Source organism: Acidimicrobiales bacterium (genome assembly GCA_035547835.1).
Classification (GTDB): Bacteria; Actinomycetota; Acidimicrobiia; order Acidimicrobiales; family Iamiaceae; genus DASZTW01.
The window spans coordinates 173,015-230,685 of the sequence record DASZTW010000001.1 but is presented as its reverse complement, the minus strand read 5'-3'; the positions used below and the strand labels follow the sequence as shown (position 1 = coordinate 230,685).

The window sequence follows — 57,671 nt, the reverse complement described above, 5'->3', positions numbered from 1 at the left end:
GGCCGTCGAGGCCGCCGGGGTCGCCGTCTCGTCGCGGCCGTGTGCGCGGCGCTCGTCGCGCTCGCCGTCGCCGCCGTGGCGCCGGGCCGCGCGGCGCACGCCGACATCGTCCCGCCTGTTCCCGACCCCGAGCCTGGCACGGCCCCCACGGGCCCTGGCGCCGCGAGCCCGATCGACCAGCTCCTCAGCCAGCTCGCCGTGCTGCGTGCCCGCGAGCAGGTGCCAGTGGTGACCAACGTCGTCCAAGACCGGCAAGTCGTGCGCGACACCACGGCTCGTGCGGTGGCCGCCGACCGGGCGGAGGTCGGCGCGGCGCAGCAGCGGCTCGCCGACGCACGTCACGCCTTGGCCACCCTCGCGGTCGCCGCTTACGTGAACCCCGGCTACACCACCCTCGAGTCCGTGGTGACGGGCGACTTCTCGAGGAACGGGCGGGCCCAGGCTCTGTCGGGCTCGGTGCTCGACCGTCAACGCGCGCGCGTGGTCGACGCGCGCGAGACCCTCGACGCGGCGCAGCACACGCTCGACGCCGACCTCGACGCCCAACGACGCGCCGCCGCCGACGTGCGCGCCGCGCAGCAGTCGTTGGCGGTCGCGCAACAGCAGGTCGCGACCGCGGAAGGCAGCCTCGGCGTGGCGTCGGCGTCGAGCTCCACGGCCGCGGGTGACGCGGGTTCCCTGCCGATCATGAGCGCCAGCGTGCTCTCGGGCAACGACCTCGCGGCCTGGTACGCCAGCCGCGGCTGGCGACCGAGGGTGCCCGTCTCGATCAGCGACTTGGCCAACTGGTTCGTCAGCGAAGGCGCCGACGAGGGCGTCCGCGGCGACGTGGCGTTCGCGCAGGCGATCATCGAGACCGGCGCGTTCTCCAGCCCCGACGCCGTCAACCACAACAACTACGGCGGGATCGGCCACTGTGACTCGTGCGGGGCGGGCATCGGGTTCGCGTCGCCGCAGGCTGGCGTGCGGGCGCAGATCCAGCTGTTGAAGCGGTTCGCGGTCAGGGACCCGTCGTTCGCCCACCCGTTGGTCGCGCCCGGCCTCCGCGGGCGAGCCGGCTGCTGCCCGATGTGGGGTGACTTGGCGGGCAGTTGGGCCACCGACCCCACGTACGGGGCCAAGATCGCCACCGTCTACCGCCAGATGCTGGCGTGGCTGGCGGCGAGCCGTCGGTCGGGCTGAGGTCGACGCCCGATCGTCAGCGAGACGTCTTGCCGGACACCAGTCCGAAGTAGGGGCCGAAGTCGGCCTCGGTGCACAGCCGGCCTTGCTTTTGGAACTCGCGCCGCAGCGCGCGGATCAACGTGGCCATGGTGATCGTGCCGCCGGACTCCGCGGTCACGAACGCTGCCGCCATCACGACGTTGGAGATGGCGCCGCCCGCGAGCTCGAACCGCTTGGCGAGGAACTCGGTGTCGACGTCATCGCCGATGGGCGCGCCGACCTCGAGCCAGCGTTGCCAGATCTTGGCCCGCATCTCCGGTGGCGGCAACGGGAAGTCGATGGCCACGTGGATCCGGCGCAGGAACGCCGCGTCGACGTTGCGCTGCAAGTTCGTCGTCAGCACGAGCAGCCCCTCGAACGTCTCGAGCCGCTGGAGCAGGTAGGCGACCTCGACGTTCGCATAGCGGTCGTGCGCGTCGCTCACCTCGGTGCGTCGCCCGAAGAGCGCGTCGGCTTCGTCGAACAGCAGCACGTGGTCGCCGGCTGCGGCCGCCTCGAAGATCCGCTCGAGGTTCTTTTCTGTCTCGCCGATGTACTTGCTGACGACGCTCGCCAAGTTGACCACGAACAGGTCGAGGCCGAGCGTGCCCGCCACGATCTCGGCAGCCGTGGTCTTGCCGGTCCCGGACGGGCCCGAGAACAGCGCGACGACACCCGCCGACGGCACCGCTGGTAGCCCCCATTGCCCGTGCACGATGTCGCGGCCGCGAAAGCGCGACAGGAGCTCATCGAGCTGCGCGTCCTGATCCGGCGTGAGCACGAGGTCGTGGCGCTCACGGGTGGGCCGCACCCGGCGCGCGAGCTGTTCGAGCGGACCGGCGCTCAGCCGTCGGATCGCAGCAGGGAGGTCGCCGTCGACCACCGCGCCGAGCCGATCGAGCTGGCGGAGCTGGTCCGCAGTGAGCCGATGGCCGCTGCCCAGGCCTCCGCCGCTCACCGCGTCGACTTCCTCGCTGGTCGCGAGCGCCGGGCCCACGGCCGGCTCCTGCCACGGCCGGTCCGGCAGCGACTCGACCGGCAGCTCGACGCGCGATGCGATGCACCACGACAAGTGGGTGGCCCGTTCGATCGAGTGTCGACCGACGGGCATCAGCTCGTCGCCCACCTCGACGATGAGGCCGAGGCCGTGGAGCGTCGCGAACCGGACGGCGGCTTCCCACCCGGCCGCGTCGGCCGGCGCGTCGAGGACGAGCACGAGGTCAGACTCCGACACCAGCACCCCGGTCTGGAGGCGGCGGGTGCGGTCGGCGCCGGCGATCACCGCGAGCGGTACCGGGGAGCGGTCCGGGTGGTCGGATGGCACCGCGAGGACGTGCGCGTCAGGGCCGAGCGCGGGGTCGAGGGAGACATCGCCGACCAACGCCCACGTGACCGCCGGCGGCACCCGCACTTCGAGCGACGACCACGGCGCGTCGCCGCCGACGACGATCAGCGCGGCTCGACGCAGCGCCCGGTCCTCCGCCAGGGCCTGCACCGCTGGCGCCCCACCCACTGCGGCGACCAGTTGGAGGGTGGGACGGATCTTGGTGACGTCGTCTTGCACGTAGGCGACGAGCCGCTGGCGGCGCCGGTCGAGCTCGATCGCGCACACCAGCGCGAACACCTCGGCCTCGATCGGGTCGAGATCGGCACGCCGGACGATCTCGGCGAACTGCCCGGGCCCGTCGAGGCACTCGGCGAACGAGCGGCGCGCCGCTTCGACCGCCTCCGAGTAGTCGTCGGCCGGCTCGAGCGGCGGAACGGCCAGCTCCTGCACCAGACGCGCCGCCTCGTCGTCGAGGATCCGAAGCCCAGCGAGCGCGTCGACGGCCCCGCCCGAGGAAGTCGCCGCATGTTGGAGGAGCGCGTCGGGGAGGTCCGTCCACGACGGCGTTGCCCTCTCGACGTCGTCTCGGCTCTTGGTGGCCCGAGGCGCCCGCTGCCCATCAGCCCGACGGCTCACCGCCCGATCATCGCGCTGGTGGTCGGTCGCTGTCGCCCCGCCCTCGATGGGCCGCCCGATCACCGTCCGCGCGTGCGCGAGGTGCCTCATTGAGAAGTGAGCGTGTGGGGGGTGGTGGTGCCTCACGGGGGTTGAGCGCGTGGGGGCTTGCGTCATCGGGTTTTGGTCAATCGGTTGATTGATGGTTGTAAGGATTCCAGGTCAAGGGCGCGCTTGTCGGTGAGTGTCTCGGTCTTGGCTCGGGCGTGTTCGCAGAGTTGGGTTTGGATCGCGGTGATCTGGCGGGTCAGGTCGGCGGGGTTCACGCCGGCAACACGTTTGGAGGCGGTGTTGGTCTGGGCTCGGGTGAGGATCTTGGCGTCTTGGACGCGCTGCCAGGGCGTCTTGGGGTTGTCGTAGACGCGTCGGCGGCGACCGTTGGCAGTGGTGACGTAGTCGATGGGCTTGCGGGTGGGGGTGAAGAAGTTCAGTCGCAGTGACACGAGTGGCCATAGCTTGTTGAGGAGGTCGAGTTCGTCGGGGTGTCGTAGCGCCAGTAGAAGGCGTGTTTGCGCACGACGTGGTTGTTCTTGGACTCCACGGCGGCTTGGTCGTTCTTGCGGTAGGGACGCGACCTGGTCTGTTCGATGTCTCGGTCTTGGAGCCATGCTGCGACGTCGTGGTTGATGAACTCCGAGCCGTTGTCGGAGTCGAAGCTGACCAGCGGGAACGGGAAGGTGCCCTGCAGTTCCTCGACTGCTTCGAGGATCCATTTCGACGCGTTGTTGCGGATGGAGGCGGTCTCGGTCCAGCCGGTGGGCATGTCGGTCATGGTCAGGGTGCGTGCGAACTCGCCGACGAAGGTGGGCCCGCAGTGCGCGACGGTGTCTGCTTCGATCGCGCCGGGGCGGGTATCGCGCTCGTCGCCCACGGTGCGGATCTTGATCGAGTTGCGTAGTAACGGTGACGCCTTGGTCGTCGAGAGCCCCTTGAGACGCATCCGGTGCCGTGCAGGCCCCAGGTACCGGTCAACCGTCGCCGCGCTCATGCGGCCCAGCTCTTGGCGGGCTACGTCGGTTGCGAACGGCTTGTCCAGGTCCCCCGCCGCGTCGAGTAGCGGCAGCCACAGATCGCGCATCACCACCAAGTACTTCCCGCACGGCATCCCCATCAGCAGCCACACGTGCTCCAACAGCAGCCGGGCGTCGTCGCTGTAGGACCGGGCCTTGACGCTGCGGCGGTCGATCTGGTCTTTCGGGTTGGGCAGCTTTGGGCCTGTCAGCATCCGTCGGGCGGTGGAGCGGCCCATCCCGGTCGTGGCCACGACCCGGTCCAGGATCTGGCTCCGATCGGCCTTGGAACCCTTGCGGTACGCGTCGCGCAGCTTGTTCGTGACCTGCCGTCGAGCAGCCATGTCGATCTTGCCTTCCATGAACAGGCAAGCCTTCTCCCCGAACCGGGGATCATTGCGCTCAAAGTGTGTGAGGCACCAGCCCACCCCACGCGCTCACAATGCGTGAGGCACGTCGGTGCGTTGACGCCACCGCGGGTCCTGCGTACTCTCGCAACAGGAACTACGAGGGGTGGTCGCATGGGTGAGGAGCGCAAGCCGGCCAAAGCGCCAGCGGTGGAGCGGCAGGTGGCCTCGATGGACGCTGAAGCGGCCTCGACCACCGCAGCAACGGAAGGTTCCCGCCGCGCGCCGCTGCGCGCGCTGCAGCGAAGTGCGGGTAACCGGGCGGTCAACTCGCTGCTCGCCGCCCAACCCGCATTGGAGGTCGGGCGGTCTGACGACCCGCTCGAGCGCGAGGCCGACCAGATGGCGCACCAAGTCGTCAGTCGGTTGTTCTCCGGCAACCGGGGCGGCGGTGCCGCGGTCGGCGCCGACGCGCCGGTCGCCGCGACGGTTCGTCGGCGAGGTGAGGGCGCGGCCACGCAGATGGGACCGGCAGGTGGGAGTGTCTCGCCCGAGACCGAAGCGGTGCTCGATCGCGAGCGACGCAGTGGCTCGCCCCTGTCGCCGACCGTCCGGCGGGGGATGGAAGATGCGTTCGGTGCCGACTTCAGCCAGGTGCGCGTGCACAGCGGCGGCCGGTCCGAGGCCCTCTCGCGCGAGCTCGGCGCCAAAGCGTTCACGTTGGGTTCCGACATCTTCTTCCGCGGCAACGTCCCCGACGCGTCGAGCGCCTCCGGCGCCGGCCTCTTGGCGCACGAGCTCACGCACGTCGTGCAACAGGGTGCCGCCGCGCACCGGGTGCTGCAGCGGAAGTCGGCCGACGACTACAAGCAGGTCGCCCACAACTCGAACCCGAAGATCGATGTCCCGGCCGAGCGTGAGGAGAAGCAGGGGTCCGAGCGGCCGGGCAAGGGCAAGGTGACCAGCAGCGCCAAGCTCAAGGGCGCGGCTGTTGTGCGGCGCGACGGTACCTGGACACCCCCGTCGGGGACGCGTCCCCAGGGCGGCGGGGCGGTGTTCCGCCCTGGCGGGCACCGCGGCAACAACGGCCCGCAGAACAACGCCCCGCAGAACGCCCCGCAGAACAACGGCCCGCAGAACGCGCCGCAGAACAACGCCCCGCAGAACGCGCCGCAGAACGCCCCGCAGAACGCGGGGCCTCAGGTCGCTCCACCGCAGCCGGCGCCGCAGAACGTCGCCGCGACCACCGCGGTGGTACGCCAAGCGCCGGGCCCGAACACGAAGAACACCGCCAAGGGCGCCTGGGGGTGCGTGGACACCGAGACAGTGGGCCCCACCTTGAGCGCGTCGCTGGTGGGCGACACGTGGAAGTTCCAGGCCACGCACTTCCAGGGCAACTACGGAAAGATCGTCTCGCTGGTCAAGGGCTGCAAGGAGGTCAGCAAAGCCGAGCGCAACGACGACAAGTTCTCCGATCAGATCTGGGATCTCTGGAAGCTGGGCGATTACCGGGGCAAGTGGTACATGGTGCGAGCCGTCGACGCGCACGAGAGCGTGCATGAGTCACGTGTGTCGCCGGCGCTGGCAGCAGTGGCACCCCAGCTCCAGCAGGAATTCGCCAAGCTCCAAGTCAAGCAAAGCAAGAAGGTCAACACCGCGGGCGACGCGGTGAGAGCCATCATGAAGTCGGCGGCGTACAAGAAGGTCTGCAAGGAAGCTCGCGAGATCTGGGACGCCAAGTACGTCCAGCTCATCAAGGACGACCACGCGGCGCTGACGCCTGCCGCAGAGCACGGCGTGGTCGACCCGATGATCCGCAAGCTCAACCAGGATCGCTCGAGTGCCGGGCTCAGCGAGTGGTGGCCGAAAGGCTGGACTGGCTGATGGCCGACCCGGCCGGACCGCACACGGTCCTCCTCGAGCCCATCGCCGAGGACCCGCCGCAAGACACCATGGGTGCGCCAAGCGCGCAACTCGACTATGAGCCGGTGAGCCGTGCAACCCCGCCGCGCCTCACGTTCACGCTGCGGCTCTCCAATGACACCGCCGGCGACGTCGTGTTCGTCTCGAACCCCTATGAAGGGCTGACCTACTCGTTGTCGGACGCTGACGATTGGCCCGTGGCAGTCGATCGGCCCGTTCGCGAAGCCAAGATCGAGGGGACCTCGCCGTCCCGATCCGCGCGCCGGTCGTACTTGGCGGTCGATGGGGTCGAAGTGGCGGGCGAAGCGGTCGACCCTGGCGTGGCCATCGAGGACGACGAGATCCAGCTCGCTCCCGGAGACTCGCTCGTCTATCGGCTGGCAGTCGAACAGCGAACCGGACGGGATGATGACAAGGCCGGCCCGCTGACCGAAGGCAAGTACACGTTGCGCGTCTTGCTACCTTTGTCGCTATTGGTGGGCGGGGAACCTCGCGATTTGATCTTGCGATCGCCCGAGGTCGGCATCTCGGTCGCCTCCCGTTCGTAGCGCTGGGCATCCCACCTGCTACGCGCGGCGTTGAGGTTTCGCGGCCGAATTGACCGACAAGGGTTGAGAACCATCTAGAGCCGTGACGACTTCGTGAATCCTTCGTAGTCCGTAGCACCCTGCTCTTGCGCGGTGTGCGAGGTGCCTGCACAATTGACGTGCCGGGCAAGCAATGCGGGCGACGACCACATCTGGGAGTGGGCGAGGGCGGGCATGCTCGACAGCGAATGTTCGCGTGTCGCGCGGCATCTCAGATGTAGGAGGGGGAAATGTCACTGGGTCCGCTTCGGCGAGCGGCCGTGGAGTGTGGGATCAAAGCGGATCCGACAGCGGGCCTCGCATTTCGCCGCACCGCTGCACGTCTCGATGCGTCGCGCCCCACCCCTTCTGAGCGAGCGGCCATGGAGCAAAGCGCGGCCGCGGCATTGGTCAGCATCGCGTTGATGGGCGACCGCACCGATTTGGCGCAGATCCTTCGGCCGGATCCAGACATCGGACAAGTCTCGTGGTCGACCGCTTGCTATGAGATCGGCGGGCTCGTTCCCAGCGCCGTTCGGGATTTCGCCGATCCCGTCGAGGCGATCGGTGCGCTCGTCGCCTGCCCGGAGCCGGGCCATGTGGTGGCCGAGCTCATCGCGTCCACGGACACGGGGCTGCGATGGATCGCCATGACCCGCAACGACCGGCAGCTCGCCTTCCGGCTCCCCGACTCGGACACCGCGTCGGACCTGTCCGGGGCGGGCTCGGCCAACCTTGCCGGCGCGCTGCGACGGTGGCGCCAGCGGCTCGAGATGTGGTCCGCAGTTCGGGGCGGCACACCGGAGCCCGAATCGCGCGACGCGCCGCGGCCCGACGCGCTTGGCGCGCGCAGCGCCTCGGCGGCGACGGCAAGTGACCTGACCGGTGCGAACCTTCCGGTGGGGGGCTGGGCCGCAGTGGGCGCACGGAGCGAGGCGGCGGTCGTTGCGCCCGAATGGTTCCGGATGCTCGAGCTGCGCCTTGCGAACGTGGAGCAGTCGCTCGTGGCGTCGCGGCTGGCGGGCCTCGAGTCGGTGGTGGCCGGGCTCGCGTACGAAGTGCGCGCAGGTGCGGGACCGTTCGATCTCAACGGCGCGCGGCCGGGCATGACCGGTGCATCGGCGGCGATGCCGCCCGGTCCGGGTCTGGTGCCGCAGTCCCCCGTGGGTGGAGCGTCGATGGTCGGCCAGCCGGCGCCGATGAGCACGGTGGGCCCACCGCCCGAAGTGGCTCCGCCGAACCCGCTGCTGGGGAGCGGCGTCGCAGCGACCACCGCTGCGCAACCGGCGCAAGACGCGCCGGCGCCTCCGGCCGATCCCGCCCCGCAAGAGGTCGCTGCGGCGGACGACGAGCGCGAGCCGGAGACGCTTGCGGTCTTGTACGTCGACGAAGTCGGCCAGCTCATCGACCGAGTGGTGGCCGACGCGATCGACCACACGGTGGAGCACACCGGGATCACCATCGGCGACGCGCAGGAGATCAGCATCGAGGCGCTCGAGGCGGAGCTGCGCTACGAGATGGCGCTGGCCTGGGAGGCCCTCGTCGCACAAGCGTCAGGCGAGGTTCTCGCGGTCTCGGCCGAGGTGGTCACGAACGAGGCGGTCACCGGCGAGGCGCCCATCGACGTCCCTGTTGCAGAGTCGCCGGTCGCCGGCGACGCGGGCGACGAGCTCGTTGACTGGGACGGCGATGCCTGGACCGAGTGGCACCCCGATTCCGCGTGCGTGGCGGTCGAGGACGTCCAGGCGCTCGCACCGCCCAATCCGTTCGAGAGGGTCGACGGGCCAGACGGGTTCGCACCGTTCGGCGGCGCCTCGTTCCCGGCCGGAGAGTTGGGTGACGACCTCGCGACCTTCCACCACGGCGCGCCAGTGGCGAGCCTCGAGTCGTCGCGCGACCCGTGGCCGCTCGGCGGTCCGCCAACGGACGGGTGGGACGGTCGCGAATCGTCGGTGTCGCCGGGGTCGAGCGTGGCGACCCTGGTCGAGGCCGCGCCCCACCTTCCGGACGAGGTCGAGCTCATGGCGCGCACCGAAGTGCTGCGCCGTGCCGAGTGGGCGGTGCTGGCAGAGGAGGACGCTGCTGAGCCGGCGGCCGAAGAGGCATGGATGGAGTGGGTCACCTGGTCCCAAGCGGCCGAGTCGACCGGGCGCCAGGCCGCGATCGACTTCACTGCAGACACCGATGCCGCGCCCGGGACCTCGCACCCCGGTCGCTTGATCGCCCTCGTGTCGGCGCTCGTGCTGGCCGTCGGCGCCGCGGGGTTCGCGCTGTACCACTACGTGCCGGCCATCGGGAGTCTGGGGTGAGCCGATGGGTCGCCGTCCTGTCGCTCGCTGCTGTGTCGGCCCTGGTGGTGGGCTGCTCGTCGGGGGGTGTGGCGCGCGGCAAGGACGGCCAGGTCCGGCATCCGACGAACTTGTCGGTGTTCGACTTACGGGTCGGCGACTGCGTCGTGCCCCCCAAGAAGATCAAGGCCGACTTCGCCAAGGTGCGCGTGGTGCCGTGCCGCGACCAGCACCCGATGGAGTCGTTCGCGCTCGTGAGCTACGGCAAAGGCGATGCGTATCCGGGCCAGTCGGCGCTGCAGGACTACGCGAACGCCGCGTGCCTCGACCGGTTCTCGGGCTACGTGGGCTCCGACTACCGCGACTCCAAGCTCTTTTACACGTACCTCTTGCCGTCGCCACGGGGATGGAACGAGGATCACGACCGGAAAGTCGTGTGCTTGCTCACCACCACCGGCGCGCAGCTGACGAAGTCGGCCAAAGGCAGCCGGATGTGACGGGCGAGCGACGGTCGATCGTGGGGGGAGTGGGCTGATGGGTGCGCCGTTGGTCACGAGCACGGCGATGATCAAGTGCTCGTTCGGCGCGGCTCCCGCGACGCTGAACGCGACGCCGCGACCGGTCATGGTGGAGGAGAAGCCCATCGCGGCGATCACCGACATCGCGCCGGGCCTCAACATCCCGCCGTTCGGGCTTTGCTCGAGCCTGGCGAACCCCACCGTTGCCGCCGCGACTTCGGCGGCGATGGGCGCGCTGACGCCGATGCCCTGCGTCCCCGCGGTGGCCGCGCCGTGGCAACCCGGCTCGCCGACGACGATGGTCGGCGGTATCCCGGCGCTGACCGCGAACTCGATGTGCAACTGCGTCTGGGGCGGCGTCATCAACGTCGCCATGCCCGGCGCGTTGCGGACGACGGCGGGGTGAGCGAATGACGTAGCGGGCAGCGACGACCAGACACGTCACGAGACGGTGGGCGCCACGCCGCCCAACTGAGGGGTGAACCACACCAGTTCATAGCGGGCCGCCACCTGGGGTCCGTGCACAACCAACGCTCCGTGATCACGCGGAGGAAGGGGGCCATCGTGCCGACCTATGCAGCACCAGGGGTGTACGTAGAAGAAGTTCCATCAGCCGAGAAGTCGCTGAGTGCCGCGCCGACGGCGATCGCCGCGTTCGTGGGGTTCACGGCCGACAAGCCGACGGACGATCCGACCGACCCGGAGGGGCTCCGTCCCCGACTGGTCACCAGCTGGACCCAGTTCGAGCAGCTGTACGGAGGTTTCGCTGCCGGCTGCATGATGCCGTTGTCGGTGTACGGCTACTTCAACAACGGGGGTTCGATCGCGTACATCGTGCGCATCCCCAACACCGAGCCTTCCGGCGAGCCGGCGCAGCTCGCGCTGCCAGCGGTGGACCGTGCGCTGGGCAACCCGCTGCGCGTGGAGAGCCTCCAGCCCGACGCCGATCTCACGGTGCACGTCGAGCCGGTCGACAGCGAGGACGAGGGCGATGACGACGATGGGCCGTCGCACTTCCGGATCGACGTGTCCGAGGGCAACGAGGTGGTGGAGTCGTACGACGACCTCACCATCACCTCCGGGCCGCGGTGCGCCACCGACGTGATCAACGGCACGTCCACCCGGGTGAAGGTCTCGATCGACCTGGCCGACAGCGTCGACATGTCGGCGGTGCTCGAGGTGCTCAAGCCCGGCAGCTACCCGCTGCAGAAGGCCGCGCCGACACCGGTGCCGGTGAACGGCAAGCGTTTCGCCGGTTCGGCCTCGGCTCGCACGGGCATCCAGGGCCTTTCCATCGCGGACGAGGTCACGATGGTGCTCGTCCCCGACTTGGTCACCGCCTGCACGAAAGAGGACGGCAGCATCGACCTCGGCTTGTGGAAGCAGGTGCAGACGTCGATGATCGCCCACTGCGAGCTGCAGGCGAACCGAGTCGCGATCCTCGACTCGCCGCCAGGGATGACGCCCCAGCAAGTGAAGGACTGGCGTTCCGACGTGGCCATGTACGACACGCCGTTCGCGGCCTTCTACTACCCGTGGATCAAGGTCGAGAACCCGCTGGCCACCAACGGCGACGCAGAGATGCTCGTGCCGCCGTCGGGTCACATGGCCGGCATCTGGGCCCGCACGGACGAGACCCGCGGCGTGTGGAAGGCGCCGGCCAACGAGACCATCCGCGGCTGCCTCGATGTCGAGCGTGACATCACCAAGGCCGAACAGTCGCTCCTGAACCCGATCGGCATCAACTGCATCCGCCCGTTCGGCACCCGGGGTATCCGGGTGTGGGGCGCTCGGACGCTTTCGTCGGACAGCGACTGGCGCTACTTGAACGTGCGGCGCTTGTTCAACATGGTCGAGACGTCGATCCTCGACGGCACGCAGTGGGCCGTGTTCGAGCCGAACGACATGCGGCTGTGGGAAGGCGTGAAGCGGACGCTGAACGCATTCCTCCGCGGGTTGTGGCGCGACGGCGCGCTGTTCGGCGCGACGGCCGAGGACGCCTTCTACGTGAAGTGCGACGCCGAGACCAACCCGCCCGAGTCCATCAACGAAGGACGCCTGATCGTGGAAGTGGGGATCGCGCCGGTGAAGCCGGCCGAGTTCGTCATCTTCCGCATCAGCCACAAGAAGGAGACCGCTGCCTGACGGCGGCGGCCGAGACTAGGAGCTGAGTAGACATGCCGAAAGCCCAAGACCCGTTTCTCCACCTGAACTTCGCGCTCGAGGTGCAAGGCATCTCGGTCGCGATGTTCAAGTCCGTGAGCGGCCTCGAGAGCACCATCGAGGTCAGCGAAGTGCGCCAGCAGACCGCGGATGGCAAGCAGATCCTGATGAAGATCCCGGGCAAGGCCACTCCGAGTGACATCACGTTCAGCCGTGGCATGGACGCCACGATGGACCTCTGGAACTGGCACAAGGAGGTGCTCGACGGGCACATCACCAATGCTCGCAAGTCCGGCTCGGTGGTCCTGTACGACGAACAGCTGCAGGAGAAGTCGCGCTGGAACTTCGAGAACGCGTGGCCGTCGAAGATCTCGATGAGCGCACTCGACGCGGGCGGTAACGAGATGATCGTCGAAGAGCTCACGCTGACCTGCGACGCACTGATCCGGGAGAAGTAGTGCCCGGACTGCGGACGGAGTACGACTTCGTCTTGCCACGTGGCTTCGTCGACGCCGACGGCATGGTGCACCGCGAGGGCACCATGCGGTTGGCGACCGCCCGTGACGAGCTGGATCCCTTGCGGGACCTGCGCGTCACGGGCCCCGACGATCCCTTGCTCACCGTCATCGTGCTCGCCAGGGTGATCACACGGCTCGGTAGTCGACCGTCGGTCACGGCGAACGACTTGCAGGACCTGTTCGCCGTCGACCTCGCGTATCTCCAGGACTTCTACGGCGTCATCAACTTCGGCAATGAAGCCGAGATCGCCGAGCTGCTCGACGCGCAGCGAGCCGCGCAGGATGCCGCGATCGAAGCGGACGGACGTGCGCCCGCCGAGGAGTCGGCAAGCGCGGACTTGCTGGCCAATGAGGACGACGGCGCCTCGGCGGCGGCCGACGCCGACGTCGACCAGCCGGTGCCGGGTCGCAGGGGGTCCATCGAGGAGATCACCACCGGACCGCGATGAGGCACTATCCGGCGGATGCGCTGTGGGAGGAGATCGCGTATCTCGCCTACCACCTGCATTGGGACCTCGACCGGTTGCTCGACCTCGAGCACGAGGACCGGTCCCGGTTGGTGCGCGAGGTGGCCGCGCTGAACGAGCGCGCCTGGGAGGAGGTGCGCGCCAGTGTCTGAGGAGGAGTACCTCGATCAGGGTGTCACCGGTGAAGGCTTCCTCCTCGAAGTCGATGGCGTCGAGATCGGTCGGTTCGTGGAAGTCGAAGGCCTGCAAGTGACCATCGATGTGGTGACGGTCGCAGAAGGGGGCCAGAACGGGTTCGTGCACAAGTTCCCCGGCCGCATGACGTGGCCCGACCTGGTCTTCAAGCGCGGCCTCACCAAGAGCGACTCACTGCTCGACTGGATCAACAAGGTCGCCGGTGACGGATTCGCAGGCGCCGGGAACAAGGTCACCCGCAACACGGCGGCCGTGACCGTGCTCGACGCGGCGGGCAACCGACTGCGCTCGTGGGAAGTGGAAGGAGCGTTCCCGGTGCAGTGGTCGGGTCCCCGCTTCAGTGTCGACAACGGCGGGCTGCCGGAGGAACAGCTCGTGGTGACGCACCACGGGTTCAAGGCTTCGACCAAGGGCTGAGCAGACGATGGCGGAGCGGGCGGGGGATGGTCGTGTGAGGGCGGATCCAGGCGGGCGGAGCCTCGGATCACAGATTGCCGCGCGGTTACGCCCGCCAGGGCGGCGGGGCCGCCGCCAGGTGGTGACCGTGGGGTCGGTCGGCTCAGCGATGGGCATGTTCGGCCACCTCGTCGGTCATTCGCTGGTGGCGCGCCGCATCATCAGCGGGGCCGAGTCGTCACCGGCACCCGATGCCGCGTTGGCTTCGACGGGCGACTATCCCGTCGAGGTGCCGACCAGCGCGTGGGCTACGTGGTGGCTCGCGTCGTCGGCGAAGGCAGCTGAGGCGGCGCAGGCGGCGAGTGTGGCGCCGGCGGGTCGCGTGGCGGCGTCTTCCGCTGGCGCCCGGCGTGGCGTCCTGTCCGCAGGGACGATCTCGCGGGCGAGAAGCGTGGCGTCGACCGCCGGCGCCGCGCGAGCAGCAGCGCCGCCCGCCCGCGGGTTGCCACTCGCGAGCGGCTGGCGCACGGGAAGCCTGCTCGGTCCGGGGACCGGCCCAGCCGCGGGCGCGGCCCGGCTGGTGCGCCGCGACCAGGCCGATGCCAGCGCCTTCACGGATCCCGATCTCGCGGCCCGGCGCACCGCGAGCGCTCGCCGGTCCGCCGCCGCCCGGGGTGATGCGCCGCCTGCTGTGCTCGACCACCCGGGTCTGCGCCACTTGCGTCGGGACGCCGCCGACTCGACCTCGGCGCGACGGGCCACGCCCGGATCCTCGCTCAACCCATCGATCGGAGCCCCGCACGACGGCGTTCGTTCGTCCGGGGCCAGATCGCGGTCAGGGTCCTCGCCCGCGTCGCGGTCGGCTGATCGGCCCTCTCGGTCGCGGTCTGCGCCGCCACCCGCTCTGTCGCCGTCGCGCGAGGGTCCGTCACCGGGCGTCGCCTCGCCACCCGTCCGTCCGGTGGGCGCACGACGCGCCTCGCGCACCCCTGCCGACGACCCGGGCTCCGGCTCGCCGGGCGGAGGGGGCGCCGTCGCTGCGCCAACGGGCTCCGGCAGACCGGCGCGTGGCCGGCAGGCATCGCTGGACCAGCGCAAGGCACCGCCCGACGGTGGGCAGATCCGAGGCGATGGCGGGTCGGACACCTCGTCGTCGGGCCCGTCGACCTCGCCGATCTCGCGGACAGTGTCGCCGGAGCCGTCCGCGCCGTCGAGCGCCGGGCAGGCGGGCAGCGGGGTCGTGCCGGACACGTTGTCCTCGGGCGCTTCGACTTCGCCGGTTGCGGGGGCAGGGTCGTCGGGGCCGTCGCCTGGCCTTGGTGCGCCCCAGGGCTCCGAAGGCGACGATCGAGCGGCATCGCCTGGCTCCGCGACCGGCCGCGGGGGCGATGTCGGGTCGACCGCCGATCGCGTGCTGCGGACGGCCGACGAGTCTTGGAGCGGCGGGCGGGCGGCCGCCGGGTTGCCGTCGTCGCCTTCGGGCGGCGACCGCGGCGACGCGGCCCTGCCGCAGGACCGCTCGGCAGCGCGACCATCCGGGTCGCAGCGGTGGCGCACCGACGCCTCGCCGGTGGGTGCGGACCGGTCACCGGTGTCGGGCGGCGCGGGTGGCCCTGCATCCGGGGCATCGGCGTCGAGCGCCGCGGAAGTCGCGGCGGCGAGCGGGCTGATCGAAGCGCTGCGTCGCCACACCGAGGCATCGACGGGTGCCCCGTGGGCCCCTGACCTGTCCGGTGGCGACGGGGCTTCCGGCCGATCCAGATCCGCGCCCGCCGCCCGGCCGTTCACTCCGTCGTTCGCCCGGAGCGGATCCGCCGGGTCGGACACGGCGATGGGCGCGGCGGGGCGCGAGGCCCCGGATGCCGCGAGGTCGACGGGTTCCAGCCCGGTGGCGCGCCGAACTGGCGCGTCGGGCGGGCCGACCCGTGCGGCGGCACGAGCAGGCGGCGATGGCGCGCGAGCCGACGGGGTGGCTCGCGTGGCGGGTCGGGAGGACGCGCCGCGGAGCGCATCGCAGCCCGGCACCGGTGGTCGGCCGCCGGCTGGGGGGTCGGGCAGCCGGTCGTCGAGCGTTCGCCGATCGAGCGCCGAGTCGGGATCGACGAGCGCGCGGCCTTCGAACGTCGCCGGTCGGCCGTCTGACAGTGCGCTCGACCGGGGCGCGACAAGCGTTCGCAGATCGTCCGCCGAGTCGGGACCCGGGCGCGGCGCGCGGCCGGATGCCGGCTCGACGGGGGTGCGGGGATCGAGCGGCGGTCGGGCAGGCCCGTTCGTCGCTGACCGGGTCCCCGAAGATCGCTTGCGGCAGGCCGGCCGCGCCGCCGGCCTCGATGCAGCCCGTGCCGGGTCGGCCCGCTCGCTGGGGGCCGGTCCGGGTCTGGCGAGTGGTTGGGGGGTGCAGGCTGCCGCGATCCGAGCGGCGCGCCCGACGGAAGCGGCCGAGCGGTGGTGGAGGCCGCAGGCGGCGCCGTCCAGCAGCCACCGTGGCGCGCCCGTGCGCCGTTCGCCGGGGCTCCTTGGTGCACCCGACGCAGGCAGATCGGGCGGCGCGGCCGACGTGGCACTTCGCCGATCCTGGTCCCGGCCGCGCCCACCGGCCCACGCGATTGCTCCGCCGGGCGACCGCCGGGCGGCGCAGGGCGCTACCGCGGGCGGGCGACCTGGCTTCGGCCTGACGGCGTCCGCCACAACGGATCGCGCCGTGGCGGTGGCGCGCCGGCAGCCCAGCAGCGCCAGCGTGAGCTCGCCTGCCCCATCCCGCTCCCCGTCGGGCGGTGCGGGTTCCTCGCGGAGCGGGACTGACGAGGCGTCGACCGCGGCGCGGGCGCAACCGGGTGGAGCGTCCGGGATCCAGGGCGCAGGCACCACCTCGCCAGCTGCGACGACTTCGTCGAGTGCCGCCGGGCGCGTCGCGGCGGGAAGCGCGGGTGCGGCGACTCGAGGCGTCGGCGCAGGTCCAGCCGCCGGGTCGCGCTTGTCGCAGCCCGGCGCACGTCCAGCCGCCGGGTCGCGCTTGTCGCAGCCCGGCGCACGTCCGGCCGTCGGCTCGCGCTTGTCGCAGCCCGGCGCAGGTCCGGCCGCCGGGTCGCGCCCGCTAGGGGGCGGCGAGGGGATGCCGCGCGCGAAGGCCGGCGCCGCGGCAGGGCGGTTCCTCGCCGCGCTGCCCGACGCAGGCCGGTTGCCCGCCCGCCCGCTGCCCGCGTCGCTCGCCCCGCTCGCGGAAGCGATAGCCGGACCGTCGGCGGTGCGAGGCCCAGCCGCCGTGTCGGTGCGGGCCGACGCGCCCGTACGGCGGGCGCTCGGCGCCGCCGGGAAGGCAGCGGTCACGGTGGGGCGGGTCATCCACCTCCGTGAGCCGGTGGAGCGCACGCCGGTCGGCGTGGTCGCACACGAGCTCGTGCATGCGGCGAGGCCGTCGCCGCTGCCGCGGTTCTACGCCGACGACACGGCGTCCGCGGAGGAGACGTTGGCGCGGGCTGTCGGTCAACATGTCCAACGGTCGCTCGCCGTGGGTCGCCCCCCGGTTGCCCGCCTCCTTCCCCCCGCTGTGAGCAGTTCGCCACCTGGTGGGTGGTCAAGTGCTCACAGCTCGGTGGGGTTGGCGGGTGGGCGGTCTGGTGGGTTCGGCGAGGTTGGCAGATCCAGGTCTGCTGTGAGCAGTTCGCCACCTGGTGGGTGGTCAAGTGCTCACAGCTCGGTGGGGGGCTCGGGTGGGGGGGCGACGGTTCGGCGGGTCGGGACGGCCGGGCTCGCGGTCGGTGGACTCGGCGGGTTGGCGCGGTCGGTGCAGTCGGTCACCGGGCCCCGCAGCGCGGTCGGGCCCCGCAGCGCGACCGGGCCCCGCAGCGCGGCTGGGCCCCGCAGCGCGACCGGCGCGAGCGGTTCGGGGCCCGCCGCAGGGACGGCAGGCGGTGGGAGCGGCGGCCAGTCACCGTCGGTGTCCGCGACGCCGGGGTTCACGGGGCCGTCGGGCTTCGTGACGACGTCGATCGGGCGGCCGGCCATGGGTCCGGTGCAGCCCTCGACCACCATCAGCCGCCAACTCGATCCCGCCGTGCTGCGGCGCCTCTCGGGTGGAGCGAACGGCGGCGGGACGTACGTCGGAGGTGCCAGCGGGGGTGGCTCCGGCAACGGTGGTGGGGTCCCGGGTGGCTTCGGTCCGGCGAGCACGTCGGGAGCCCACGTGATTCGCCGTTCGGATCAGCCGCTCGCCAGCTCCGCGCCGCCGCAAGGCGATGGCGGCTCGCCTGTTGTGCCCGGCGGGCCGGTCGGGCCCCCCGCCGTGACATCGGACCTGATCGACCAGATCGTCGACCGTCTCGAGGCGCGACTTCGTGATGACCTCGAACGTCGGGGTCGGTGGCTGCCGTGGGAGTCGTTGTGACGCGCCGCATCCACATGGGACGGCGCCAAGGAGGCGGCCATGGCCGGTGACAAGTCCTTCCTCGAGATCGAGGACGGCAAGCGCATCGAGTGCAAGTTCAACCCAGCCGAGCTCTCGGTGACCCGGAGCAACAACTGGTATGTCGACCCCTTGCCGGGCAAAGGGGTGGCCAAAGCGCGCTACGGCGGCGCCGGGTCCGGGATGTTCGCGTTGTCGCTGTTCTTCGACACCACCGACACGGGCCAGCCCGTCACCAGCTACACCGGTCAGATTCTCGGGCTCCTCGAGGTGAACCCGAAGCTCCCCGGCAGCGACGAGGCTTCTGGCAACGTGCGACCGCCGTGGGTGCGATTCCACTGGGGTCAACTGCACTCGTTCAAAGCCGTGGTGACCTCGGCGACGGTGAACTTCGACTACTTCTCGTCCGAAGGCACACCACTGCGGGCGCGTGCCGACCTGACGCTCCTGCAGTTCGAGGAGGAGATGGCGTTCGGCCGCCAGAACCCGACGTCGGGCACGCCCCGCCCGCACCGGGTGCACCGCATCAGCCCCGGCGAGACGCTCGACCGGATCGCCGCTGCGCACTACGGCGATCCCACCCGTTGGCGCACGATCGCCGCGGCCAACGGCATCGAGGATCCGTTCGCGCTCCGGCCCGGAACCCTGCTGTCGATCCCGCGGCTGGAGGGCTGAGCGGTGCCACAGGGGATCGACGCGCCACTGCTCCAGATTGACGGCCGAGAGCTGAGCGACGAGCAGCTCAACGCCTTGGTCGAGCTGCAGCTCGACTTGGGGCTGAACGTGACCGGACGCTGCGTGATGACGTTCACCGATGTCGGACAGAAGCTGTTGCGCCAGGGCCCGTTCAAAGTGGGCGCTCGGGTGGTCGTGAAGTTGCCGGTGGCCGACAAGGCATCGGCGGCCACGGTCGAGTGCGCCACGCTGGAGGTGACCGGTATCGAAGTTCGCTGCGGCGCTGGGGCGGACGCCGAGCAACTCGTCGTCATCGCCGACGACTTGTCGCACCGGTTCAGCCGCAGGACCACGTTCGTCGCCAAGCAGCAGATCAAGTACGCGGACCTGATCCGGACGATCGCCTCGACCCATGGGGTGCGGGCGGCCATCAACCTCAACGGGAGCGTGTTCGAGTACCTCGTCGTGGCCGACACCGATCTGGCGCTGCTGCAGCAGATCGCGGCCCGCACCGCGTGCAGCTGGTGGATGGAAGGCACCACGTTGCACGTCACCGACCAACCACCCACCCCGGCGGTCGAGGTCAAGCTCGGTGACGACGGCGGTCTGTTCTCGCTGCAGGTCCGGGGCCGGTCGTTCGCTCCCTCGAGCGTGCGGGTCCGCGATTGGGAGCCGAAGAACCAGAAGCCCTTCGAGCAGGAAGCGAAGACTCCCGACGGAGTTCCCACGTCCACCTTCGCCCAACGCTTCGAGATCGGCGCGGTGAGCTCGGCGTTTCCCGGGCAGCCGAAGCAGTTCGGCCAGCTCGGGGTGCTCAGCCCCGACGAGGCGAAAGGCCTGTCGAAAGCGCTCATGCAGACCGGGTGGGACGGGCAGGTCGTTGCCCGGGGGACCGCTGCGGTCAACCCGCACTTGGCGCCGGGGAGCAAGGTGAAGGTCGCCGGTGCCGGGGATCTCGACGGGATGTACCCGCTGTCCTCAGTGAGCCACGTGTATCGCCGCGCCACCGGTCTGCTCACCCGCTTCGTCGCGGGCGAGCGACGACCCCACGGCATGGTCGACAGCCTGGCGCCCGCGGCCGGCTACCTCGGGGGCACGCTCAACCGGCGCGAAGGACTCGTCGTGGGGCTGGTCACCAACAACAAGGACCCCGAAGGCGCGTGGCGGGTCCAGATCTCGTGCCCGACGCTCGACGATCAGCTGACGACGACGTGGGCCCGGGTGGCCGCTGTCGGCGCCGGCAACGACAAGGGCATCGCCTACCTCCCGGACATCAACGACGAAGTCCTCGTCGGTTTCGAGGGCGGCGATCTGCGACGCCCGATCGTGCTCGGCTCGCTCTACAGCGGCAAGAACAAGCCACCGGTCGACGTCGGATCGGAGCCCGAGCCGGCCGCTTGGCGGACCAAGTCCCGCAAGGGCCACCTCATCGAGTTGTCCGACTCGGCCTCGAGCCCACAGCAGCACATCTTGTTGAAACTCGGCGACGGCAACCACCTCGTGAAGGTCGCCGGGAACGAGATCATGATCCAGGCACCCCAGACCAGCCCGATCACCGTCCAGGCCGGTCAGGCGTCGGTGAAGCTGTCGTCGGGCAACGTCGAGATCTCGGGCATGAACGTCACCATCAAGGCCGAGACCGAGCTGAAGCTGCAGGGGCTGATGATCCAGGCCAAGGCCCAGACGGCCGGCACGGTCGAGGCGGGAGGGCCGCTCGAACTGAAAGGCGCGATGGTGAACGTGAACGGCAGCGGGCCGGTCGTGATCAAGGGCGCCGCGGTGGCGATCAACTGATGTCCGACCACTTCGCCCCCGGCCTCCCCGAAGGTTCCGCACCCGACCCTGCGTTCATCGGGCGGGGCGTCCGATTCCCGATGGGCGTGGACCACACGGGCAGCATCGCGTTGACATCGGGCCCCGACGACCTCGACCGTTCGATCCGGGTCGTGCTGGCGACAGCGCCGTCGGAGCGGGTCATGCGCCCACGCTTCGGCTGCCGGATCTGGGACCTGCTGTTCGAGCCGATCAACGCGAACACCCTCGGTCTGATGGCCCACGCGGTGCGCGAGGCGCTCGCCGAGTGGGAACCGCGCGTCGACGTCGAGAACGTGGAGATCCACCCTGACGGACGAGATCGTGGGCTGGTGCACATCGAGGTGACGTACCAGGTGCGCACCACCAACGATCGGCGCAACCTCGTCTACCCGTTCTACGTGATCCCCCGAGAAGAGGAGTAGGGCGATGCCGTTGCCTGCGCCCGAGCTGGACGATCGCCACTTCCAAGACCTCGTCGACGAGGCGAAGCGCCTGATCCCTCAGTTCTGCCCCGAATGGACGAACCACAACTTGTCCGACCCGGGCGTGGCGCTGATCGAGCTGTTCGCGTGGATGTCGGACCTGGTGCTGTACCGCCTGAACCAGGTGCCTGATCGCTACTACACGAAGTTCCTCGACCTCGTCGGGATCGAGCCATTCCCGCCATCGGTCGCGCGCGCCGACCTGACGTTCTGGCTGTCGTCGGTCCTGCCGGATCCGGTGCTCGTGCCGGCCGGAACGCAAGTGGCCACGCCGACGGCCGGCGACGGCGAGCGCGTGGTGTTCTCCACCACGACCGATTTGGTGATCGCCCCGCCCAACCTCGTGGCGGCGCTGCGCGCGCTGGCGGGCGACGAGGAGCACTTCGAGGACGCCATCGACGATCTGCGCTACGAGGGCGGCACCGTCGTGTGCTTCGCCTCGCAGCCGCTGACCCCGGGCGACGCCTTCTACCTCGGCTTCGAGGAGACCTTGGGCGGCAACGTCATCGAGCTCACGATCCAAGCGTCGGTCGAGGGCATCGGCGTCGACCCGACCGACCCGCCGCTGGTGTGGGAGGCGTGGACCGGCGAGGTCTGGATCCCGCTCCACGTGTACCGGGACACCACCGGCGGCATCAACCGCGACGGCACGGTCGCCTTGGTGATGCCGATGCGCCACGACGCCCTCACCGTGGGCGGCGTGCGAGCGCATTGGCTTCGCGCTCGCCTGCTCGCCCCGCGTGCCGGCCAGCCCGCGTACGTCGCGTCGCCGCAGATCCGTTCGCTGAAGGCTGACTCGCTCGGCGGAACGGTCGCGGCCGAGCACGCGGAACAGGTGGGACCCGAGTCGCTGGGGAGGAGCACCGGTCGTCCCGGTCAGCACTTCGTCGTGTTGCACCCGCCGGTGCTGCCGCGGCGCGAGGGCGAGGGCGTGGCGGTCACGACCAACCGCGGCGCCGAGACCTGGCGGGAGGTCGACGACTTCACCCGCTCGGGGCCCACCGATCGCCACTTCACGTGGGACGGCGCCAGCGGCACCATCCGCTTCGGACCACAAGTGCGCTACGCCGACGGCACGATCCGCCAGCACGGCGCGATCCCGCCCGACGGCGCAGAGGTGTCCGTGACCGGCTACCGCCACGGCGGTGGCGCAGCGGGCAACGTCGGCGCCGGCACTCTCCGAGTCCTGCACACGACCGTGCCGTACATCAGCCAGGCCGAGAACCTGCAGCCAGCGCTCGGCGGGGTCGACGCGGAGTCGGTCGACAACGCCAAACTCCGCGGCCCGATGACGATCCGCACCGGCCAGCGAGCGGTGACGGCCACCGACTTCGAACGGCTCACGCTCGAGTCCTCGATCGAGGTGGCGCGGGCGCGCTGCCTCGCGCCGAAGGCGTCGGGCGGGCCGGTGCGGCTGTTGGTGGTGCCGCGCGTCAAGCGTCCGGTGGCGCAGCTGAGCATCGACGACTTCGCGATCAGCGACGCCCTGCTGCAGCGGGTGTCGGGCCACCTCGACGAGCGCCGCATCCTCGGGACCACCGTCGAGGTCGGCACGCCGTACTACCAGGGCGTGACCGTGGCAGCGTTGCTGAGCGCGCACGCCGGGCGTCCCGTGAACCTGATCCGCCAGCGGGCGCTCGACTTGCTGTTCGGCTACGTGAACCCGGTGACGGGCGGGCCCGAGGCCGCGGGATGGCCGTTCGACGACGATCTCAACGCGGCACAGATCTCACAGCTGCTGGAGACCGTCGAAGGGGTCGAGCGCGTCGACGAGGTGCTGCTGTTCGAGTACGACCTGCGCACCGGCGTGCGACAAGGGCCGGCGCGCGACATGATCCGCCTCGAGCCTGACTCGTTGTTCTTGTCGGCGCGCCATCAGGTGGTCGTGCGTTGACCTTGGTGCCCGTGCCCGGTGATCCGGACGAGCGGTTGCCTGCCGTGGTAGGCGCTTCGGTGCCCGACCGCGTGCGTGCGGCGGCGATCCGGCGCTACGCGCGCCCCGACGACTGGTTGGTCAACCAGCTCCCGATGGGGATGCTCGAAGACGACTTCTTCGTGCGGTTCGTCCGCATCTTCCAAGCAGTCGCCACGACGGTCCTCGAAGGCGTCGACAACCTGGACAACATCCTCGACCTCACCGTGACACCGGACCCGGTGGTGCGGTGGCTGGGCAGCTGGATCGACGTCGAGGACATCGACTCCTCGCTCGACCACGAGCTGCAGCGCCGCATCGTGCGCGAGTCGGGTCGGATGCTGGCGTGGCGGGGCACGCGCCGCGGCGTCGAGGCCCTGGTCGAGCTCGTCAGCGGTGCGCCGGCCACCGTCGAGGACTCCGGTGGGATCTTCGCCGAAGGCACCGCCGATCACCGCCATCCCTTTGTGCGGATCGACGCGGCGTCGACCGGCTGGCTCCCCGACGACGCGTTCGTGGCGGTCATCGGGCGCGAGTTGCCCGCGAACGTCGAGTACGCCGTGTTCGTCGACGGTCGGCGCCTGTGGCCGCCGCCGGAGCCCGACCCGGAGCCGGAGCCCGTCGCCGCGCTGCCGGCCGGGTGGCCGCAGGACTGGCCGGTCGACGGCCTCGGTTGGGCCCTTGCGCACCACCACCACGACGACGATGCGGAGGAGGCCCCCGATGCCTGAGATCACGTGCCCGAGCTGCGGGAACGTCGCGAACTTCGACCGGCTCAACCGGGACGCCAGCGAGTTCTGCCCGGTCTGCGACTACCCGTTGTTCTGGGCGCGGTCGACGGCGTTCGCTTCGGATCTGGTGGCTGCCGGTGACATCGGCCTGCGACGCCTGCCCGGCACGGCCGGCCACACCACGGAGCTCAACTTCCCGTGCCCGGCGTGCAGCGAGCCCAACCCGGTGACCGGTGTGCTGTGCATCCGGTGCGGCGCGGAGCTGCACCCCCAGCCGGTCGCCCCGCCGCCCCCACCACCGATGATCGTTCCACCCCCACCGCCACCGCCACCGGTGAAACAGTCGTGGTGGCCGGTGATCATCACGATGCTGGTAGTGGCCGCCATCGCCGTGCTCGTGTGGATCCTGGTGCACTGAGCCCTGCCCAACGGATCACGCGAGGGCCTGCGGCAGGGTTCAGTGGACGGCGACAGAGGTGTTGTTGCTGTCGCCGGCGACGAGCGTGAGGTTGGTCTTGGACCCCGACACGGCGTTGTTGCTCGAGTCGGTGCCGGAGACGGACACCGAGTAGCCGCTCCCGACCGGTAGTCCGCCGATCACCACGGGCATGGTCGGGTTCGTCACGTCGACCGAGATGCCGCCCGGCCCGGTGAGCGTCACGTCGGTCACCGTCGTGCTGGCCGGCGTGACCGACACCGAGATGCTGGCGCCCACCGTCGGCGTCGACGAGTACGACTCGCCGATCGCGAGCGTGTGTGTGTCGGTGGCCGTGATGCTCGCGCCGCCTTGGCCGCTGGCGGTGACCGTGACCGTGTAGCTCACCCCGGGCGTGAGATCGTCATACGTGGTGCCCGAAGTGGGGCTGATCGTGCCGCCCGGTCCGGTCAGCGTCACGGTGGCGGCTGTGGAGTCGACGCCGGCCGCGTACGTCGGCGAGACGGTGACCGATCCGAGCTTGTCGAACTCCGCCGTCTTGGTGGTGGTGGCGCCGTCGGTGACGCTCGCCGAGATGGGCGACACGGTCGTGTAACCGGTCCCGTTGCTCGCGTTGACGGTCCACGATCCCGCCGCGACGTACGCGGTGAACGTGCCGGATCCACCCGACGCGAAGTTGCCGGTGGTCGTGGCACCCGAGCCCGGTCCGGTGGCGGTGATCTGCACACCGCTGGTGCTCCCGTTCGTGCTGGGCCCGTCGAGGACGGTGGCGGTGACCGAGATGCGGCCTTCTGCCAGAGTGGCCGAGCGGTTCACGCTGGCCGCGTCGCTCGGCGCGACCACGAACGTCGTGGTCGCCGCCACCACTTGGTGCCCGCCGCTGTCGGGGGTCAAGGCGTAGTGGTTGGTGGCGTCGACCACCTGAGCGGTGTACGTGCCGGGGTACACGTTGGCGCTGAACGTCGCGGCGCCGCTCGAGATGGTGGCCCCCGACACGGTCGACCCGGTGCTCGACGCGTCGGCGGCCAAGGTCGCGGTGCCGCTGTCGATCGTGTCGCTGCCGACGCCCGGCGAGACGCTCAAGTGCACGGTGTGGGCCGTGGCCGCCAGGTCCTCGGCGAGCTGGTACACGACGCTACCGGTGAGCGGGATGTTGTCTGCGGTCGCGGCGTCGAACCCCGTCGCGCTGAACGCGACCGAGTAGGTGTCGTTCGGCAGCCCGCTGATCGAAAAGGCGATCGAGGTGCAGTCCGGGCTCGCCGCCGGGCAGTGGACGGTGGCCGTGCCGGTGTGGCTGCTGTCGCCCTGGCCGGTGGCGGTGACCGTCACCGAGACGCCGGTCAGGGGTTGGTTGGTCTTCGCGCCGAAGTGCGCGGTGATGGTGCCCTTCACGGTGTTGACCTGTAGGGGCAGCGGCATGGTGAGGTTCTGTGTGGACCCTGGCTGGAGCGTGACGCCGCGAATGAGCGTCTGGTAGTTGGGCACCGACGCGGTGACGCTCCAGCCGACCGGGGCGAGACCGGTGAACGTGAACACGCCGCCGCTCACCGCGCAGTCAGACGGGTTGGAGGTTCCGCCGTCGGTGCACTGCTCGAACGACGGCCCGCTGATCGTGACCGTCGCGCCCGCGAGCGCGTGGCCTCCCGGATCGGTGACCGTCACGACGAGCGTGGCGGGCTTCGCCGACAGCACGGCCTGCCCGGCGTCCACGTCGAGCTGGGAGGGCGTCACCGAGTAGCTGGCAGCCGAGCCGTCCGTCTTGGTCGGCCCGGTGTAGCCGCTCAAGGTGACGTGCAGGGAGTACGTGCCGGGCAACAGGTCGGGGAACGTGAACTTGCCGTTGCCGTCGGTGGTGGTCGAGCCGGCGGTGGCACCCGATCCGTCCTCCAACGTGATCGGCACGCCGGCCAACACGTTGGTGGTCTGGCCGTTCACCTGGGCGATCAAGGTGCCGTGGACCGAGCCGAGCTGCTGCAAGGTGAGGGTCGGCGTCGCGGCCTGACCGCCGCTGACCGAGATGCTGGTGCTCGACACGAGCGGCGAGCTCGACAGCGACCCGTAGTGCGCCTTGGCAATCGCGATGGTGTAAGTGCCGTCGACCAGGTCCGGGAACGGGCACGAGCCCGACGAATCGGAGGTCGCGGTCGTCGTGTGGCCGGCCGAGTCGGTGAGCGTGCACGTCGCGCCGGCAAGGGTGCTGAACGTTGGCGGCGCCGCGGTGGGGTCGGTCGTGCTCTGCGCGGTGATCGTGATCGTGTTGAGCTTCCGCATGGTCGGCGAGAGCGACGACGCAGCACCCGCGGGTCGCAGCGCGGCGTCGTCGGCCGGCGCCACGAACGCGGTGGCCGAAGCGGTCGAGTAATGCGCTGCGCTGAACTGCACCGTGTACGTGCCTGCCGGGATCGCGCTGCTCCCACCCAACGTCGCGGTGATCGCATGGCTGGTTGGATCGACCGACACCTGCACCGCGCTGCCGCCAGGCGGCGCGGAGGTCACGGTGGCGGTGACGGCCTGGTCTCCGGAGATCGACGGGGTGAACGTCACGGTGCCGCCGAGCGTGCCGGGCCGGGCGGACAGGGCGATGGCGGGCACGCTCGACGAGTACAAGAAGTTGCCCTGGATCGAGTTGCCGGTGAAGTCGGTGTGGCTGGCGCTGAGCGTGATCGGGTTCAGCGTGGCTTCGGTGGGGGCGGTGTCGGTGCCGGAGGCCGGGAACGTGTACGCACCCGTGGAGTCGGTCGTGGCGGTGAACGTCGCGGCTTGTGGTGGGCAGTCACCGCTCGGGCATTGGGTTGGATCGACCGTCATGCCGCTCATCGTCACGGTTGCGTCCGGAACGCCCACCATCACCCCGTCGCGGTTCCACACCACCCGGCCGGTGGTCGGCGTCGGCGTCTGGCGGAGGTGCAACGTCACGGTGGTGGTCGTGTTCAAGGCGAGGTTCACCGGGATCTGCGCTGGTCCGATCAAGTCGTAGCCGGGGATGGTGGCCGTGACCGTCGTGGCACCGCTGCCGTCGGGGAGGCCTTGTGCCAACGCCGCTCCGCCGCTGTTCGTGTGGCACGTCGCGACCGTCGGGTCGGCCGGCGAGTACGTGCAGGTGGGGTCGGCCGAGTCCGGCGGGTTGATGTCGCTGGGCGCGGTGACGGTGACCGCCGCGTTCGATGCTGCGGTGAAGGCCGCGCCGGCGGTGGACGTGAGGACCTGGACCTTCAGCGCGGCCAGCTGGTCGATGGTGACGTCGTGGGCGACCGTGGTGCCTGCATTGATGCTGAACGCCGTGCTCTCGGGTGGCTCGTACGTCTTGAAGCCCGCCGCTTTGACGGTGAGCGTGTAGCTGCCGCTCGGAAGGTCCTGGGCGTACTGGTACTCGCCCGTTGCATCGGTGGTGACCGGGTCGCACGTCACGACGAAGCTGCCCGCGGTGCTCGGATCCGGCGCCGACGTGCAGTCTGCGCCGGTGGAAGCCGAACGGCTGGTGCCCGTCAGCGTGACGGTCGCGCCGGCGATGGCCTGGCCGTTCAGCGCCCGGTTGCGGATGATGCCGTTGAGGGTGCCGAGCGGTTCGAGGAGGAACTGTGCCGACGCCGGTCCGGTGTTGCCGACCGAGACCTTCTGGGTCCCGTCGACGAATCCGGTCGCCGCAGCGTTGACGGAGAGCACCCCTGGCGGGATGCCGGCCAGCGGGCTTGCGCACGTCTTGGTCGACGAGGCATCGACTTGCGCGCCCTTCAAGTCGAACGCGCCGGCCGAGTTGGTGGTCGCGGTCCACACGCATCCGTCGTCGACGGGTTGGCCGTGGTCGTCGGTGAGCGTTGCGGAGATCGTCGCGTCACCGATCGGCTTGCCGGTGGCGAGCGACAGCACCGTGCCGACGACCTCACCCTTCGGAGGAGGCGGTTGCGGCGGGCTCGGGTCGAGCGCGACGTCGATCGCCGGCACGATCTCCCCAGGCTGGATCGTGACGATCTGCGAGGCCGGCGCGTTCTCGAAGTGGTCGAACGACAGCGTGTACGTGCCGGGTGGGACGCCGCTCAGCACATAGTCGCCGCCCGCGGCAGTGAGCGTCTTCAACGTGTTGGTCTGGTCGGTGAGGGTGACCCCGACACCCGCCAGGCCACCCCCACCCGTCTCGGTGACCGTGCCGTGGATGGTGGAGGTCGCACTCGACAGCGCCAGCGCGACGTTGGTGTTGCCCTTCAGCTGAACTTGTTGTGTCTGGGTGAGCCAGCCGTCGCCGCTGACGGTGAGGGTGTACGTGCCGGGGATCGGCAGTTCGGGCAACGTGAACGTGCCGATCGGCGCAACCGTGAGGGTGGACGCCGTGCGCGTCTGATCACTGCCGCTGAGGCTCACGGTGACGCCGCCCACCGGTTGTCCTGCGGCCGACACCAGGCCCGTGATCGTCCCCGATCCCGGCGCCAGCGTCAGGTCGGCGCCCGACGCCGAGCCGCCTGCGCCGAGCTTGATGAGCCGCGTCGCGGTGCCGTAGCCGCGGCGGCTCGCGGTGACCAGGTACGTGCCGGGCGTGCTGAGGCCCGACATCGACCACTTGCCGACGTCCTTGCCCGTGCTCGGCGTGTGGGTCGTGTACGTGTTCGTGCCGTCGGTGATCGTGAGGTCCACGCCGCCGAGCAATCCGCTCGGGCCGTGCACCGAGCCCGACGCGGCGCCCTCGCCGGCCGCCAGGTTGACGTTGACGCTGACGGGCTTGTCGGCACTGCTGACCGACACGACCTGGCTGATGGTCTGGTAGCCGGGCTTCGTGAAGGTGAGCAAGTAGTACGCCGGCGTTGGCAGACCGGCGAAGGCCCAGTTCCCACCCGCGTCGGTGGTGGTGGTGCGCTTCGGCGACACGGCCTGCGGTGCGGTGAGCAGCGAGGGCCCGAACTGTTTGGTGACGGGTCCGTCCGACGGGTCGACACCGGTGGCGGCGTCGCCCGACCCGGCCAGCTGGTCCGCCGTCGTTGCGTAGGGCGAAGCGGCGCCGAGGAGTCCGGCGAGCTTGCTGATCCCGCCCAGCGCGCCGGTCAACAAGCCGGCGTGCGTGCCACCGGCCACCGAAGGATCGAGTGCGGAAGCCGCCACCAGCGAAGTCGGCTGGACGGTCACCGTCACGCTGCCCGGGTCCTGCGCGGTGACTTGCCCGGACGTCACCCCGCGGCCGTTGCTGAGCGCGCTGGCGGAAACCGACGGCCCTTGGCCTGCGGCGCTGCCACCGGTGGAAGAGCCGCCGGCACCGCTCGCCGCACCGCCGGTTCCCGAGCCGCTCGCCGCACCGCCCGCCGCGCTGGTGACGCCCGGCGGCACGCCGCTGCCGGAGTTGTTGCGGTGGGCCAGCTTGTTGATGCCGACGCCCACACCGACGATCCACAGCAGCAACACGGCGGCCACCGCGAGCACTCTCATGGCGTTGCGGCGGAAGACGGCCGGCTGCACGAGTGACCCGCGGAGGTAGATCGGAGTGGTCCACCCCTGCACCCGGACCATGAACGCCGACCGCTCTTCCGCGCCGAACCAGTTGCGCCGCCGCCGCACGCTGGCGGGCACGACGGCCTCCTCGCCGGGGAGCAGCGTCACCGAGCGGGGGGAGAAGGCGACTTTGGTGCCCGGGTCGGGGCTGGTTGCCGACAAGCCCACCGACGTGGCCTCGCGGCCACGGTTGCGAAGGGCGACGCGGAGCTTCCCGCGCCGGGTCCCCCGCGGCTCCTCCGGCTCGAGCCAGGCCTCGAGGGTGCTCGTGTCGCCCACCAGCAGCGTGAGCTCCTGCACCGTGCTGGGTCCAATCGGCGCGCCGCGTGTCGGGTCGACGGCTTGCAGCTCGAGACCCGCCAGGTGCTCACATGCCGGGAAGCCGGCAGGGAGGGTGACCGTGGCCTCGACCCGCGTCGACTCGCCGGGGCCGAGGGTGACCGTGCCGGCCGAAGCTTCTCGCACCCAGTCGTCGGACAAGCCGACGAGCCGGAACAGGAACGCCACGTTGCGGTTGCTGCGGTTGCGCAACACGATCGGCAACACCGTGGGTGTCGCTGGGGTGATGGCGAAGCGCGGGCATTCGCTCTCGATGCCGGCCAACGCACCGGCCGGGTCACCGGGCGCGCCACCCCATTGGTCGGGGCCGCGCCCACCCGGTGGTGGCGGTGGCGCCGGCGGCGGGGGTGGGGGTACGGGAAGGTCGGCCATGGGTCAGCTACCGGTGAGCGTCGGGCTCACGGACTTGTTGCGGTCGGTGGAGGTGATCGTCACTTGCTGGGTGATCTGGGGTGGGGTGTTGGGCGGGAACGAGAACGCCACGACGTACGTGTCATCGAGGTCCATCCCCGCCAGCCAGTACTGCCCAAGGCTGTTGGTGAGCGTGGTCATCACCGGTGTGCCGGGGAACTGGCTGGCCCGGTACAGGCTGACTTGGACGTTCGCCTGGGGCTGCGGGCCTGGGCAGGCGACGGTGGTGGTCGTCGTGTCGCCCGTGCCCGGCGTTCCGGCGGGCGGGCAGGTCGGCTGCACTTTGACGGTCCCGGTGATGGTGGCCTGCGGTTGCATCTGCGCGGTGAAGCGCGCGGCCTGCCCGGCGCCGAGCGTGAACAGCTGGGTGGTCGCGGGCGCGCCGGACCGGCTGAACGTCACCGTGTACGTGCCCGGTGGAAGCCCGGCGAGGAGGTAGGCCCCGGTGCCGTCGGCCGAGGTGGTCCGGAACGTAGAGGATCCCGACACGGCCGCGATGGCGACCCCGCCGAGACCCTGGCCTGCCGTTCCGCACGGAGGGTTCGGTTGGGGCTCGGCGGCTTGGCAGACCGTCGCGCCGGATATCGACGCGGCGTTGGCGGTGAGCGACGCGTTGACGCCGGTGGCGTTCAACGTGCCCTGGGGGTCGAGCGCCACCGACCGGGTCACGGAAGTCAGGTCCGCGCGCGAGAACGTCACGGTGTACGTGCTCGGCGCGGGCAGCCCCGTCAGCAGGTAGCTGCCGAGCGTCCCGGCGGTGGCCGTGACCGCGTGCACGGTGACTTGGCCGTTGGTCGCCGACACCACCACCCCGCCGACGGCTTTGCCGTTGAGCGTGGCCACCCCGGAGATCGAACCGGCGCCGGGGGTGAGCGTCACCGAGATGCCGGTTGCTGCCTGCGCACGGCTCAAGCTCACCGAGATCGTCTGCGTCCCGTAACCGTCGTGGCCGACGGTGAGCGTGTACGTGGCGGGCGTCGGCAACCCGCGAAGCGTGAACGACCCGACGCTGTCGCGGGTGAGGCTGACGGTGCCTGTCGCAGTGGTCGCGTTCGAAGCGGTGATGGTGGCGCCGCCCAGCGGCCCGGTCGGGGACCGCACGGTCCCGCTGATCACCCCGTCGCCTGTCAGCAGCGGGATCTCGAGGCCGTCGCGGTGCTCACCGGCTTGGAGCGTGATCTGCTGGATCGACGGCGAATAGCCCGCCTTGAGGACGGAGATCTCGTACGTGCTCGGTGACAGCACGTTGCTGAGCGTGAACTTGCCGCCCGCGCCGACCGGCGTGGTCTCGACGAGCGCCCCTGCCGTCGGTGGGGCGGTGGCCGTCGCCGTCGACGGTGCCGGAGCGCGGGACAGATCGGCGATCTGTGCCCGCCCCGCAGATTGCGGGGTGACCGAGTTGGATGTCGCCGCGGTGGTCGACGAAGCCGACGGCGCGCTCGTGGTCACGGGCGCGCCGGTGACCGAGGCGCCCGTGCCGCTGGCACCGGCCGCGACCGCGGTGGCGGGGTTGGCGAGCATCGACAGCGACGGCGGGGGACCGCCGGGTACGCGCAAGACGACGGTGGCCCCGGTCGGGTCGCCGCCCACGACCTGCCCGGACACCTCGGCCGGCACCCCGCCGAGCGCGACATTGATGTTGTTGACGGGTTGGCCGGCGGTGACGGTGACGGCGGTGGCATCGGGACCCGTGACCGCTGTGGGGTACCAGATCTGCACGAAACCGGCGCCTTGGTAGCGCACCTTGTACGAGCCCGCCGCCAGCGCCGGCAGGCGGTAGTTGCCTTTGGCGTCCGTCGCCGTCGAGGTGACCGGTGAACCGAGGTCGCTGGCGTTGAACGCCTGGACCGTCACACCGGCCACGCCCGCCCCGGACGACAACAAGGTGACCTTCCCGCCGATCGACCCGCTCCCGCCGGAGGCTTGGGCCCCCTGGATCGCTTGGAGCAGCGCGTTGTTGTCGGCCGCCGACTTGTCGACCACCCGACCGAACGTCACGGTGATCACCGCCGCGAACACCGCGATCGCCGCCATCAGCCCCGCCAGCGCCAGCATTCCTCGCGACACGTACGGGCGTTGGATGAACGACGCCATCGCCTCGGTGGGTGTGTCGGCGCCGACCAGGCGAATCGTGAACGGGCGTGCCTTCGGCGAGCCGACCAGCGGTCGCTTGGCGCGCAGCGCGACCCGTGCGGTGCGCTCGTCGCCTGGCGCCAGGTCGACCGTGGCGGGCTCGAACACGAACTCGATGCCGTTCTCGGGATCGATGCCGTCCAGGCCGACCGGCAGCGCGGCGTTGCCGTGGTTGGCGAGGCGCGCCACCAGCTCGGCCTTTCGGCCGCCGGTGACCGACGACGGTTCGAGGCCGAGCGTGGTGGTGGAGCGGGTCGGAACGGTCAGCTCGGCTTCCGCCACCACTGTGCGGCCGGGGGGTGTGACCTCGCGGACCTCGATCCCGAGCCGCCGGGCACCGGCAGGCACACCCTCTGGCAACGTCACCGTGACGGTGACCGTCCCGGTGTTCTCCGGGAACAGCGTCAGCTCGTTGCGGTCAAGGCTGACCCACCGTGGATCCACGCCGAGGACCCGGATGCGGTGCGCGCTGATGATGTCGGTCGTGTTGTACACCTGCACGGTCAGCACGACCGGCTGGCCGGCCATGGCGGTGATCCGCTCCGGTGTGACGTCGACGCGCATCGCTACGAGCTCGGGACCAGGTCGATGTTCTGCGTGGCGGTGCCGCCGGCGGCGACGGTGAGCTGCACGGTCTGGGTCTGCTGGCCGTCCTTGCTGAACGTCACCGAATACGTGCCGGCCGGCAAGTTGCGTACGAGATAGCTGCCAGCCGGGCTGCTCACCGTGGTCGTGGTCACCACGGTGGTGCCGTTGGTGACCGAGACCGACACCCCGGCGAGGCCGTGTCCGCCTGAGGTGACCGTGCCCTGCAACGTGCCGACCGAGCTTCCCAGCGCCGCGTTCACGTTGCTGGCACCGGACTGGTTGGTGAGGTCGACGGTCAACGTCTGCGAGGCGTAGTTCGGCGCCGAGAACGTCACCGAGTACGTGCCGGGCGGCAGGTTGGCGATCGTGTACGAGCCCACCGCGCCGCTGGTGAAGGTCTTCGTGCTCAACGATGTGGTGCCGCCGTCGACGCGGACGGACACGTCGCCGAGCGCCTGGCCGGCCGCGTCGGTGACCCGCCCGCTGATGGTGCCGGTGCCCGACACGATCACGACGTTGACGCCCGTCCGGGACTGGCCGGCGGTCAAGTTGACCGCGATGGTCTGGCTGCCGAATCCCGGCTTGTCGAACGACAGCAGGTACGCACCCGGTGTGGGCAGGCCGGTGAGCGCGTAGACGCCGACCGAACCGACGGTCGGCGTGGCCGTCTTCACCACGGTGGTCCCGGCCATCGCCGTGATCGTGACCCCGCCGACGGGGTTGCGCCCGTCGGTGACCGTCCCGGTGATGGTGCCGCTTCCGGCGCTCATCCGCACGGTGCTCGTGTCGCCGGTCTGGCCGCCGCTCAGCGGGACGGTGACCGTCGCGGGTTGGTAGCCGGGCGCGGTGAACGTGACGTCGTACGTGTCGGGTGTGGGCAAGTTGGCGAGGCTGAAGGTGCCGTTGGTGACGGTGGTGGTCTGGAGCGGCTGGTTCGACGCCGCGGTGGCCGCGTGCACTTGCACGGTGACGGGGATCTGCTGGCTCGTCTGGCCGGTGTCGATCTTGCCGCTGATGGTGCCGGGCAGGCCCTGGACTTGGAGCTTCAGGCCCTTGGTGGCCTTCTGCGCCGCGACGTTCACGTTGCTCGCGCCGACCAGGCTGGTGGCAGCGGGGTACCAGGTGGTGCGGTAGCCGGGCGTGACGACCCGCAGCTTGTACGTGCCGGGCAGGAGCCCGTCGACGCTGAACGCGCCATCGGTTCCGGTGGCGGCGGAGCCCACCACTTTCGGTCCGGTCCGGCTGATGTACAGCGCCTGGACGGTCAGGCGCGGCACACCTTTGCCGGTGATGGCCGACACGGCAGTGCCCGACACCGTCCCCGCCACCGCCTGGGTGGCGCCCTGCTTCGACATGCCACCCGGTGGCACGCCGTCGGGGCCGGCACCGACAGTCGCGGCGAAGAACGACGCGGGCGCCTGTTTCGTGGCCGGGTTCCCGTTCAAGATGCGGGTCAGGCCGAACAACATGGCCAGCGCCCACAGGGCGACCACTGCGCCGAGGATCGCCATCGTGAGCCAGCCCCGCGACAAGATCGGTCGCTGGGTGAAGGTGACCTCGGTCTTCAGCTCGACTTCGGCGCCTTCGGCCTGGACCGTGAGCGGATGGGTGAGGTCGCCGCCGAAGTACTTGCGGCGGGCGGTCACCGTCAGGCGTGACGAGCCCGTCGACCCCGGCGGCACTTCGAGGATGCGATGCGAGAAGTCGATCTCGAGTGCTCGTTGCGGGTCCGACGCGGTCAACGCCGCCACGACCGGCGTGTTGCCGACGTTGTCGCACAGCAGCGCGAACTCGGCTCGGCGCCGCGAGGTGACGGCCCGCGGGTCAGCCAGGAGCGACGCTCTGGGTGCCCGGGCGACGTTCAGCTCGAGGTCGCAACGCTCGACGCCGCCGTCGGGCACCGCGGAGCGGACCTCGACGGTGATCAGGTGTCGCCCAGCCGGGAACTCGGGTGGGATGTGGGCCCGGAGGCGGAGCCGGCCGGAGGTCTGCGGCAGCAGCGCGAGCTGGATCGGGTGGCTGGTGACACGGTTCGGGTCGAGGCCGATGACCCGGGCGGTGATGCCGTCGATCACCGGCTGGGTGTTGAAGACCTCCAGCTCGACTTCGATCGACTGGCCAGGGGTGGCCTCGTAGACGCGATCCGCGAGCTCGACGCGCATCTCACGGATCCTGCGATTCGGCCTGGTCGTCGGGGCGTGTCCGGGTGGCTTCGGTGACGACCGCGCCATGGCGTCGGTAGCGGCGCCGCACCCCGGTGTCGGTCACGGGCGTGGCCGTCCGCGGCGCGGCCGGGCGCGGGATCGGGTTGACCGTGGTCTCGACGGCGGTGGCCGGCAGCGCGGCGGACTCCCAGGCGAAGGCGGCGACGCGGAGCTCGACGCGAAGGTCGATCCCTGGCTTCAGCTGGCCGCCGAGCGACGTCCAGAAGTCGGCCGAGCGCGGCTCGTTCGCGCTGGCGACCTGGAGGCGCACGGGACCGGTGTCGCCCAGCCCCTCGGGGCGGAGGCGTTCGGGCAGGGTGGGGGTGCCGAGCACACCTTGCAGCACCGTGCCGAGCAGCTGGTGCTCGTCACGGCCTTCGGTCGCCCACGCAGTGACGAGATAGCGCAGCTCGACGGACACCGGAGCGGTTCGCCGGCTGATCTGCCCGTCGATGTCGATGGTGTCGGAGCCCGATTGCGCCTGCACGGCGCTCCGCTTGACGTCCCAGAGGAACAAGTTGATCGTCGGGCGCGTGATGCCGCTGCCCCACTGCTTGTCGGGCGTGGCGAAGGACAGGTCGACGCCCGCGTCGGGAGGCAGCAGGTCGCCCCGCACGAAGCCTTCCAGCGCCTGATCCACCAGATGGATCACGACGCACCCGCTCCCACCATTGCTCCCCCTCGGCCGTCTGGCGTGTTGCTGCAGACAAGGCCTTCTGGTGATGCCCAGCACCTTTGGTGAACCGTCCCATGGTACCACCACTCACCGCTGTCACCGGGTCGCGGAGGTCCGCGCTCGCGCGGCCGGCCGCGAGCGCGGCGAAGGCCCTTCTCTCGGAGCGGGCGGCGCCGAGCGAAGGGCCTTCGAGGTCAGATTAGGCAGTGCAGATGACCCGAGGGGTGATCCTTCGCACGACCACGCGGAGTGGTGGCAAAGCTGACGCCAAACGCGTGCAGATCGTCAGGCGTCGCGGCCGCCGAGGCCGTGCCGCCTGCCGGGAACCCGGTTGCGGGTCGGCGCCACCGGGACGACCAACGGGTTGGCGGCCTCCCAGACCGGGTCATCGGGTGGGGGGAGGCGGGCGGCCAGCCACGAGATCACGAGATCGGCCAGTTCGTCGACCATCGCGAGGCGGGCCGTGCCCTCGAGGCGGCCTGCCCGGCCGAGCACACCGAAGGCCACGGTGGTGAGCACGTCGGACATGCGTTCGAGGTCGGCTTCGGCGATGGTGGGAGCCCGGAGCTGGATCAGGAGGCGGATGGCCTCCTGCGCGGTTGAACGCAGGCGGACGCCCGGAGCGTCGGGCGCGCTCGGGAGGGTGGCGGCACCGATGATCGCCGCCATGGCCGGGCTGTCGAACACCACCTGGGCGAGCTCATGGGTGACGTCGCGGAGGATCTCGGTTGGCGGAGGCTCGGCGGTCACGAGGTACTCGTACGCGCCGGCGATCCGTTCGACGTACCGGCTGACCAGCCCGTCGGCCAGCGCGGCCTTGTCCGGGAACCAGCGGTACAGCGTGCCGACCGGGATGTCGGCCCGCTCGGCGATCAGGTTGGTGGTCGCCGCGTCGTAGCCGACTTCCTCGAAGACGAGCTCAGCGGTGTCGAGCAGCGCCTCGACCCGGGCCAGTGACCGCCGCTGCTGCGGGACTTGGCGCAGCCAGGCGACGTTGGTGGCCACCCCCTTCTCGTCGATCACCTCACCATTGTGTTCGATGAACCGTGGGCCGACGGGTCCTTGGCGTCACTCGACAGCTTTTGCAGCAGCGCCGTCAGTTGGGCCAGCTCGACCAGCGTCAAGGTGAGCATCGGCTCGGGCGGCGAGGTGAGCTCGTGGTCGATGGTGGAGCGCAGGTGCTCGCCCTTGCTGGTGAGCGCCACGGACTTGACCCGGCGGTCGGTCGGGAGCTGCTGGCGGGCCACCAGGCCCCGTTCTTCCAGGCGGTCGACGAGCCACGTGACGTTCGACGCGTCGCAGTGCCACAGCTCGGCCAACGCCCGCATCGGCTGCCCCTCGCCCGGCTCCAGCGACATCAGCGCACCGAGGTGGGCAGGGGTGAGGCCGTGGTCGGAGGCCACCGTGAGGAAGCGCTGCTTGTGGCGTTGGAGGAAGCCCGTCAGCAGGCGGAAGCAGTCGGCCGCGAGATCGAGCTTGGTGGGACTCTTCCCCATGCCAGCCCAGTCTACCACAAGTCCACCAAGGATTGAAGCATTCGATACTTGACATCTTAAAGCAATTCCTGTCACGATGACAGCCATGTCCAACGTTCCATCGCAGACGCTCGCCATCGAAGCCGAGGGTCTGGTGAAGCACTTCGGCGACGTGCAAGCCGTCAACGGGGTGGATCTCCAGGTCCCGACCGGAACGGTGCTCGGCCTCCTCGGCCCCAACGGTGCGGGCAAGACCACCGTCGTGCGGATGCTCACGACGATCCTCGAGCCCGATGGCGGCCGGGCGCGGGTAGAGGGCCTCGACGTCGCCACCCATCCCAACGAAGTTCGTCTCCGGATCGGGCTCGCCGGCCAGTACGCAGCGGTCGACGAGAACCTCACGGGCCGCGAGAACCTCCGGGTCCTCGGTGAGCTCACCCACATGCCCCGTCGGCTGGTGAAGCCACGGGCCGAGGAGCTGCTCGAGCGGTTCGACCTGATCGACGCAGCCGACCGCCCCTCGAAGGGCTACTCCGGCGGTATGCGCCGGCGCCTCGACCTCGCCGCGTCGCTGCTGCACCGGCCGCGGGTCCTGTTCCTGGACGAGCCGACCACGGGTCTCGACCCGGCCAGTCGCGTCGACCTGTGGGGTGTGATCGAGCAGCTCGTCGACGACGGCTCCACGGTGTTGTTGACCACGCAGTACCTCGAAGAGGCCGACCGCCTCGCCGACCGGATCATGGTCATCGACCACGGTAGGGCCATCGCTGAAGGGACCGCCCCCGAACTGAAGGCCACCCTCGGCACGACCGTGCTCGAGCTCGAGATGGCCGACCCGACCGAGGCCGCGCGCGCTCGCCAGGTCGTGGCCGAGCGGATCGGTCGGGAACCGATCATCGACGGCGCGCGGCTCGAACTGGCGGTCGACGACGGGCCCCGGGTCGTGACCGATGTGCTGGTGGCGCTCGACGCGGCGTCGCTGCAGGCCAGCCGGCTGGCTCTGCGCGAGCCCAGCCTCGATGACGTGTTCTTGTCGCTCACCGGCCATCGCGCCGAGGCGGAGTCGGCCGGCGAGCCGGCTGTCGCGGCCGACAACGGGAGGGCACACCGATGACCGACTCGACCACTGCCACGCGCGCGGCGGTACCGACCGCCGAGCTGGGCGCGCCCGAGGTCGAGCCGGGCTCTGCGGCCATGTGGGCCGTGCGCGACGGCCTCACCGCCACCCGGCGCAACCTCATCGGGTTCTTCCGGGTACCCGAGTCCACGTTCTTCAGCACCGTGCAGCCGATCATGTTCGTGCTGCTGTTCCGCTATGTCTTCGCGGTGGTCGGCCTCGGTCTCCCGAAGGGCATCAGCTACGTGAACTTCCTGATGCCGGGGATCTTCGTGCAGACGGTCGCCTTCGGCGTGGTCGGCACCGCGATCGGTCTGTCAGAAGACCTCCACAAAGGCCTGCTCGAACGGTTCCGGTCCTTGCCGATGGCGCGTTCCGCCGTGCTGGTCGGTCGGACCACCGCGGATCTGGTCCGCAACGTGTTCGTGATGGTCCTGATGCTCGTGGTGGGGATGGCGGTGGGCTTCCGGATCACCGGCGGCGTGCTGCCGTTCCTCGGTGGCGTCGTGTTGATCTTGGCGTTCTCGTATGCCTTGTTCTGGGGCGCCGCCTACCTCGGGCTGTCGGCGCCGAACGCGGAGACGGCCCAGGTGATGATCTTCCCGATCCTGATGCCGTTGACGTTCGCTTCCTCGTGCTTCGTGCCGATCAACACGATGCCGTCGTGGCTGCAGGTGTTCGCCCGCAACCAGCCCGTGTCGCAAGTCGCCACCGCGGCGCGCAACTTGATGACCGGTTACGGGCCGACGATGAGCCCCACGTTGCACGCCGTCGCGTGGGTCGCCGGGATCCTCATCGTCCTCGTTCCGCTGGCGGTCAACAAGTACCGTCGCCTGGCGTGATCGATCCGGGTTCCGGCGAGCCATCTTCCGCCGGGCACCCGTCTGGCCCGGCGTCCGCCGGACCCTCGCAGCCGTTCGCGCCGCCGCAGGGTCGTGGCGGGCCCCAGGAGATCCCTCGCCCGCCCGGTGCCCGAACCGGTCCGCCGGCCCCCTGGGCCGATCTGCCCGTCGGCGAGCGCACACCCGACCTCGGCCACATCCGCCACGCCTTGACGGCGGCGGGCGACCCGCGACCGTCGCAGGTCGAGGCGCGCGGCGGCCTCGCCGGATCCGCGGTGCTCGCGCCCCTGTACGTGCACGACGGCCGCACGTGGGTGATCCTCACCCGCCGGACCATGCAGCTGCGCAGCCACAAGGGGCAGGTGAGCTTTCCGGGCGGCCGCCAGGAGGCGGGAGAGTCGCTGGTCGACGCGGCGCTCCGCGAGTCGCAAGAGGAGATCGGCCTCGACCCGTCATCCGTCGAGCTGATCGGTGAGCTCGACCATCTGGCCACGATCAGCAGCGCCAGTGCGATCGTGCCGTTCGTCGGTGTGCTGCCGGGACCGCCGCCCGGGTTGCGGGCCAACCCGAGCGAGGTCGACCGCATCCTGCACGTGCCCCTCGACGAGCTCACCGATCCCGGCATCTACCGCTGCGAGCTGTGGCCGATCCCCGAGGACCACCCGATCTTCTTCTTCGAGCTGGTGGGCGACACCGTCTGGGGTGCCACCGCAGCGATGTTGCGTCAGCTCCTCGGCCTCGCCACCGGCACCCTGGGCCGCGGCGACCTCGGCCACCGGTGAGCGGAGGGCATTCGGGAGGCAACTGGGTGACAATGGGATACATTGTCACCGATGGCCCCCACCCGACAACGCTCGTTCCGCTGGTCGCAGGAGACGCTCGCCGCGCTCGACCAGCGGGCGCGCGAGCGCGGCGAGCCGGGCAGCCGGTTGGCCGAGCGCCTCGTCGACGAGGGCCTTCGAATGGAGGAGCATCCAGGCATCGTCTTCCGCGACGGTCCCACCGGTCGGCGAGCCGCGCTCGCCGTGGGCCCAGATGTCTGGGAGCTGGTGCGGTTCGTCAAGGGGCTCGACATGACCGGTGAGCGGGCAGTTGCTGCGACGTGTCGGGCGCTCGATTTGTCGACGGCGCAGGTCGAGACGGCGCTGCGCTACTACGCCGATCACCCAGGTGAGATCGACGATCGCATCCGCCTCGACGAGGAGCGGGCCGAGCGGGCCGAAGCGGCGTGGAAGCGCCGTCATTCGCTGCTCGGGTGAAAGCACTTCTGGATGAGATGATCCCGTTGGCGATCGCACGACAGCTCCGCGATCGGGGCCGTGACGTCGTGGCCGTGGCGGAGCGACCCGATCTGCGATCGCTGTCCGACCGTGAGGTCTTCGCGTTCGCCCAAGTCGAAGGCCGGGCCGTGGTGACACGTGACCGGGCTGACTACCTGGAGCTCGATCGCGAGCACCGCGCCACCGGGCAGACACACGCCGGGCTGGTACTGATCTCGAATCGCTTCGCACCCGCGGCGGTCGGCCCCCTGGTGCGGGCGCTCGACTCGTTCCTCGCCGGCGAGCACCCCTATCCCGGTTTCGTGCACTGGCTTTGACCAGCGCGGCGCCCGCTACGCCCCGTACGGGCTACGCCCAGTAGTTGGGGGTGTCGCCGGTGATGGTGATGTCGTGGGGGTGCGACTCGCGCAGGCCGGCGTTGGTGATGCGCACGAACCGGGCGTTGGTGCGAAGGTCGTCGACCGTCGCGGTGCCGCAATAACCCATGGCGGCTCGGAGGCCGCCCACCAGTTGGTACAGCACGTTGGAGATCGGGCCTTTGTACGCCGTGCGGCCCTCGATGCCCTCGGGCACGAGCTTGTCTTCCTCGGCGACGTCGCCTTGGAAGTAGCGGTCCTTGGAGAACGAGCGGGCCTTCATCGCGCCCATCGACCCCATGCCCCGGTACTCCTTGAAGCGCTCGCCCTGGTGGAACACCACTTCGCCGGGCGACTCGTCGACGCCGGCGAGCAGCGACCCGCACATCACCGTGCTCGCGCCTGCGGCGATGGCCTTCGCCACGTCGCCCGATTGCTGCAGGCCGCCGTCGGCGATCACCGGGATGCCGTGGCGGGCTGCCGCGGTGGCGCAGTCGTAGATCGCCGTGAGCTGCGGCACCCCAACGCCTGCCACCACCCGGGTTGTACAGATCGAGTTGTGCACGATGGCGTTGTTGGCGATGAAGCTGTGGGTTGGGCAGTCGACCTCGATGTCGTACACGGGCACGGCGGTGTTGAGCTCGCGCCGCTCGAGGACCTTCACCACGCCGTGTGCGTCGATCAGGCGCTTGTGATGCATGCGGTTGAGGCGTGCGCGGAAGCTCGGTAGGCAGTCTTCGTCGTTGACGCCCTCGAGCCCACCCGCGGACGGGTGCTCCAGGTGGACGTTGGGGAAGCTGCCGTGGAGGAGCGCGCAGAGCAACGCGAACAGCTCCACCAACTCGGAGGAGGTGTTGCCAAAGCAGACCCGGCCGTCGCTGGCGATGTAGCCGTCGCTTGCAAGCAGACCTTGGTAGACACCTTCGAGATAGGGCGGGCTCTCGCAAAGCAGGTGAGGCGGGAGATGCTTGGCGTCGCGCTTGCCCAGCGTTGCGAAGAAGCGCGCCCACGGCAGCGAGTAGAGGTGGATCTCGATGACATTGCGCACGCGGGGTCCGATCACCGGTCGCTTGCCGGTGACCGCCTCGACGGCATCGCACAGCTGAGTTGCGAGATCTTCCTCATGGCCCCCGAAGTACCACGACACCCTGCCGATCTGGCTGTTGCGCACCGTGTTCAAGAACGCATGCCCGTCGCCGAGGAAGGTGCCGATCATGAACCCGAGCTCGAAGGAGTCCTCGACGACTGTCGGGCCCGTCAGACGGCTCTCGCGGATGGCGTAGTCGCGCAGGTCCACCCGGACGTGCAAAGGAAGCTCGAGCTCGAGGTAGCGGGGCAATAGGAAGACGTCGCGGTCGACATCGGCGACTTCTTTCCAGTGAAGCTTCGCCTTGCCAAGCCGCGTTGGTTGCTCCAGCACGCGGGCGTAGCCACGCGACGCAACCGACGCTGGGCTCGTGGTCGACAGATCCCCAACCCAGAATCGGTGGTCCGGCGTGACGACGGTCTCCGTTGGCCAAGCGGTGTGACGCACGGCCATCACCTCGCGTACGCCGGTGCACCAAGCACGTAGGACCGTCACAGGCGTGCCGTGCATGTTGAGCACGCGATCGCCCGGTTTGATCGACTCGATGTTCTGGTACGTGCCGTTGGCCATCAAGACCCGGGTTCCAGCGGCGAAGCATCCAGGTCCGACACCGGCCTTCACGCCGTCGGCGCCGACTCCGGCGAGCGCGTCGACCGCGTCGCCGGTGGCGACGTTTCCGGCCACCACGTCGACCGCCACGTGGTTCTTCACTTCCTTGACCACGTCGAGCACGCCTTGGCTGTGGCCGTGCGCCGTGTCGACCACCAGCACGTCGGCGCCGGCGGCCACCAGTGCCTCGGCCCGCTCGATCGCGTCGGGGCCGACGCCGACGGCGGCGCCCACTCGGAGGCGGCCGCGCTCGTCGAGCGTGGCGAGCGGGTAGTCGGTGGACTTGGTGATGTCCTTGATGGTGATCAGGCCGCGGAGCACGCCGCCGTCGTCGACGATCGGGAGCTTCTCGATGCGGTGCTCGCGCAGCACCGCTTTGGCCTCTTCGAGCGTGGTGCCGAGCTTGGCGGTGTGCAGCGGCAGCGGTCGCATCACGTCGGCCACGACCTGGCTGTCGTCTTCGATCCAGCGCAGGTCGCGGTTGGTGAGCAGACCGACCAGCCGGCCACCTTCGTCGGTGATCGGCACGCCCGAGATGTGATAGCGGGCCATGATCGCCAGGCAGTCGCGCACCAGCGCGGTGGGCGGCAACGTGACGGGGTCGGTGATCATGCCGGACTGGCTGCGCTTCACCCGGTCGACTTCCGCCACCTGGTCGGGGATCGACAAGTTGCGGTGCACGATGCCGATGCCGCCGGCGCGGGCCATGGCGATCGCGAGGCGCGACTCGGTGACGGTGTCCATCGCCGCCGACACGATGGGGATCGCGAGCTCGATGTTGGGCGTGAGGCGCGTGCGCGTGTCGACGTGGGCCGGCAACACGCTGGAGGCCGCCGGGACGAGCAGCACGTCATCGAAGGTGAGACCCACCTTGGCGAACTTCTCGGGGTAGCCACCGTCGTCGAGTGGCTCGGGGAACGGACCGGTTGACGCCTCCATGGGTGGATCCTAGTCGGGCGCCGCCTCGACTCCAGGTGGCATCGCGCGCAGCTCGTCACCGGTCGCGTGCTGCGCCGGTGTGCTTCCCGGTGCGTGGCAGCGCCCGGAACTAGCCTCTGCAGGCATGGCGACGCTCTCGTTCGAAGGTGAGACCCACGGCGAGCTGGTCGTGAAGGTCCGCCGCTGGCTCGCTTCGGTCGAAGGTCAAAAGGCCGGTTCGCTCACGCCGACCGAAGCCGTGGTCCAAGGCGCGGAGCTCACCAAGGAAGCGTTGCGCGTGATCGCCGCGGCCGCACCCGAGCCGATCGCGCAGAACGAAGTCGTCAAAGCGCTGACCAGCGCCGGCTACAAGGTGACCGACACCGCCAAGGACGCGTTGGTCGACAGCCTTGACAGCGTCGAGGAGCTCACCGGCGGCAGCGTGTTGAAGATGGCCCGCGACGCGCGGCGGTCCGCGATGTACCAGATGAACTCGGCCATCGCGAAGCAGGTCCTGCGAGCGTTGCGCGGGTAAGGGCTCGAGCGGGTTTCGCCATGGTCGATTGTCCGCGCGAGACCTGAGCGCGGCGCCGCATGCCCAATCCCACTCTCACCGGACGGCTGCTCGTCGCGACCCCGGCGCTCGAGGACCCGAACTTCCATCGCACCATCGTCTTGTTGTTGGCTCACAGCCCGGCGGGCGCGCTGGGACTCGTGCTCAACCGGCCGAGCCACGGCGATGTCGAGGAGTTCGTGCCGGCTTGGGGGCAGGTCGCGTCGACGCCGGCGCGCATGTTCTTCGGCGGGCCAGTCGGCATGAGCTCCGTCATCGGGTTGGGGAGATCGGCGACACCGGTCCCTCCCGATGACGACGGTCCGTTCACCCCGCTGCTGGGTTCGGTCGGCACTCTCGACCTGCACCGGGCGCCGGAGGAGATCGGCGTGGCGCTCGACGGCGTACGGCTCTTCGCCGGTTCGGCGGGCTGGGGCGCGGGTCAGCTCGAGGACGAGATCGAGTTCGGGTCCTGGTTCGTGGTCGACGCCGAGGAAGGTGACGTGTTCACCGACGAGCCCGGCGACTTGTGGCGAACGGTCCTGCGGCGCCAGCCCGGACCGATGGCCTGGTACGCCAACGCCGAAGGCGACCCGCGGTTCAACTGACTTCGGCCGGGTCGCTCAGCGGGCGTAGGCAGCGGCGAGCGCGGCGATGGCCGCGGCCTCGTACTCGCGCGCAGATGGCACCAGCCGCGTGAACGCGAACGAGGGATGGACGTGCCCTTCGAGGTGGGTGTGCTCGACCGGCACGCCGGCGGCGCGCAGCCGTTCCGCGTACACGCGGCCGTCGTCGCGCAGCGGGTCGTAGCCGCACGTGAGGATCCACGCGGGCGCCAGGCCGGACAGGTCGGGGGCGTGGAACGGCGACGCGTACGGCTCACGCATCTGCGCTTCGGGGTCCGGCAGGTACGCATCGCGGTAGCGCAGCATGGCTTCGTAGTCGAGCAGGTAGCCCGCCGGGGTCGACCGCACCGACGGCTGCTCCATCGTGAGGTCGGTGGCCGGCACGTCGAGCCACTGGTGGCACAGCGCGGGCCCGGAGCGGTCGCGAGCCATGAGGCACACGACGGCCGCCAGGTTGGCGCCCGCCGACTCGCCGCCCACCGACACCCGCGCCGGGTCGACGCCGAGCTCGCCGGCGTGGTCGACGAGCCACGTGAGCGCGGCGTAGCAGTCCTCCGGCGGCGTGGGGTATTGGTTCTCGGGCGCCATCCGGTAGTCGACCGACGCCACCGCGCAGGTCGCACCCGACGCGATCGCCCGGCAGCGCGGGTCGCGTTCCTCGAGGGTGCCGGCGCACCAGCCGCCGCCGTGGAAGAACACGTGCAAGGGGAGCGGGCCCGGCGCGGGGGGCCGGTGGATGCGGACGGTGATCTGGCCGCCGGCCACGGGGACCATCTGATCCTGCGAGGTGACCGACCGGTCGCCGAGGCGCATCACGATGCCGTGGAACCGGCGGGCGACGCCCGCCGACTCGATGCGCTGCTGGGTCATCGTCTGCCCGTGGTCGCGCTCGGATCGGTCGACCGTGTTGAGCAACTTCACGATGGGGCGAACTCGTGGGTCGAGTGGCATGGGCTGGCTCCCGTTGGGTGGCAGGGCCGGTGGGCGGCGCGGTGGACTACGAGCGGGTGGTCAGCTTCTCACCTGGCGGCCGGGGTGGGAGGCTGCGGGGATGGAGGACGGGCCTACAGCGACCGGCGGCTACCACCTCACGCCCGCCGAGCTCCACGATCGGGGGCAGGCCACCCTCGAGTGGATCGTGCGGTACCTGGAGCAGGTCGAGGATCTGCCGGTCGGCTCGCGTGTGGCGCCGGGCGACGTGCGCGCCGCGTTGCCGGCGCACGCCCCCGAGCACCCCGAACCCTTCGACGAGGTGCTCGCCGACCTCGACCGGGTGATCGTGCCGGGTCTCACCCACTGGCAATCGCCCAACTTCTTCGGGTACTTCCCCGCGAACTCGTCAGGTCCCGGCGTGTTGGGCGACCTCGTGTCGAGCGCGCTCGGCGTCAACGGGATGTTGTGGGCCACCAGCCCGGCGTGCACGGAGCTCGAGACGCTGGTGCTCGACTGGCTGGTCGACGCGCTCGCCCTGCCCGACCGGTTCCGGTCGACCGCCCCCGACGGTGGGCCGGGCGCCGGCGGCGGCGTGATCCAGGACTCGGCGTCGTCGGCCACGTTGTGCGCCGTCGTCGCCGCTCGCGAGCGGGCGTTGGCGCGCCACGACCGGGCGACGATCGCGGAGCTCGACGTGTTCGCGTCCGACCAGGCGCACTCGTCGTTCTACAAAGGCGCGCGCATCGCCGGCTTCCGGCCCTCGCAGATCCACTTGGTGCCGTCGTCGGCGGTCGACGCGCACGCGATGTCGGCCGACGCCCTCGACGAGATGGTGGTCGCCTCGGCGCGCGCGGGGCGGGTGCCGTGCTTCGTGATGGCCACCGCGGGCACCACGTCCTCGCTCGCGTTCGACCCGGTCGGCGCCATCGGTGACGTCGCCGCGCGGCACGGCATGTGGCTCCATGTCGACGCCGCCATGGCCGGCTCGGCTGCCGTCGCACCGGAGCTCCGCTGGGTCAACGACGGTGTGGAGGCCGCCGACAGCTACGCGTTCAACCCGCACAAGTGGTTGTTCACCAACTTCGACTGCGACTGCTTCTGGGTGGCCGACCGCAACGCCCTGATCGACGCGCTGTCGGTCACTCCCGAATACCTCCGCAACGACGCGACCAGCGGTGGCGAGGTGATCGACTACCGCGACTGGCAGATCCCCCTCGGGCGTCGGTTCCGTTCGCTGAAGCTGTGGTTCGTGCTGCGGTCCTATGGGTTGGAAGGGCTGCGGTATCACGTGCGGCGCCACGTCGAGCTGACCAAGGGCTTCGCGGCGCGGGTGCTCGACGACCCACGCTTCGAGCTGGCCGCACCACCCGCGCTGAGTCTCGTCTGCCTGCGCCACGTGGCCGGCGACGAGGTCACGGCGCGGCTGCTCGCCGACGCGAACGCCACTGGCCGGGTGCTGCTCACCCACACCCGCCTCGACGGCCGGTACGTGATCCGGGCCTCGATCGGCCAGACCCACACCGAGGCCCGCCACGTCGACGCGCTGTGGGACCTGCTCGACTCGCTTGCGCCTCCGGCCGAGGGATAAGACGGGCGCGTGTCGACACCGTCGCGGCGCCGAGCGCGCCTGCAACCCGACGTGCTCGCGGTCATCAGCGCCGGCGGCATGCTCGGAGCGTCGGCCCGTTACGGGATTGCCCGGTGGCTCCCCACCGCACACGACGCCTTCCCCTGGGCCACGTTCTGGACGAACCTGTCGGGCAGCTTCGCGCTCGGGTTGTTCCTCGTGTTGGTGCTCGAGCGGTTCCCGCCGTCGCGCTACCTGCGACCGTTCGTGGCCACCGGCATCATCGGCGCGTTCACCACCATGTCCACGTACGAAGTCGAGACCGCGCTGCTGCTCGAGGACGGCCACCTGGCCACCGGGTTGCTGTACGGCCTGGGCTCGCTCGCCGCGGGACTCGTCCTCGCGTATGCCGGCGTCGCTGCCGGCCGTCTGTACCCCGCCCACCATCGGGAGGCCCCATGAAACTCGAAGGGCGACAGCAACGGCTCACCATCTACCTCGGTGAGTCGGACCGCCATGGCCACACGCCGCTGGCCACCGAGATCGTGCAGCGCGCCCACGCCGCGGGGCTCGCCGGCGCGTCGGTGTTCCGCGGTGTGGAGGGCTACGGCGCGTCGAACCACATCCACACCACGCGCATCTTGTCCCTGTCCGACGACCTGCCCATCGCCGTGGTCATCGTCGACCGGCCCGAGGCCATCGACGCGTTCTTGCCGCAGCTCAACGAGCTGATCACCGAAGGCCTCGTGACCGTGGAAGACGTCCACGTCTCGAGATACGTCGGGCGAGGGATGGAGGAGTGACCGGTGGGGCCTGGGTCGGATTCCTGATCGCGGCGGGACTCGGCGCGCCCGCCCGCTACGTGCTCGACGGCTGGGTGCAGGGGCGCTCGTCCGGCGGGTTCCCGTGGGGGACGTTCGTGGTGAACGTGTCGGGTTGCTTCGTGCTCGGGCTGCTGACCGGGCTCGCGATGTACCACGGCTTGAGCGCCTCGTGGAAGACGATGCTCGGCACTGGCGGCATCGGGGCGTACACCACGTTCTCCACGTTCACGTTCGAGACGGTGCGCCTCGCTGAAGAGGGCGCGGCGATCGAGGCGGTCACCAACGCGGCCGCCAGCTTCGTCGTCGGCCTGGCGGCTGCCGCGGCCGGCATCGCGCTCGCCGGGCTGTGAGCTCTTGGCACACCCCGGCACGGTGTAACCAGTGCCTGCGTCCCTGGGCCGAGCACTAGCCTCGTCCGGTGCCTGAAGTGGAGATCGGACTGGGGAAAGACGCGCGCCAGGGCTACGACTTGGCCGACGTGGCGATCGTCCCGGGCCGCCGCACCCGCGACACCGACATCGTCGACCTCACCTGGGAGCTCGACGCGTTCCGGTTCGACCTCCCGCTGCTGACCACGCCACTCGACGGGATCGTCAGCCCGGCGACCGCGGTCGCGATCGGCGAGCTCGGCGGCGTGGGCGTACTCGACCTCGAGGGGTTGTGGACACGCCACGACGACCCGCAGCCGCTCATCGACCAGCTGCTCGAGCTGCCGGAGGGTCAGGCCACCGCCCGCCTCCAGGAGTTGTACGCCGAGCCGATCAAGCCGGGCCTGGTGCGTGACCGGATCAAGGAGATCCGCAAGGCGGGTGTGGTCTCCTGTGGCGCGGTCACCCCGCAGCGCACGGTCGATCTCGCCGATGTGATCGTCAAGGCCGAACTCGACCTGGTGATCATCCACGGCACCGTCGTGTCCGCGGAGCACGTGACAGCCCCCGACGACGAGCCGCTGAACCTGAAGACGTTCGTGCGACGCCTCGACATCCCGGTCGTCGTGGGCGGCGCCACGAGCTACCAGGGGGCGCTGCACCTGATGCGCACCGGCGCGGCCGGCGTGTTGGTGGGATCGGCCGGCGCCAACGACGCCCACACCGCGGCGACGCTCGGCATCGGCGTGCCACAGGCCACGGCCATCGCCGATGTCCGCGCCGCACGGATGCGCCACCTCGACGAGACCGGCGTGTACGTGCAAGTGATCGCGGCCGGACCGATGGAGACCGGTGGCGACATCGCCAAAGCCGTCGCGGTGGGCGCCGACGGCGTGATGCTCGGGCCGCCGCTCGCCGCGTCGGACACGCCGGGCCGCGGCACGCTGTGGCCCCAGACCGCCTGGCACGGCCACCTGCCACGGGGCACCCTGCACCGCCGCGAGCCGGCCGGGACGTTGGAGCAGGTGCTGGTCGGTCCTGGGACCGAAGGCGAAGGCCGCACCAACATCATGGGGGCGTTGCGGGCGGCGATGGCGATGTCGGGCTTCGAGTCGCTCAAGCAGCTCCAAAAGGCCGAGCTGGTCGTCCGCGCCTGACCTGGTGAACTTCGGAGACTTGCGGGGTCACCGGCCCCACAACGTTGCGAAAGTCGGGGAGCGGGTGTCGTGGGCCGGGTGGGCGCGGGGCTAGCTTTTGGTATGACCGCTGCCCCGGACGACCTCCAGGACCGTCCCGTCCTCGTCGTCGACTTCGGCGCCCAGTACGCGCAGCTCATCGCCCGCCGTGTCCGTGAGGCGCGGGTGTACTCCGAGATCGTCCCGGCCTCGATCACCGCCGCCGAGTTGGCGGCGCGCAACCCCGCTGGCGTGATCTTCTCGGGCGGCCCGGCTTCGGTGCACGTCGAGGGAGCACCCCTGATCGACGCCGGCGTGTACGACCTCGACGTGCCGATCCTCGGCATCTGCTACGGCGCGCAGCTGATCGCGTTGCAGCTCGGCGGCGAAGTGGCCCGCACCGGGCGTGGAGAGTACGGGCGGACCGAGGTCACCCTCACCGAGCCCGACGCGCTGCTCTTCGGAGGTGACCAGCCCGTCACCCAACCGGTGTGGATGAGCCACTTCGACGCGATCGTCACCGCACCCGACGGCTTCGAGGTCACCGCCACCTCGGCCGACGCGCCGGTCGCGGCCATGCAGCAAGTCGAGCGGCGCATCCACGCCGTGCAGTACCACCCCGAAGTGGTGCACACACCCCATGGCCAAGAAGTGCTCGAGCACTTCTTGTTCGCGGTCTGCGACTGCGATCCGAGCTGGACGATGTCATCGGTCATCGAGTCGTCGGTCGACGCGATCCGGGCCCAGGTGGGCGACGGTCGCGCCATCTGCGGCCTGTCGGGCGGGGTCGACTCCGCCGTGGCCGCAGCCCTGGTGCACAAGGCCATCGGCGCGCAGCTCACCTGCGTGTTCGTCGACACCGGTCTGATGCGCAGGGACGAAGGCGACCAAGTGGTCGACACGTTCCGCCGCCACCAAGGCATCGAGCTGATCCACGAGCGGGCCGCCGACCGCTTCTTCGAGCGGCTCGAGGGGATCAGCGACCCCGAAGAGAAGCGCAAGGCGATCGGCGAGACGTTCATCAGGGTCTTCGAGGATGCGGCTGGGGGCGTCACCGACGCGCGGTTCCTGGTGCAAGGCACGCTGTATCCCGACGTGATCGAGTCCGGTGGCAGCGAAGGCTCCTCGACCATCAAGAGCCACCACAACGTCGGCGGGCTCCCCGACGACATGGAGTTCGAGCTGGTCGAGCCGTTGCGCAGCTTGTTCAAAGACGAAGTGCGCAAGGTCGGCACCGAGCTCGGGCTGCCCGACGAGATCGTGTGGCGCCAGCCGTTCCCCGGACCCGGCCTCGGCGTGCGGATCATCGGTGAGGTCACCCGGGAGCGGGTGGCGCTGTTGCAGCACGCCGACGCGATCGTGCGCGAGGAGATCCACCGCGCCGGCCTCGAACGGGAGATCTGGCAGGCGTTCGCCGTGTTGCCCGACATCCGCTCGGTGGGCGTGATGGGCGACGAGCGGACGTACGCGTATCCGATCATCATCCGGGCCGTCACGTCCGAGGACGCCATGACCGCCGATTGGGCACGCCTGCCCTACGAGCTGCTCGAGCGCATGTCGAGCCGCATCATCAACGAGGTCGACGGCGTCAACCGGGTGGCATACGACGTGACGTCCAAACCGCCGGGCACCATCGAGTGGGAGTGACCGCTTCGCGGTGATCGGTGGGCGGAGCGGACGTCACGTCTCCGACACGTGTCTCCCGCTCTTGGCGGCTCCGCCGCCGGGCCGCTCGGGCCCTTGGTCCAAACCGCCGGGCACCATCGAGTGGGAGTGACCGCTTCGCGGTGATCGGTGGGCGGAGCGGACCTCCGCGGCGCGCGGGGAAGCAGCGCCGTAGCCTGAGGACATGGACGCGATCGCGGTGCGCGGGCTCGTCAAGCGATTCGGGCGCGTGACCGCCCTCGATGGGCTCGACCTGCAAGTGCGCCGCGGCGAGGTGCACGGGTTCCTGGGTCCCAACGGCTCCGGGAAGTCGACCACGATTCGGGTGCTGCTGGGCTTGTTGCGCCATGACGGCGGTGACGTGCACCTCCTCGAGGGTGACCCGTGGCGTGACGCTGTGGCGCTCCACCGCCGGCTGGCTTACGTGCCAGGTGAAGTCGAGCTGTGGCCGAACTTGAGCGGCGGTGAGGTGATCGACCTGCTCGGTTCGCTGCGGGGAGGGCTCGACGAGCAGCGACGCGCCGAGCTGCTCGACTCGTTCGCCCTCGACCCCACCAAGAAGTGCCGCACGTACTCGAAAGGCAACCGGCAGAAGGTCGCGCTGGTGGCCGCGCTGGCGTCGCAAGTCGAGTTGTACCTGCTCGACGAACCGACGTCCGGGCTCGATCCCCTCATGGAGGCCACCTTCCAGAGCGAAGTCCGCAAGTTGGCCGACGCCGGACGCACCGTGCTGCTGTCGAGCCACATCCTCGCCGAGGTCGAGGCGCTCTGTCACCGGGTCACGATCATCCGCGACGGTCGCACGGTCGATTCCGGGACGCTGGCCGAGCTGCGGCACCTGACGCGGACCGAGATCGTGGTGGACGTCACCGGCGACCCGTCGCGACTCGGTGATCTCGAGGGTGTCCACAACCTGCGAGTCGACGGCACGACGGCCACGTTCCAAGCCGACAGCAGTCGGCTCGACGAGGTCGTCCGGTCGGTGGCCTCGCTCGGCGTCCGTTCGCTCACCAGCCACCCCCCGACGCTCGAGGAGCTGTTCCTCCGCCACTACGGCGGCACGGCTCACGCCGGCGACAGGGCCGGGGCTGACCCGCGAACCGCGGACGATCTGGTCGGCGAACGCCCATGATCCAGGCGGCCGGCGTCGAACGCCTGGCGGTCTTCATGGCGCGTCGCGATCGGGTGCGACTCACGATCTGGGTGGTCGGACTGGCGGCGATGACGTTGGTGACCGCGGTCAGCGTCAAGGGGTTGTATCCCGACGCCGCTTCGCTGCGGCAGGCCGCGGACGCTGCCAATGGGAGCACCGCGGCGATCGCGCTGCAAGCGCCGGCCCACGGCATCGACACGCTCGGCGGTCGCACCGTGTTCGAACTCGGCGCCTTCGGATTCATCACCGTGGCGCTCATGAACATCTTGTTGGTGGTGCGCCACACCCGAGGCGAGGAAGAGCAGGGCCGGGCTGAGCTGATCCGGTCCGCAGCGGTCGGTCGTGACGCAGCGCTGGCCGCGTCACTCGTGGTTGCACTCGGCGCCGACCTCGCCTTCGCCGCCCTCAACGCGTTGTTGTTGATCGCAGTGGGGCTTCCGGTCGTGGGGTCGGTCACGTTCAGCTTGGCGCTTGCCGCCGTCGGGCTGGTGTTCGCTGCCGTGGCGGCGGTGGCCGCGCAGGTGACGGAGCACGCTCGTGCAGCCGGGGCCGTCGCGGCCGCCGTGCTGGTGCTCGCGTATGTGTTGCGCGCCGTGGGCGACGTCGGAAGTGGTGCGCTGTCGTGGGCGTCGCCGATCGGCTGGGGCCAGTACACCCGGGCTTACGCCGGTGACGTGTGGTGGACGTTGGCCCTGCCCGTCGGCGTCACGGTCATGCTCTTCGCCGGGGCGATCGCGCTGGCCGGTCGCCGCGACGTGGGCGCCGGGATGTGGTCGGTGCGGCCCGGGCGGCAGCGGGCAGCGCGCTCGTTGCTCCGCCCGCTCGGGCTGGCCGTGCGGCTCGATCGGGCGACCGTGGCCGGTTGGACGGTCGGGTTGTTCGTCGGCGGCGTCACGTACGGCTCGGTTGGCAAGGACATCGGCAAGTACGTCGGCGACAACCCGCAGCTCAGGCGGTTCTTCGAGCAGGGCGGCGCCGGCAAGCTGGTCGACCTCTACTTCGCCACCACGCTCGGGATGCTGGCCTTGGTGGCCGCCGGGTTCACGCTGCAGGCCATGTTGCGCATCCGCAACGAGGAGACGTCGAACCGCGGCGAGCTCACCCTTGCCACCGAGGTGACTCGACGCCAGTGGCTGGCGAGCCACGTGGTGGTCGCACTGGTCGGTTCTGCGCTCGTCGCGGTGGCCACTGGCCTCGGTGCGGGACTCGCGTACGGCTTGTCGATCCACGATCTGGGCCAAGTGCCCCGCCTCACGGCGGCCGCGGCCGCGCAGATCCCGGCGCTGTGGGTCTTGGCCGCCGTAGCCGCGTTGCTGATCGGTTGGCTCCCCCGGGCGGTCAACGCCGTCTGGGGTGTGCTGGCGGTGCTGATCGTCATCGGGGTGTTCGGCGACATGCTGCGCTTACCCCAACTCCTGCGCGATGTCTCGCCGTTCGCGCCCACCTCCCACGTCCCATCGGCCGCCATGCCCTACGGGGCTGCGATCGTGCTGTGCGTGGTGGCGGTGGTGGGCCTCGCAGCCGGCGCGGTGGGCCTTGCACGGCGCGACATCGGGTGAGCGGTCGGCCGTCTCGGATCGGCCGTTCGGCAGCGATCCAGGGTGTCGGAGGGCGCCGGTAGGGTGAGCGGGATGGCTTCCCCTGGCGACGTTCCGGCCGCGTCGGTTCCCCCGGCGGAGCCGGGGTCGGACCTGCTCGAGGGTCTCAACCCGAGCCAGCTCGACGCCGTCACCCACCCATCCGGGCCGGTGCTGGTCGTGGCCGGCGCGGGGTCGGGCAAGACGCGGGTGCTCACCAACCGCATCGCGTGGTTGATCCAGACCCAACACGTGTCGCCGTTCGAGATCCTCGCCATCACGTTCACCAACAAGGCGGCCGGCGAGATGAAGGAGCGGGTCGGCAAGCTGATCGGCCCGGTCGCCAACAAGATGTGGGTCTCGACCTTCCATTCGGCGTGCGTCCGGATCCTGCGGCGCGACGCCGACCGGCTCGGCTTCCCGAAATCGTTCACGATCTACGACCAGGCTGACGCTCAGCGCCTCGTCGGCTATGTGCTGCGCGACCTCAACGTCGACACCAAACGCTTCCCGGCGCGGTCGGTCCACAGCACGATCTCCGCCGCCAAGAACGACCACGTCACCGTCGAGCAGTTCCTCGAGCGGGCCACCCACGTGTTCGAGCGGCGCATCGGTGAGGTGTACCGCGAGTACCAGGCTCGCCTGTTGCGCGCCGGCGCCATGGACTTCGACGACCTGCTCCTCAACACGGTCGAGCTGTTCCGCCAGCACCCCGATGTGCTCGGCCACTACCAGGAACGCTTTCGGCACGTGCTCGTCGACGAGTACCAGGACACCAACCGCGTCCAGAACGAGCTCGTCCTCCAGCTCGGCGCCCAGCACCACAACGTCTTCGTGGTCGGCGACGCAGACCAGTGCCTCCCGCCGGAAACTCGCATCTCGACCACGGCCGGCGAAAAACCGATCGCCGAGATCCGCGTGGGAGATGTCGTGCTCGGAGCTGCCGGCGGCGCTCGTGTCTCCCGGGGCGTCGTCACCTACGTGAAGCGCAGCCACCACGTGGGCCGGTTGTTCCGGGTCCGCGTGGGCGGGCACACACTGGTCGGAACATCGGAGCACGTGGTGCCCGCTCGGGCCGATGCGGGCACCAGTTCTGAGCAAGACGATCTGACCCGCGCCGGCGCGCCCGTGGAGCTGACCATGTTCGGCGACACCGACGGGATGCACACCGTACGAGGTCCCGGGCGATCAGGGGCCTCGCTGCGGCGTCCGCTTGGCGCCTGTTCCGGGCGTGGGTCTGTGGTGCTCGAACGAGGGGTCTCCGGTGGTGCCGCCGAGTCGACGCTGGACCTGTTTGCGGACTACGGCGAGGCCCGCGCCTTCGCCCGTCAACTCGACCCTCAGTCAGGCGATGGCGTCACGCGGCGCACCCGCGTCGACGGTGTGGTGTACGACGACATGCCGTTGTCGCAGTTGCGGCCGGGGATGCGGCTGCTCGCATGCGAGGGCGACCGGATGGTCGAGGTCGCCGTGGATGAGATCGACTTCGGGTCGTACGACGGTCCGGTCTACGACCTCGAAGTCGAGCCGACCCACAGTTACTTCGCGAACGATCTGCTGGTCCACAACAGCATTTATCGGTTCAGGGGTGCCGACATCCGCAACATCACGGAGTTCGAGGAAGCGTTCCCCGACACCACGGTGATCGTGCTCGACCAGAACTACCGGTCGACGCAGAACATCCTCGACGCCGCCAACGCCGTGATCGCCAACAACGCCTCGCGCAAGCCGAAGGAGCTGTGGAGCGACCGGGGTGAGGGCAACGCGATCGTTCGCTTCCACGCGGACGACGAGTCCGACGAAGCTCAGTGGGTGGCGAACCGCATCAACCACCTCCACGACGAGGAGGGGTTGCGCTGGGGCGACATCGCGATCTTCTACCGCACCAACGCGCAGAGCCGTGTGCTGGAAGAAGCGCTGTTTCGCGCCGGTGTGCCGTACAAGGTGATCGGTGGTACCCGGTTCTATGACCGGCGCGAGGTGAAGGACGCGATCGCGTACGTCCATGCCGTCGTGAATCCCGCCGACGAGGTGTCGGTCAAGCGCGTGCTCAACGTGCCGAAGCGGGGGGTGGGCGACACCACCGTGGGTCGCCTCGACGCCTGGGCGCGGGCGCACGGCCACACTTTCTTCGAGGCCCTTCGCAATGCCGAGGGAGCGGGCGTCACCGGCCGCGCCGTGCGAGGGATCGAGGAGTTCTTGTCGCTCGTCGACGGTCTGCGTGAGGTGGTCGGCAACGGGCCGGGCGCGCTGCTGCAGGCGATCCTCGACCGCTCCGGGTACGTGGCGGAACTGCAGGCCGAGCACTCGGTGGAGGCGGACAGCCGCCTCGAGAACCTGGCCGAGCTGATCGGCGTGGCGCAGGAGTTCGACACGGTCGACGAGTTCCTCGAGCAGGTGAGCCTGGTAGCCGACACCGACCAGCTTCCCGAAGCCTCCGATGTCGGCGGCGACACCACCAACACGGTCCTCATGACCATGCACGCCGCCAAGGGCCTGGAGTTCCCGGCCACCTTCGTGATCGGCATGGAAGAAGGGGTGTTCCCGCATCTGCGGGCGATCACCGAACCCGACGAGCTCGAAGAAGAGCGCCGCTTGGCCTACGTCGGCATCACCCGCGCGCAGATGTGGCTCCACTTGTCGCACGCGTGGTGCCGCACGTTGTACGGGTCCACCCAGTACAACCCACCCAGCCGCTTCCTCGATGAGATCCCCGACAACCTCGTCTACCACGTCGAAGGCAACCGCCGCCCCTCGCGAGGGGGAGGCTCCTACGGCGCTCGGAGCCCGGCCCAGGCACGGGGCGGCTCGTGGTCGGAGCAGCAGGGGTGGCGCACGGGTCGTGGCATCGACCGTCACGGCGGGGGCGACGACTCCGGTTCCGGCGCACCCACCGGGACCACCTTCGGTCGCGGTGACGCCGACGCGGGCCGCGACCGGCGCAAAGCGCGCTTGGAGCGGATCCGGGCGGAGCGCCGAGGCGAGGAGCCGGGCGGGCGGATCTACGGCGCCCGCGAGCGGATCGTCGACGCGGCCATCGAGGCCGGGTCGTCGCGCCCCGACCCGCGCCACGGAGCCGGGGGCGGTGCCGATCTCGAGCCAGGCGACGACGTCCACCACGCCACTTGGGGCGACGGTGTGGTGCTCGACGTCCGCGGCCACGGCGATCAAGCCGAGGCCACGATCCGCTTTCCCGAGGTGGGTGAGAAAGTCCTCTTGCTGGCCTGGGCCCCGGTCGAGAAGCGCTGATCCGACCCTGGTCGGCAACTGGGGCGGCCGGCGCCGCGGCCCGCGACCAGACGGTCAGCCGAGCGCGCCGGAATCCCGCAGCTCGGCGATGTCTTCCCAGCTGCGCCCGAGCTCGAGCAACAGCTCCTCAGTGTGCTGGCCGAGCTCCGGTGCCGGACCGCGCGGGACAGCCGCCTCGCCGCCGAACTGCGCAGGCGGCGCGGGAAGGCGGTACGTGCTGCCGTCGCTCGCTGCCACCTCGGGGAGGAAGCCGTTGAGCCCCACCTGCACGTGGTCGTGCACTTCGGCGGGCGACAAGGCCGCCGCCCACACGCCAGTGAAGCCGGCGAGGCGCGCTTGCCACTCGGCCAGCGTGTGACCGGCGAAGATCTCATCGAGCGCGGCGATGCACGCGGTGGAGTTGGCGGCCCGCGTGGCCAGGTCGG

The 57,671-nt window shown here is 70.3% G+C and carries 47 protein-coding genes (1 of these 47 cut by a window edge); 34 read left to right on the top strand and 13 right to left on the bottom strand.

The genetic code is table 11. From position 1 onward, the window contains the following. The first annotated feature begins 39 nt into the window (after positions 1–39). Positions 40–1,182 carry a glucosaminidase domain-containing protein gene (locus tag VHA73_00980; GenBank protein HVX16580.1) on the top strand — a complete coding sequence of 381 codons (1,143 nt, stop codon included), beginning with the start codon at positions 40–42 and terminating at the stop codon, positions 1,180–1,182. 16 nt (positions 1,183–1,198) lie between these two features. On the opposite strand, the gene VHA73_00975 is transcribed toward VHA73_00980, so the two are convergent. The 3 genes from VHA73_00975 to VHA73_00965 form a co-directional block, all read right to left on the bottom strand. Next, positions 1,199–3,166 carry an ATP-binding protein gene (locus tag VHA73_00975; protein ID HVX16579.1) on the bottom strand — a complete coding sequence of 656 codons (1,968 nt, stop codon included), beginning with the start codon at positions 3,164–3,166 and terminating at the stop codon, positions 1,199–1,201. A 152-nt stretch (positions 3,167–3,318) separates the two neighbouring features. Next, positions 3,319–3,648, bottom strand: coding sequence for a hypothetical protein (locus VHA73_00970; protein HVX16578.1), 330 nt, complete (start codon positions 3,646–3,648; stop codon positions 3,319–3,321). After that, complete coding sequence (locus VHA73_00965; protein HVX16577.1) at positions 3,633–4,577, bottom strand: transposase family protein; 945 nt, start codon at positions 4,575–4,577, stop codon at positions 3,633–3,635. Before VHA73_00965 ends, VHA73_00970 begins: the two co-directional genes overlap by 16 nt. Positions 4,578–4,736: 159 nt before the next feature. Here VHA73_00965 and VHA73_00960 point away from each other — a divergent pair, with 159 nt between their 5' ends. The 10 genes from VHA73_00960 to VHA73_00915 all read left to right on the top strand — a co-directional run bounded on the left by VHA73_00960 (position 4,737) and on the right by VHA73_00915 (position 13,617). Beyond that, the gene (locus VHA73_00960) at positions 4,737–6,446 is read left to right on the top strand and encodes a DUF4157 domain-containing protein (protein HVX16576.1); all 1,710 of its coding nucleotides are present in this window, start codon (positions 4,737–4,739) and stop codon (positions 6,444–6,446) included. Continuing rightward, a complete protein-coding gene (locus tag VHA73_00955) occupies positions 6,422–7,033 on the top strand; it encodes a hypothetical protein (protein HVX16575.1) in 612 nt (203 codons plus the stop codon). The genes VHA73_00960 and VHA73_00955 overlap by 25 nt, the downstream gene beginning before the upstream one ends. Positions 7,034–7,434: 401 nt before the next feature. Then, positions 7,435–9,360, top strand: coding sequence for a hypothetical protein (locus tag VHA73_00950; protein ID HVX16574.1), 1,926 nt, complete (start codon positions 7,435–7,437; stop codon positions 9,358–9,360). Continuing rightward, positions 9,357–9,836: a septum formation family protein gene (locus VHA73_00945; protein HVX16573.1), complete on the top strand. Its 480-nt coding sequence runs from the start codon at positions 9,357–9,359 to the stop codon at positions 9,834–9,836. Before VHA73_00950 ends, VHA73_00945 begins: the two co-directional genes overlap by 4 nt. 37 nt (positions 9,837–9,873) lie before the next feature. Continuing rightward, positions 9,874–10,263: a DUF4280 domain-containing protein gene (locus VHA73_00940; GenBank protein HVX16572.1), complete on the top strand. Its 390-nt coding sequence runs from the start codon at positions 9,874–9,876 to the stop codon at positions 10,261–10,263. Positions 10,264–10,421: 158 nt separating this feature from the next. After that, the gene (locus VHA73_00935) at positions 10,422–12,002 is read left to right on the top strand and encodes a phage tail sheath subtilisin-like domain-containing protein (protein HVX16571.1); all 1,581 of its coding nucleotides are present in this window, start codon (positions 10,422–10,424) and stop codon (positions 12,000–12,002) included. Positions 12,003–12,034: 32 nt separating this feature from the next. Further along, positions 12,035–12,478, top strand: coding sequence for a phage tail protein (locus tag VHA73_00930; GenBank protein ID HVX16570.1), 444 nt, complete (start codon positions 12,035–12,037; stop codon positions 12,476–12,478). Beyond that, the gene (locus tag VHA73_00925; protein ID HVX16569.1) at positions 12,478–12,987 is read left to right on the top strand and encodes a hypothetical protein; all 510 of its coding nucleotides are present in this window, start codon (positions 12,478–12,480) and stop codon (positions 12,985–12,987) included. The genes VHA73_00930 and VHA73_00925 overlap by 1 nt, the downstream gene beginning before the upstream one ends. Beyond that, on the top strand, positions 12,984–13,157 hold the full coding sequence (locus VHA73_00920; protein HVX16568.1) for a DUF6760 family protein: 174 nt from the start codon (positions 12,984–12,986) through the stop codon (positions 13,155–13,157). Before VHA73_00925 ends, VHA73_00920 begins: the two co-directional genes overlap by 4 nt. Continuing rightward, positions 13,150–13,617, top strand: a complete 468-nt coding sequence (locus tag VHA73_00915) for a phage tail protein (GenBank protein HVX16567.1) — start codon at positions 13,150–13,152, stop codon at positions 13,615–13,617. The genes VHA73_00920 and VHA73_00915 overlap by 8 nt, the downstream gene beginning before the upstream one ends. Before the next feature lie 3,666 nt (positions 13,618–17,283). Here VHA73_00915 and VHA73_00910 read toward each other — a convergent pair. Continuing rightward, the gene (locus VHA73_00910; GenBank protein ID HVX16566.1) at positions 17,284–17,601 is read right to left on the bottom strand and encodes a hypothetical protein; all 318 of its coding nucleotides are present in this window, start codon (positions 17,599–17,601) and stop codon (positions 17,284–17,286) included. Between the two features lie 7 nt (positions 17,602–17,608). Between VHA73_00910 and VHA73_00905 the strand changes: the two genes are divergently transcribed. Genes VHA73_00905 through VHA73_00875 form a run of 7 tightly spaced genes read left to right on the top strand, consistent with a single transcriptional unit; the run spans position 17,609 to position 24,031 of the window. Continuing rightward, entirely contained in the window at positions 17,609–17,980 is a 372-nt protein-coding gene (locus VHA73_00905) for a hypothetical protein (protein ID HVX16565.1), read from the top strand. Positions 17,981–18,019: 39 nt separating this feature from the next. After that, complete coding sequence (locus VHA73_00900; GenBank protein ID HVX16564.1) at positions 18,020–18,673, top strand: LysM peptidoglycan-binding domain-containing protein; 654 nt, start codon at positions 18,020–18,022, stop codon at positions 18,671–18,673. 3 nt (positions 18,674–18,676) lie between these two features. Continuing rightward, positions 18,677–20,467, top strand: coding sequence for a phage baseplate assembly protein V (locus VHA73_00895; GenBank protein ID HVX16563.1), 1,791 nt, complete (start codon positions 18,677–18,679; stop codon positions 20,465–20,467). Further along, positions 20,467–20,910: a GPW/gp25 family protein gene (locus VHA73_00890; GenBank protein ID HVX16562.1), complete on the top strand. Its 444-nt coding sequence runs from the start codon at positions 20,467–20,469 to the stop codon at positions 20,908–20,910. Before VHA73_00895 ends, VHA73_00890 begins: the two co-directional genes overlap by 1 nt. A gap of 4 nt (positions 20,911–20,914) precedes the next feature. After that, the gene (locus VHA73_00885) at positions 20,915–22,864 is read left to right on the top strand and encodes a putative baseplate assembly protein (protein HVX16561.1); all 1,950 of its coding nucleotides are present in this window, start codon (positions 20,915–20,917) and stop codon (positions 22,862–22,864) included. An 11-nt stretch (positions 22,865–22,875) separates the two neighbouring features. After that, the gene (locus VHA73_00880; GenBank protein ID HVX16560.1) at positions 22,876–23,613 is read left to right on the top strand and encodes a phage tail protein; all 738 of its coding nucleotides are present in this window, start codon (positions 22,876–22,878) and stop codon (positions 23,611–23,613) included. Then, positions 23,606–24,031: a hypothetical protein gene (locus VHA73_00875; protein ID HVX16559.1), complete on the top strand. Its 426-nt coding sequence runs from the start codon at positions 23,606–23,608 to the stop codon at positions 24,029–24,031. Before VHA73_00880 ends, VHA73_00875 begins: the two co-directional genes overlap by 8 nt. A 39-nt stretch (positions 24,032–24,070) precedes the next feature. On the opposite strand, the gene VHA73_00870 is transcribed toward VHA73_00875, so the two are convergent. From VHA73_00870 to VHA73_00845, 6 genes are all read right to left on the bottom strand, one after another. Beyond that, entirely contained in the window at positions 24,071–30,232 is a 6,162-nt protein-coding gene (locus VHA73_00870) for a carboxypeptidase regulatory-like domain-containing protein (GenBank protein ID HVX16558.1), read from the bottom strand. A gap of 3 nt (positions 30,233–30,235) precedes the next feature. Beyond that, on the bottom strand, positions 30,236–32,968 hold the full coding sequence (locus VHA73_00865; GenBank protein HVX16557.1) for a carboxypeptidase regulatory-like domain-containing protein: 2,733 nt from the start codon (positions 32,966–32,968) through the stop codon (positions 30,236–30,238). 2 nt (positions 32,969–32,970) lie between these two features. Then, positions 32,971–35,154: a carboxypeptidase regulatory-like domain-containing protein gene (locus tag VHA73_00860; protein ID HVX16556.1), complete on the bottom strand. Its 2,184-nt coding sequence runs from the start codon at positions 35,152–35,154 to the stop codon at positions 32,971–32,973. 1 nt (position 35,155) lies between these two features. After that, entirely contained in the window at positions 35,156–35,836 is a 681-nt protein-coding gene (locus VHA73_00855) for a DUF4255 domain-containing protein (GenBank protein ID HVX16555.1), read from the bottom strand. A gap of 321 nt (positions 35,837–36,157) precedes the next feature. Further along, positions 36,158–36,895 (bottom strand): TetR/AcrR family transcriptional regulator, encoded by a 738-nt coding sequence (locus VHA73_00850; protein HVX16554.1) that lies wholly within the window; start codon positions 36,893–36,895, stop codon positions 36,158–36,160. Further along, positions 36,892–37,368 (bottom strand): MarR family transcriptional regulator, encoded by a 477-nt coding sequence (locus VHA73_00845; protein ID HVX16553.1) that lies wholly within the window; start codon positions 37,366–37,368, stop codon positions 36,892–36,894. Before VHA73_00845 ends, VHA73_00850 begins: the two co-directional genes overlap by 4 nt. An 85-nt stretch (positions 37,369–37,453) precedes the next feature. Between VHA73_00845 and VHA73_00840 the strand changes: the two genes are divergently transcribed. Genes VHA73_00840 through VHA73_00820 form a run of 5 tightly spaced genes read left to right on the top strand, consistent with a single transcriptional unit; the run spans position 37,454 to position 40,903 of the window. Then, a complete protein-coding gene (locus VHA73_00840) occupies positions 37,454–38,461 on the top strand; it encodes an ATP-binding cassette domain-containing protein (GenBank protein HVX16552.1) in 1,008 nt (335 codons plus the stop codon). Then, on the top strand, positions 38,458–39,306 hold the full coding sequence (locus VHA73_00835; protein HVX16551.1) for an ABC transporter permease: 849 nt from the start codon (positions 38,458–38,460) through the stop codon (positions 39,304–39,306). The genes VHA73_00840 and VHA73_00835 overlap by 4 nt, the downstream gene beginning before the upstream one ends. Then, entirely contained in the window at positions 39,303–40,088 is a 786-nt protein-coding gene (locus VHA73_00830) for a CoA pyrophosphatase (GenBank protein ID HVX16550.1), read from the top strand. The genes VHA73_00835 and VHA73_00830 overlap by 4 nt, the downstream gene beginning before the upstream one ends. 51 nt (positions 40,089–40,139) lie before the next feature. Beyond that, complete coding sequence (locus VHA73_00825; GenBank protein HVX16549.1) at positions 40,140–40,565, top strand: hypothetical protein; 426 nt, start codon at positions 40,140–40,142, stop codon at positions 40,563–40,565. Further along, positions 40,562–40,903 (top strand): DUF5615 family PIN-like protein, encoded by a 342-nt coding sequence (locus tag VHA73_00820; protein ID HVX16548.1) that lies wholly within the window; start codon positions 40,562–40,564, stop codon positions 40,901–40,903. The genes VHA73_00825 and VHA73_00820 overlap by 4 nt, the downstream gene beginning before the upstream one ends. Before the next feature lie 31 nt (positions 40,904–40,934). Here VHA73_00820 and VHA73_00815 read toward each other — a convergent pair whose 3' ends face one another. Next, entirely contained in the window at positions 40,935–43,577 is a 2,643-nt protein-coding gene (locus VHA73_00815) for an IMP dehydrogenase (GenBank protein ID HVX16547.1), read from the bottom strand. Positions 43,578–43,701: 124 nt separating this feature from the next. On the opposite strand from VHA73_00815, the gene VHA73_00810 reads away from it, so the two are divergent. Beyond that, complete coding sequence (locus VHA73_00810; GenBank protein HVX16546.1) at positions 43,702–44,091, top strand: hypothetical protein; 390 nt, start codon at positions 43,702–43,704, stop codon at positions 44,089–44,091. A gap of 59 nt (positions 44,092–44,150) precedes the next feature. After that, the gene (locus VHA73_00805) at positions 44,151–44,717 is read left to right on the top strand and encodes a YqgE/AlgH family protein (GenBank protein ID HVX16545.1); all 567 of its coding nucleotides are present in this window, start codon (positions 44,151–44,153) and stop codon (positions 44,715–44,717) included. Positions 44,718–44,732: 15 nt separating this feature from the next. On the opposite strand, the gene VHA73_00800 is transcribed toward VHA73_00805, so the two are convergent. Further along, complete coding sequence (locus VHA73_00800) at positions 44,733–45,686, bottom strand: alpha/beta hydrolase (GenBank protein HVX16544.1); 954 nt, start codon at positions 45,684–45,686, stop codon at positions 44,733–44,735. Between the two features lie 100 nt (positions 45,687–45,786). Here VHA73_00800 and VHA73_00795 point away from each other — a divergent pair, with 100 nt between their 5' ends. The 9 genes from VHA73_00795 (at position 45,787) to VHA73_00755 (ending at position 57,246) form a co-directional block, all read left to right on the top strand. Further along, positions 45,787–47,256 carry a pyridoxal-dependent decarboxylase gene (locus VHA73_00795; GenBank protein HVX16543.1) on the top strand — a complete coding sequence of 490 codons (1,470 nt, stop codon included), beginning with the start codon at positions 45,787–45,789 and terminating at the stop codon, positions 47,254–47,256. 9 nt (positions 47,257–47,265) lie between these two features. Further along, the gene (gene crcB, locus VHA73_00790) at positions 47,266–47,697 is read left to right on the top strand and encodes a fluoride efflux transporter CrcB (protein ID HVX16542.1); all 432 of its coding nucleotides are present in this window, start codon (positions 47,266–47,268) and stop codon (positions 47,695–47,697) included. Then, positions 47,694–48,038 (top strand): DUF190 domain-containing protein, encoded by a 345-nt coding sequence (locus tag VHA73_00785; GenBank protein HVX16541.1) that lies wholly within the window; start codon positions 47,694–47,696, stop codon positions 48,036–48,038. Before crcB (VHA73_00790) ends, VHA73_00785 begins: the two co-directional genes overlap by 4 nt. Beyond that, complete coding sequence (gene crcB / locus VHA73_00780; GenBank protein HVX16540.1) at positions 48,035–48,409, top strand: fluoride efflux transporter CrcB; 375 nt, start codon at positions 48,035–48,037, stop codon at positions 48,407–48,409. Before VHA73_00785 ends, crcB (VHA73_00780) begins: the two co-directional genes overlap by 4 nt. Before the next feature lie 68 nt (positions 48,410–48,477). Further along, positions 48,478–49,584 (top strand): GuaB3 family IMP dehydrogenase-related protein, encoded by a 1,107-nt coding sequence (locus tag VHA73_00775; GenBank protein ID HVX16539.1) that lies wholly within the window; start codon positions 48,478–48,480, stop codon positions 49,582–49,584. A gap of 102 nt (positions 49,585–49,686) precedes the next feature. After that, positions 49,687–51,249, top strand: a complete 1,563-nt coding sequence (gene guaA, locus VHA73_00770) for a glutamine-hydrolyzing GMP synthase (protein HVX16538.1) — start codon at positions 49,687–49,689, stop codon at positions 51,247–51,249. Between the two features lie 202 nt (positions 51,250–51,451). Beyond that, positions 51,452–52,399: an ABC transporter ATP-binding protein gene (locus VHA73_00765; protein HVX16537.1), complete on the top strand. Its 948-nt coding sequence runs from the start codon at positions 51,452–51,454 to the stop codon at positions 52,397–52,399. Then, the gene (locus VHA73_00760; GenBank protein HVX16536.1) at positions 52,396–53,979 is read left to right on the top strand and encodes a hypothetical protein; all 1,584 of its coding nucleotides are present in this window, start codon (positions 52,396–52,398) and stop codon (positions 53,977–53,979) included. The genes VHA73_00765 and VHA73_00760 overlap by 4 nt, the downstream gene beginning before the upstream one ends. A 72-nt stretch (positions 53,980–54,051) precedes the next feature. Beyond that, positions 54,052–57,246 (top strand): UvrD-helicase domain-containing protein, encoded by a 3,195-nt coding sequence (locus VHA73_00755; protein HVX16535.1) that lies wholly within the window; start codon positions 54,052–54,054, stop codon positions 57,244–57,246. Positions 57,247–57,300: 54 nt separating this feature from the next. Here the strand turns inward: VHA73_00755 and VHA73_00750 are convergent, their stop codons facing one another. After that, a protein-coding gene (locus VHA73_00750; GenBank protein ID HVX16534.1) for a CoA transferase crosses the window boundary here: on the bottom strand, positions 57,301–57,671 show its 3' end. 835 nt of this gene lie beyond the right edge of the window; 371 of the gene's 1,206 nt are visible here — the last part of the coding sequence; its start codon lies beyond the right edge, outside the window; it ends in the stop codon at positions 57,301–57,303.

Bases quoted from the DNA above. Each gene is read 5' to 3' on its own strand.
- VHA73_00965 (HVX16577.1), bottom strand. From the start codon at position 4,577: ATGGAAGGCAAGATCGACATGGCTGCTCGACGGCAGGTCACGAACAAG.
- VHA73_00960 (HVX16576.1), top strand. From the start codon at position 4,737: ATGGGTGAGGAGCGCAAGCCGGCCAAAGCGCCAGCGGTGGAGCGGCAG.
- VHA73_00950 (HVX16574.1), top strand. From the start codon at position 7,435: ATGGAGCAAAGCGCGGCCGCGGCATTGGTCAGCATCGCGTTGATGGGC.
- VHA73_00940 (HVX16572.1), top strand. From the start codon at position 9,874: ATGGGTGCGCCGTTGGTCACGAGCACGGCGATGATCAAGTGCTCGTTC.
- VHA73_00930 (HVX16570.1), top strand. From the start codon at position 12,035: ATGCCGAAAGCCCAAGACCCGTTTCTCCACCTGAACTTCGCGCTCGAG.
- VHA73_00920 (HVX16568.1), top strand. From the start codon at position 12,984: ATGAGGCACTATCCGGCGGATGCGCTGTGGGAGGAGATCGCGTATCTC.
- VHA73_00910 (HVX16566.1), bottom strand. From the start codon at position 17,601: ATGGCCGGCCGCCCGATCGACGTCGTCACGAAGCCCGACGGCCCCGTG.
- VHA73_00900 (HVX16564.1), top strand. From the start codon at position 18,020: ATGGCCGGTGACAAGTCCTTCCTCGAGATCGAGGACGGCAAGCGCATC.
- VHA73_00890 (HVX16562.1), top strand. From the start codon at position 20,467: ATGTCCGACCACTTCGCCCCCGGCCTCCCCGAAGGTTCCGCACCCGAC.
- VHA73_00885 (HVX16561.1), top strand. From the start codon at position 20,915: ATGCCGTTGCCTGCGCCCGAGCTGGACGATCGCCACTTCCAAGACCTC.
- VHA73_00875 (HVX16559.1), top strand. From the start codon at position 23,606: ATGCCTGAGATCACGTGCCCGAGCTGCGGGAACGTCGCGAACTTCGAC.
- VHA73_00870 (HVX16558.1), bottom strand. From the start codon at position 30,232: ATGGCCGACCTTCCCGTACCCCCACCCCCGCCGCCGGCGCCACCGCCA.
- VHA73_00865 (HVX16557.1), bottom strand. From the start codon at position 32,968: ATGCGCGTCGACGTCACACCGGAGCGGATCACCGCCATGGCCGGCCAG.
- VHA73_00860 (HVX16556.1), bottom strand. From the start codon at position 35,154: ATGCGCGTCGAGCTCGCGGATCGCGTCTACGAGGCCACCCCTGGCCAG.
- VHA73_00845 (HVX16553.1), bottom strand. From the start codon at position 37,368: ATGGGGAAGAGTCCCACCAAGCTCGATCTCGCGGCCGACTGCTTCCGC.
- VHA73_00840 (HVX16552.1), top strand. From the start codon at position 37,454: ATGTCCAACGTTCCATCGCAGACGCTCGCCATCGAAGCCGAGGGTCTG.
- VHA73_00835 (HVX16551.1), top strand. From the start codon at position 38,458: ATGACCGACTCGACCACTGCCACGCGCGCGGCGGTACCGACCGCCGAG.
- VHA73_00825 (HVX16549.1), top strand. From the start codon at position 40,140: ATGGCCCCCACCCGACAACGCTCGTTCCGCTGGTCGCAGGAGACGCTC.
- VHA73_00815 (HVX16547.1), bottom strand. From the start codon at position 43,577: ATGGAGGCGTCAACCGGTCCGTTCCCCGAGCCACTCGACGACGGTGGC.
- VHA73_00810 (HVX16546.1), top strand. From the start codon at position 43,702: ATGGCGACGCTCTCGTTCGAAGGTGAGACCCACGGCGAGCTGGTCGTG.
- VHA73_00805 (HVX16545.1), top strand. From the start codon at position 44,151: ATGCCCAATCCCACTCTCACCGGACGGCTGCTCGTCGCGACCCCGGCG.
- VHA73_00800 (HVX16544.1), bottom strand. From the start codon at position 45,686: ATGCCACTCGACCCACGAGTTCGCCCCATCGTGAAGTTGCTCAACACG.
- VHA73_00795 (HVX16543.1), top strand. From the start codon at position 45,787: ATGGAGGACGGGCCTACAGCGACCGGCGGCTACCACCTCACGCCCGCC.
- VHA73_00785 (HVX16541.1), top strand. From the start codon at position 47,694: ATGAAACTCGAAGGGCGACAGCAACGGCTCACCATCTACCTCGGTGAG.
- guaA (HVX16538.1), top strand. From the start codon at position 49,687: ATGACCGCTGCCCCGGACGACCTCCAGGACCGTCCCGTCCTCGTCGTC.
- VHA73_00765 (HVX16537.1), top strand. From the start codon at position 51,452: ATGGACGCGATCGCGGTGCGCGGGCTCGTCAAGCGATTCGGGCGCGTG.
- VHA73_00760 (HVX16536.1), top strand. From the start codon at position 52,396: ATGATCCAGGCGGCCGGCGTCGAACGCCTGGCGGTCTTCATGGCGCGT.
- VHA73_00755 (HVX16535.1), top strand. From the start codon at position 54,052: ATGGCTTCCCCTGGCGACGTTCCGGCCGCGTCGGTTCCCCCGGCGGAG.